The 57,671-nt window shown below is 64.5% G+C and carries 46 protein-coding genes and 2 pseudogenes (1 of these 48 running past the window's edge); 26 read left to right on the top strand and 22 right to left on the bottom strand.

Annotated elements, in window-relative coordinates; all coding sequences use genetic code 11:
* Together HAP48_RS18135 and HAP48_RS18130 are read right to left on the bottom strand one after the other, a co-directional pair.
* On the bottom strand, positions 1 to 356 hold the beginning of the coding sequence (locus HAP48_RS18135; protein WP_166211860.1) for an alpha/beta hydrolase. The gene continues 625 nt to the left of window position 1, outside the view; only the first 356 of its 981 coding nucleotides appear in the window; its start codon is at positions 354 to 356; its stop codon lies off the left edge, out of view.
* Positions 357 to 392: 36 nt separating this feature from the next.
* Positions 393 to 1,262: an MBL fold metallo-hydrolase gene (locus HAP48_RS18130; protein ID WP_166211863.1), complete on the bottom strand. Its 870-nt coding sequence runs from the start codon at positions 1,260 to 1,262 to the stop codon at positions 393 to 395.
* A 123-nt stretch (positions 1,263 to 1,385) separates the two neighbouring features.
* Here HAP48_RS18130 and HAP48_RS18125 point away from each other — a divergent pair, with 123 nt between their 5' ends.
* Positions 1,386 to 2,294 (top strand): LysR family transcriptional regulator, encoded by a 909-nt coding sequence (locus tag HAP48_RS18125; RefSeq protein ID WP_166211866.1) that lies wholly within the window; start codon positions 1,386 to 1,388, stop codon positions 2,292 to 2,294.
* A gap of 22 nt (positions 2,295 to 2,316) precedes the next feature.
* On the opposite strand, the pseudogene HAP48_RS18120 reads toward HAP48_RS18125, so the two are convergent.
* Positions 2,317 to 3,824, bottom strand: a pseudogene (locus tag HAP48_RS18120) (flavin-containing monooxygenase).
* Between the two features lie 84 nt (positions 3,825 to 3,908).
* Here HAP48_RS18120 and HAP48_RS18115 point away from each other — a divergent pair.
* From HAP48_RS18115 to HAP48_RS18100, 4 genes are all read left to right on the top strand, one after another.
* Entirely contained in the window at positions 3,909 to 4,556 is a 648-nt protein-coding gene (locus HAP48_RS18115) for a TetR/AcrR family transcriptional regulator (protein WP_166211869.1), read from the top strand.
* A 10-nt stretch (positions 4,557 to 4,566) separates the two neighbouring features.
* Positions 4,567 to 5,649, top strand: coding sequence for a zinc-binding dehydrogenase (locus HAP48_RS18110; protein ID WP_166211872.1), 1,083 nt, complete (start codon positions 4,567 to 4,569; stop codon positions 5,647 to 5,649).
* A gap of 227 nt (positions 5,650 to 5,876) precedes the next feature.
* Positions 5,877 to 6,974 (top strand): helix-turn-helix transcriptional regulator, encoded by a 1,098-nt coding sequence (locus HAP48_RS18105; RefSeq protein WP_166211875.1) that lies wholly within the window; start codon positions 5,877 to 5,879, stop codon positions 6,972 to 6,974.
* 268 nt (positions 6,975 to 7,242) lie between these two features.
* Positions 7,243 to 7,833 carry a hypothetical protein gene (locus HAP48_RS18100; protein WP_175612417.1) on the top strand — a complete coding sequence of 197 codons (591 nt, stop codon included), beginning with the start codon at positions 7,243 to 7,245 and terminating at the stop codon, positions 7,831 to 7,833.
* Positions 7,834 to 7,843: 10 nt separating this feature from the next.
* Here the strand turns inward: HAP48_RS18100 and HAP48_RS18095 are convergent, their stop codons facing one another.
* The 3 genes from HAP48_RS18095 to HAP48_RS18085 are packed head-to-tail and all read right to left on the bottom strand — an operon-like array spanning position 7,844 to position 9,548.
* Positions 7,844 to 8,266 carry a CAP domain-containing protein gene (locus HAP48_RS18095; RefSeq protein WP_166211881.1) on the bottom strand — a complete coding sequence of 141 codons (423 nt, stop codon included), beginning with the start codon at positions 8,264 to 8,266 and terminating at the stop codon, positions 7,844 to 7,846.
* 22 nt (positions 8,267 to 8,288) lie between these two features.
* Positions 8,289 to 8,495 carry a hypothetical protein gene (locus HAP48_RS18090; protein WP_166211884.1) on the bottom strand — a complete coding sequence of 69 codons (207 nt, stop codon included), beginning with the start codon at positions 8,493 to 8,495 and terminating at the stop codon, positions 8,289 to 8,291.
* A 42-nt stretch (positions 8,496 to 8,537) separates the two neighbouring features.
* Entirely contained in the window at positions 8,538 to 9,548 is a 1,011-nt protein-coding gene (locus HAP48_RS18085) for a 2-dehydropantoate 2-reductase (RefSeq protein WP_166211887.1), read from the bottom strand.
* Positions 9,549 to 9,699: 151 nt separating this feature from the next.
* Between HAP48_RS18085 and HAP48_RS18080 the strand changes: the two are divergent.
* Positions 9,700 to 10,297 (top strand): annotated as a pseudogene (locus HAP48_RS18080) (YidB family protein).
* Between the two features lie 36 nt (positions 10,298 to 10,333).
* Positions 10,334 to 10,612, top strand: a complete 279-nt coding sequence (locus HAP48_RS18075; RefSeq protein ID WP_175612318.1) for a GlsB/YeaQ/YmgE family stress response membrane protein — start codon at positions 10,334 to 10,336, stop codon at positions 10,610 to 10,612.
* A gap of 72 nt (positions 10,613 to 10,684) precedes the next feature.
* Here HAP48_RS18075 and HAP48_RS18070 read toward each other — a convergent pair whose 3' ends face one another.
* Together HAP48_RS18070 and HAP48_RS18065 are read right to left on the bottom strand one after the other, a co-directional pair.
* A complete protein-coding gene (locus HAP48_RS18070; RefSeq protein WP_166211890.1) occupies positions 10,685 to 11,467 on the bottom strand; it encodes an SDR family NAD(P)-dependent oxidoreductase in 783 nt (260 codons plus the stop codon).
* A 104-nt stretch (positions 11,468 to 11,571) separates the two neighbouring features.
* Entirely contained in the window at positions 11,572 to 12,333 is a 762-nt protein-coding gene (locus HAP48_RS18065) for an N-acyl homoserine lactonase family protein (protein WP_166211893.1), read from the bottom strand.
* 376 nt (positions 12,334 to 12,709) lie between these two features.
* Between HAP48_RS18065 and HAP48_RS18060 the strand changes: the two genes are divergently transcribed.
* From HAP48_RS18060 to HAP48_RS18050, 3 genes are read left to right on the top strand one after another with little or no spacing between them, the layout of a single operon-like run.
* Positions 12,710 to 13,777 (top strand): acyl-CoA dehydrogenase family protein, encoded by a 1,068-nt coding sequence (locus HAP48_RS18060; protein WP_166211896.1) that lies wholly within the window; start codon positions 12,710 to 12,712, stop codon positions 13,775 to 13,777.
* An 18-nt stretch (positions 13,778 to 13,795) separates the two neighbouring features.
* Positions 13,796 to 14,956 (top strand): acyl-CoA dehydrogenase family protein, encoded by a 1,161-nt coding sequence (locus HAP48_RS18055; protein WP_166211899.1) that lies wholly within the window; start codon positions 13,796 to 13,798, stop codon positions 14,954 to 14,956.
* Between the two features lie 19 nt (positions 14,957 to 14,975).
* Positions 14,976 to 15,776, top strand: a complete 801-nt coding sequence (locus HAP48_RS18050; protein WP_166211902.1) for an enoyl-CoA hydratase/isomerase family protein — start codon at positions 14,976 to 14,978, stop codon at positions 15,774 to 15,776.
* A gap of 163 nt (positions 15,777 to 15,939) precedes the next feature.
* Here the strand turns inward: HAP48_RS18050 and HAP48_RS18045 are convergent, their stop codons facing one another.
* The 5 genes from HAP48_RS18045 to HAP48_RS50035 form a co-directional block, all read right to left on the bottom strand.
* A complete protein-coding gene (locus HAP48_RS18045) occupies positions 15,940 to 18,054 on the bottom strand; it encodes an acetate--CoA ligase family protein (protein WP_166211905.1) in 2,115 nt (704 codons plus the stop codon).
* Between the two features lie 300 nt (positions 18,055 to 18,354).
* The gene (locus HAP48_RS18040; RefSeq protein ID WP_166216282.1) at positions 18,355 to 19,113 is read right to left on the bottom strand and encodes a VOC family protein; all 759 of its coding nucleotides are present in this window, start codon (positions 19,111 to 19,113) and stop codon (positions 18,355 to 18,357) included.
* Positions 19,114 to 19,128: 15 nt separating this feature from the next.
* Complete coding sequence (locus HAP48_RS18035) at positions 19,129 to 19,923, bottom strand: enoyl-CoA hydratase (protein ID WP_166211908.1); 795 nt, start codon at positions 19,921 to 19,923, stop codon at positions 19,129 to 19,131.
* Between the two features lie 121 nt (positions 19,924 to 20,044).
* Positions 20,045 to 21,250 (bottom strand): ABC transporter substrate-binding protein, encoded by a 1,206-nt coding sequence (locus HAP48_RS18030; protein ID WP_166211911.1) that lies wholly within the window; start codon positions 21,248 to 21,250, stop codon positions 20,045 to 20,047.
* Positions 21,251 to 21,431: 181 nt separating this feature from the next.
* Complete coding sequence (locus tag HAP48_RS50035; RefSeq protein WP_166211915.1) at positions 21,432 to 28,955, bottom strand: Ig-like domain-containing protein; 7,524 nt, start codon at positions 28,953 to 28,955, stop codon at positions 21,432 to 21,434.
* 440 nt (positions 28,956 to 29,395) lie between these two features.
* Here HAP48_RS50035 and HAP48_RS18000 point away from each other — a divergent pair, with 440 nt between their 5' ends.
* Both HAP48_RS18000 and HAP48_RS17995 read left to right on the top strand, forming a co-directional pair.
* Complete coding sequence (locus tag HAP48_RS18000) at positions 29,396 to 30,187, top strand: thermonuclease family protein (RefSeq protein WP_175612418.1); 792 nt, start codon at positions 29,396 to 29,398, stop codon at positions 30,185 to 30,187.
* A 53-nt stretch (positions 30,188 to 30,240) separates the two neighbouring features.
* Complete coding sequence (locus tag HAP48_RS17995) at positions 30,241 to 31,743, top strand: M48 family metalloprotease (RefSeq protein WP_420869878.1); 1,503 nt, start codon at positions 30,241 to 30,243, stop codon at positions 31,741 to 31,743.
* 62 nt (positions 31,744 to 31,805) lie between these two features.
* Here HAP48_RS17995 and HAP48_RS17990 read toward each other — a convergent pair whose 3' ends face one another.
* Positions 31,806 to 32,207 carry a c-type cytochrome gene (locus HAP48_RS17990; protein WP_166211919.1) on the bottom strand — a complete coding sequence of 134 codons (402 nt, stop codon included), beginning with the start codon at positions 32,205 to 32,207 and terminating at the stop codon, positions 31,806 to 31,808.
* A gap of 86 nt (positions 32,208 to 32,293) precedes the next feature.
* Positions 32,294 to 32,677, bottom strand: a complete 384-nt coding sequence (locus tag HAP48_RS17985; RefSeq protein WP_166211922.1) for a hypothetical protein — start codon at positions 32,675 to 32,677, stop codon at positions 32,294 to 32,296.
* Positions 32,678 to 32,862: 185 nt separating this feature from the next.
* Between HAP48_RS17985 and HAP48_RS17980 the strand changes: the two genes are divergently transcribed.
* A complete protein-coding gene (locus HAP48_RS17980; protein WP_166211925.1) occupies positions 32,863 to 33,672 on the top strand; it encodes a transporter in 810 nt (269 codons plus the stop codon).
* A gap of 184 nt (positions 33,673 to 33,856) precedes the next feature.
* Here the strand turns inward: HAP48_RS17980 and HAP48_RS17975 are convergent, their stop codons facing one another.
* Positions 33,857 to 35,149 (bottom strand): MFS transporter, encoded by a 1,293-nt coding sequence (locus HAP48_RS17975; protein ID WP_166211928.1) that lies wholly within the window; start codon positions 35,147 to 35,149, stop codon positions 33,857 to 33,859.
* Between the two features lie 245 nt (positions 35,150 to 35,394).
* On the opposite strand from HAP48_RS17975, the gene cyoA reads away from it, so the two are divergent.
* From cyoA to HAP48_RS17940, 7 genes are all read left to right on the top strand, one after another.
* Complete coding sequence (gene cyoA, locus HAP48_RS17970; protein WP_166211930.1) at positions 35,395 to 36,561, top strand: ubiquinol oxidase subunit II; 1,167 nt, start codon at positions 35,395 to 35,397, stop codon at positions 36,559 to 36,561.
* 10 nt (positions 36,562 to 36,571) lie between these two features.
* Positions 36,572 to 38,575 carry a cytochrome o ubiquinol oxidase subunit I gene (cyoB, locus tag HAP48_RS17965; RefSeq protein WP_166211933.1) on the top strand — a complete coding sequence of 668 codons (2,004 nt, stop codon included), beginning with the start codon at positions 36,572 to 36,574 and terminating at the stop codon, positions 38,573 to 38,575.
* A complete protein-coding gene (gene cyoC, locus HAP48_RS17960; RefSeq protein ID WP_166211936.1) occupies positions 38,572 to 39,201 on the top strand; it encodes a cytochrome o ubiquinol oxidase subunit III in 630 nt (209 codons plus the stop codon). The genes cyoB and cyoC overlap by 4 nt, the downstream gene beginning before the upstream one ends.
* Positions 39,198 to 39,590, top strand: a complete 393-nt coding sequence (gene cyoD, locus HAP48_RS17955; RefSeq protein ID WP_166211939.1) for a cytochrome o ubiquinol oxidase subunit IV — start codon at positions 39,198 to 39,200, stop codon at positions 39,588 to 39,590. The genes cyoC and cyoD overlap by 4 nt, the downstream gene beginning before the upstream one ends.
* A 272-nt stretch (positions 39,591 to 39,862) precedes the next feature.
* Positions 39,863 to 40,648 carry an SURF1 family protein gene (locus HAP48_RS17950; RefSeq protein WP_224496501.1) on the top strand — a complete coding sequence of 262 codons (786 nt, stop codon included), beginning with the start codon at positions 39,863 to 39,865 and terminating at the stop codon, positions 40,646 to 40,648.
* 28 nt (positions 40,649 to 40,676) lie between these two features.
* On the top strand, positions 40,677 to 42,005 hold the full coding sequence (locus tag HAP48_RS17945; RefSeq protein WP_420869901.1) for an ATP-binding protein: 1,329 nt from the start codon (positions 40,677 to 40,679) through the stop codon (positions 42,003 to 42,005).
* Positions 41,995 to 42,531 carry a response regulator transcription factor gene (locus tag HAP48_RS17940; protein ID WP_166211948.1) on the top strand — a complete coding sequence of 179 codons (537 nt, stop codon included), beginning with the start codon at positions 41,995 to 41,997 and terminating at the stop codon, positions 42,529 to 42,531. Before HAP48_RS17945 ends, HAP48_RS17940 begins: the two co-directional genes overlap by 11 nt.
* A gap of 71 nt (positions 42,532 to 42,602) precedes the next feature.
* Here HAP48_RS17940 and HAP48_RS17935 read toward each other — a convergent pair whose 3' ends face one another.
* The 6 genes from HAP48_RS17935 to HAP48_RS17910 all read right to left on the bottom strand — a co-directional run bounded on the left by HAP48_RS17935 (position 42,603) and on the right by HAP48_RS17910 (position 50,513).
* Positions 42,603 to 43,001, bottom strand: coding sequence for a nuclear transport factor 2 family protein (locus HAP48_RS17935; protein ID WP_166211951.1), 399 nt, complete (start codon positions 42,999 to 43,001; stop codon positions 42,603 to 42,605).
* 482 nt (positions 43,002 to 43,483) lie between these two features.
* Positions 43,484 to 44,275, bottom strand: coding sequence for a CarD family transcriptional regulator (locus HAP48_RS17930; protein WP_166211954.1), 792 nt, complete (start codon positions 44,273 to 44,275; stop codon positions 43,484 to 43,486).
* 422 nt (positions 44,276 to 44,697) lie between these two features.
* Positions 44,698 to 45,036, bottom strand: a complete 339-nt coding sequence (fdxA, locus tag HAP48_RS17925; RefSeq protein WP_029079620.1) for a ferredoxin FdxA — start codon at positions 45,034 to 45,036, stop codon at positions 44,698 to 44,700.
* An 84-nt stretch (positions 45,037 to 45,120) separates the two neighbouring features.
* Complete coding sequence (locus HAP48_RS17920) at positions 45,121 to 45,390, bottom strand: RNA-binding S4 domain-containing protein (RefSeq protein ID WP_029079619.1); 270 nt, start codon at positions 45,388 to 45,390, stop codon at positions 45,121 to 45,123.
* A 20-nt stretch (positions 45,391 to 45,410) separates the two neighbouring features.
* The gene (locus HAP48_RS17915) at positions 45,411 to 49,028 is read right to left on the bottom strand and encodes a helicase-related protein (RefSeq protein ID WP_166211957.1); all 3,618 of its coding nucleotides are present in this window, start codon (positions 49,026 to 49,028) and stop codon (positions 45,411 to 45,413) included.
* A gap of 654 nt (positions 49,029 to 49,682) precedes the next feature.
* Positions 49,683 to 50,513 (bottom strand): DUF3108 domain-containing protein, encoded by an 831-nt coding sequence (locus HAP48_RS17910; RefSeq protein ID WP_175612419.1) that lies wholly within the window; start codon positions 50,511 to 50,513, stop codon positions 49,683 to 49,685.
* Positions 50,514 to 50,880: 367 nt separating this feature from the next.
* On the opposite strand from HAP48_RS17910, the gene rpmB reads away from it, so the two are divergent.
* The 6 genes from rpmB to tnpC all read left to right on the top strand — a co-directional run bounded on the left by rpmB (position 50,881) and on the right by tnpC (position 56,978).
* Positions 50,881 to 51,189 carry a 50S ribosomal protein L28 gene (rpmB, locus tag HAP48_RS17905; RefSeq protein ID WP_092120029.1) on the top strand — a complete coding sequence of 103 codons (309 nt, stop codon included), beginning with the start codon at positions 50,881 to 50,883 and terminating at the stop codon, positions 51,187 to 51,189.
* Positions 51,190 to 51,353: 164 nt separating this feature from the next.
* Positions 51,354 to 52,310 carry an AAA family ATPase gene (locus HAP48_RS17900; protein WP_166211960.1) on the top strand — a complete coding sequence of 319 codons (957 nt, stop codon included), beginning with the start codon at positions 51,354 to 51,356 and terminating at the stop codon, positions 52,308 to 52,310.
* Between the two features lie 17 nt (positions 52,311 to 52,327).
* A complete protein-coding gene (locus tag HAP48_RS17895) occupies positions 52,328 to 54,478 on the top strand; it encodes a S8 family peptidase (protein ID WP_166211963.1) in 2,151 nt (716 codons plus the stop codon).
* 47 nt (positions 54,479 to 54,525) lie between these two features.
* Positions 54,526 to 54,924: an IS66-like element accessory protein TnpA gene (gene tnpA / locus HAP48_RS17890; RefSeq protein WP_028182054.1), complete on the top strand. Its 399-nt coding sequence runs from the start codon at positions 54,526 to 54,528 to the stop codon at positions 54,922 to 54,924.
* Positions 54,921 to 55,268 carry an IS66 family insertion sequence element accessory protein TnpB gene (gene tnpB / locus HAP48_RS17885; RefSeq protein ID WP_028182053.1) on the top strand — a complete coding sequence of 116 codons (348 nt, stop codon included), beginning with the start codon at positions 54,921 to 54,923 and terminating at the stop codon, positions 55,266 to 55,268. Before tnpA ends, tnpB begins: the two co-directional genes overlap by 4 nt.
* Positions 55,269 to 55,313: 45 nt before the next feature.
* Complete coding sequence (gene tnpC, locus HAP48_RS17880; protein ID WP_166204034.1) at positions 55,314 to 56,978, top strand: IS66 family transposase; 1,665 nt, start codon at positions 55,314 to 55,316, stop codon at positions 56,976 to 56,978.
* Positions 56,979 to 57,671 lie beyond the last annotated feature (693 nt).

Below are 57,671 nucleotides of genomic sequence, written 5' to 3'. Positions count from 1 at the left end.
ATGAATGCGACCACGCTGCCGACGTCGCGAACGGCCACCGGCGTCCGCACGATCGGCGCATTGACGCTCGCAGGCAGCGCCATCTCCGGCGGACGCGTCGAACTGCCGTAACCCCTGACATCGACGAGGTAGACGTCGTGCCCCTGCTCGGCGAGGTGATCCATCCAGGACACACCATCGAGCCTCAGGTCGAACGAGGTCGAGGCCGGATAGGTCGAGCCCGCCACGAACAGGATCGTGTTGCCGGGCGTGAACCGGGCCAGGTCGGCGCGGCGCTTGTTGCGCACGAACAGGCTGATGCCGGCGGTATCGCTCGGCACCATCATCTCTTCGGTCACGATGTCAGGCAAACTCATGTTGCGGTCGTCCTCGTTCTTCTGGTCTCGCGGGCGTCACGCGAAGCGCCAGTCGAACCGGTCGCCGCGGCGGATGACGCGGCCGGCCGACGAGGCGGCAAAATGCGCGGTGAACACCGTGGCGCCGCTTTCCGCCGCCTGCTCCAGCAGCCAGCGGCGGGATTGGCGCGCACGCACAGGGTCCTCGCAGAAGGCGCTGTTCCAGTCGGGACGAAACACCTGCAGCGGCTGATGCATGATATCGCCGCTAAAGAATCCGGATTGGCCGGCATTGGCAAGCCTGATCGCCACGTGACCTATGCTGTGGCCCGGCGTCGGGTGAAAGGTGAGGCCATCGCCGACCTCGCCTTCGCCATCGACGATCTCGGCCTGCCCGCTTGCGACCACCGGCAGCACGCTATCCTCATAGACGCCGGCATTGAACCCCTCGCGCCCGGCCGGACCGCGCCAATGATCGTATTCGGCTTTCGAGAACAAATATCGCGCATTCGGAAAGGTCGGCACCCATCGGCCATCCACCAGCCGCGTATTCCAGCCGCAATGATCGACATGAAGATGCGTGCACATGACGTAATCGACAGCGTCAGGCGAGACGCCGGCCTCCGCCAACCGCTCGAGGAACGGCAGGTTCAATTGGTGAAAACGCGGCAGGCCGGGCCGGTTCTTGTGATTGCCGGCGCAGCAGTCGATCAGGATGGTGTGGTGCCGGGTTCGCAGCACCCAGCTGTGCACGCTGGCAATGAATCGCCCTTCTGTCACGTCGAGACAGTCGGGAATCATCAGCGCTTTGTGCTCGTCGAGCACGCGCGGATCCCAGTCCGGAAACAGGAAGCCAGGGGCAAATCCGGCGCCGCATTGTTCGGTCACCCGCCGGACCGTCACGTCGCCGATCGAATGGCAGCTCATGGCCTGCATCCCTTCCTGCACCGCAGTTCGCGTCGGCGATCACGGGCGCCGAACCTTGTTGCCTCAATGCCTCGCGGCATGCGATAATTGAAATCGATAGACTACATAACAGGCATAAGCCTCATGGATATGAACGCCCACACGCTGCCATTGCTGGTTTCGCTCAGCGTGATGCTCGACGAGCGCAACGTGACCCGCGCGGCGGCGCGGCTTGGCCTCAGCCAGCCCGCGCTCTCCGCGCAACTGGCGCGGCTGCGCGACGTCTTCGGCGATCAGCTGCTGACGCCGGCGGCATCGGGCAAGGGCATGGTGCTGACGCCCTGCGCGATCAAGCTGCGGGAGCCGCTGCGCGACGCGCTGCGGCGGCTCGACGACGTGGTGCGCACCCCGCCGGTGTTCGAGCCGAAGAGTTCGCAGCGGACTTTTGCGATCGGCGCCAACGACAATGCCAGCGCCATGCTGGGCGGGCGGCTGGTGCAGCGGATGCGCCGCAGCGGCGCCGCGACCACCCGGCTGGCGTTTCGCGCCGTCGACCCGGCACGGCTTGCGGCACAGCTCGAAGCTGGCGAGATCGACATCGCACTGGTCTCGAAGAACGCGCTGCCGAACGGGATGCCGCACAGGCCGCTGCTGGAAGAGCGCTTCATGATGGCGCAACGCAAGGCGCATCCGCGCGGCTCACGTCGGCCGTCGCTGAAGGAATATGCATCGCTCGAACACGTCATCGTCTCCGGAGACGGCGGCAGCTTTCGCGGCTTCGTCGACGACATCCTCGCGGCACGAGGCCTGACCCGGCGCGTCGGGGTCTCCGTGCAACATTACAGCGTCGTGCCTGTCATCCTGCAGTCGACCGATTTCGTCTGCACGCTGCCGGCGCGGTTCCTCGCGCGTTATTCCAATGTGCTCACCGCCATCGGGCTGCCGTTCGACGCCGGGCATTTCTCGCTCTACGCGACCTGGCACGCACGCTTCGACAACGATCCCGGCCATGTCTGGCTGCGGGATCTGCTTGCAGACTGTGCGGAAGATTAGCGCGCCGCCGGTCGCCTCGTCGTTACGCCACCTGTCTCGCCGGGCTCGCGGCCTGATCCGCCGCGCCGGCCCGGCGCGCCGGCAGAAACTCTATCGCCTCATCCTTCAGCGAGCCGAAGCGCAGCGTCACGATGTCGAGCGCATAGTTCTGGTAGAGCCGCCACGGCCGGCGCGAGCCCTGCTTGGGGAATCTGGCGGCAGCGCGCTGGATATAGCCGGAGGAGAAATCCACCCAGGGAAGTTCGGTCACGGTCGGGTCGTTCCGCCGCGGCGTGGCTTGCGCGTAGCCATTGGTCTTCATGTGGTTGAGCATGCGGCAGACATATTCGCAGGTCAGGTCGCATTTCAGCGTCCATGACGCGTTGGTGTAACCGAAGGCGGCGGCGAGGTTCGGCACGCCCGAGTACATCAGCCCCTTGTAGTTCATGGTCTTCGACAGATCGACAGGCGCGCCGTCGACATTGATCTCGAGCCCGCCGAGCACCTGCAGATCGAGGCCGGTCGCGGTCACCACGACGTCGGCGTCGAGCAAATTGCCGCTCTTGAGCTTGATGCCGCCGGGCGTGAAGGTCTCGATCTGGTCGGTGACCACAGACGAGCCGCCGCTGCGCAGCGATTGAAAGAGATCGCCGTTCGGCACCAGGCAAAGCCGCTGGTCCCACGGATTGTAGCTCGGCGTGAAATGGGTGGCGACGTCGTAGTCGGGGCCGAGCGCGTGGCGCACGCCGCCGAGGATCAGCTTCTTCACGCGCTCCGGATCGCGCTTGCAGAGCCGGTAGAAATACATGCCGAACAGCACGTTCTTCCAGCGCGTGAGGCCGTAGGCGACCTTCGCAGGAAGTCGCGCGCGCAACCAGTTGGCGACCTTGTCCTCGTCCGGCCGCGCCACGACATAGGTCGGCGAACGCTGCAGCATCGTGACATGAGCGGCGGTCTTGGCCATTTCCGGCACCAGCGTCACCGCGGTCGCGCCGCTGCCGATCACCACCACCTTCTTGCCGGCGTAGTCGATGTCGTCGGTCCACTTCTGCGGATGGACGACGCGGCCGGCGAGAAATCGGCGATGCCGGGGAAGTCGGGCGTATAGCCATGTTCATATTTGTAGTAGCCGCTGCACATGAACAGGAAGTTGCAGGTGAGGCGCTCGATCGTCTTCTCCGCCCCGCGCTCGACCTCGACCGTCCATTGCGAGTCGGTAGACGACCAGTCGGCACTGATGACGCGGTGATTGAAGCGGATATTCTTGTCGATGCCGTAGATGCGCGCGGTCTCGCGCACATAGTTCAGGATCGACGGACCGTCGGCGATCGCCTTCGGCTCGGTCCACGGCCGGAACGAATAGCCGAGCGTGTACATGTCGGAGTCGGAGCGGATGCCGGGATAGCGGAACAGGTCCCAGGTGCCGCCGATGCAGTCGCGGCCTTCGAGAATGGCGTAGCTGCGGTCCGGGCAGTTGGCCTGCAGATGGTAGCCGGCGCCGATGCCCGAGAGCCCCGCGCCCACAATCAACACGTCGAAATGCGCGGACATGCCCTGACCCTCCCGTGGCAGTATTGACAATCCGTATTGTCAGATACCTTGACATCTGACAATGCCCCATGTCAATAGACTTTCATGGCAAGCAGCAGCCGGAAAGCCCGCCTCTACGGCGGTATGGACGCCGAGGAACGCCGCGCCGAGCGGCGGCTCAGGCTGATCGACGCGGCGATCGAGGTCTATGGCGAGGTCGGCTATCGCGTCGCAACCGTGAAGGCGATCTGCGAGGCAGCCGAGCTAACCGAGCGCTATTTCTACGAATCCTTCGCCAACAGCGAAGCGCTGCTGATCGCAGCCTACAATCATGTCGTCGGTCATTTGCACGAGGAGATGATTGCCGCCGCCGCAGCCGCCGGCGACGATCCCGAGGCAAGGCTGCGTGCCGCGCTGACGCTGTATTTCACCCGGCTGAAGCAGCATCCGAAGCCGGCGCGGGTCTTCCTGCTGGAGATTTCCGGCATCAGTCCGGCGGTCGATGCCGTCAAGCTCGACGCCTTGCGGGTCTTCAGCGACATTCTGGTGCCGCCCGCGTCCGATCCGAAACGCGGCGACAAGGCCGCAATGGCGACACTGCTCTCGAACGGCATGGTCGGCGCCGTCATCTCGATCGCGCTGCGCTGGGTGTCGAAGCAATATCCGCAGGCGGTCGAGGACGTCGTCGCGATCGCCGCGAGCTTCTGCCGGGTGGCGCTGACCGAGACCAACAGCCACACAATTTCAACGTAGGAGACGAGCCGTGCGCGCAGCCGTGTTCAGGAACGGAAATATCGTCACCGACAATATCCCCGATCCTGTGCCGGCCGCCGGCCAGGTGCTGGTCAAGACGCTGGCCTGCGGCATCTGCGGCTCCGATCTGCACGCGCGCAAGCATGCCGGACACACCGCGAAACTGATGAAGCACTTTCCCGGCCGCAAGCCGATGGACCTGTCGCGCGACGTCGTGTTCGGCCACGAATTCTGCTGCGAAGTGCTCGACTACGGTCCGGCGACCCAGAGGCGTTTCAAGCCGGGCACGCGGGTGTGCTCGGTGCCGGTTCTGCTCGGCGCGAGCGGGCCGCAGGGCATCGGCTATTCCAACGATATCGCCGGCGGGTATGCCGAGCGGATGCTGCTGACCGAGCCCTTGATGATCGAGGTGCCGAACGGCCTCGCCGCCGAGCACGCTGCGCTGACCGAGCCGCTTGCGGTCGGTATCCACGCTGTGGCGAAGGCAGGTATCCGCGGCGATGAGGTGCCGCTCGTGATCGGCTGCGGTCCGGTTGGCCTGGCGGTGACCGCCGCCCTGAAGCTGCGCGGCCTGCATCCGATCGTCGCTTCGGACTATTCGCAGGCGCGGCGCGCGCTCGCGGAGAAGATGGGCGCCGACGTCGTGGTCAACCCCGCCGAGACCCAGCCGTTCACGGCCTGGGCGCAGCACGCCGAGATGACGCCGGAGCAGAAGGCGGCGCGGCCGCCGTTCCAGGCCTTCCTGCCGCCGCTCAAGCCCGGCCTGATCTTCGAATGCGTCGGCATTCCGGGCTTGCTGCAGCAGGTGTTCGAGGGCGCGCCGCGCGATGGCCGCATCGTCGTGGTCGGCGTTTGCATGGAGAGTGACACCTCCGAGCCGCTGCTCGGGGTGCTCAAGGAACTGTCGCTGCAATATGTCTACGCCTACACGCCGGAGGAATACGCGCTGGCGCTGCACCTGATCGCCGAGGGCAAGGTCGACGCCGCAGCGATGGTGACCGCCACGATCGGCCTCGACGGGGTGGCGCAGGCGTTCAGCGACCTCGCCAATCCCGAACGCCACACCAAGATCATCATCCAGCCCAATCGCTGAGCCGGGGCTTCGCGAGTTATCGCGGGCCGAAACGCCAAGGCGGTCGGGATCCGCCGATTTTCGATCACGTTTTGGCCCGCTTTCCGGATCCAGCCTCCGACCTTGTCGCTGATTTAACTTGCATATCGGGCGTCCCGGTTTTCTTATGCATGGTACCGGGCGCAAGCAGGCGCGACCTGTTTCGCTCTACGAAACAACGGGACTCTGCATCAGGCGGAGCTGAGCCTTTGGTCGACCTGCACCGGCTGGACGATGTCACCGCGCGCCTTGGCGACGTGGTTCTCGATCCCGCGACCTGGCCGTCCTTCATGGACGAGGTCTGCGCCGCCGTTGGCGCGACCGGGGCGGCGATGCTTCAGAGCGATATCCGTACCGAAGACATTCCGCGCTCGGAATCGATCTCCGACTATTTCACCAAGACCTATTTCCCGCAGAATTTTCATCTCACCGACATTCGCGCGGCCCGCGGCGTGCCGCTGATGCACGCCGGCGTCGCCGCCATCACCGATGCGGACCTGTTTGAGTCCGAAACCGAGATGCTGCGCGACCCTCTCTACGCCACGCTCGGCGAGTTCGGATTGAAATGGTTCGCCGCGGTCGGCTTCCGCGCCGGCCCGGCGTTGTGGGCACTGAGCATCCAGCGTTCACCGAAGGAAGGCATGTTCGATGCCGACGAGGTCAAGGCGCTCTCGCGCTTGTCGGCGCGGCTTACCGAAGCCGCGACGCTGTCCACCGTCGTCGGCCGCTCGGCATTATCAGGCGTCACCAGCGCGCTCGACCTGATCCAGGTCGCCGCGATTGCCGTCGGCCGCTACGGCGCCATCATCGGCATGAATAGCCAGGCGGAAGCCTGCCTCGGCCACGACCTCGCAATCCGCAACAATCGCCTCACGTTGCTCGACCGGCAGGCCAATGCCGATCTGACCCGGCTGATCGATCAACTGGCGCACAGCTCGGACCTGCAGCCATTGCCGTCATCGCCGATCGTGGTGCGCAGGATCGACAAGCGGCCGCTCGTGATCCAGATGCAGCCGGTGCCTCCCGCCGCGCGCTCGCCGTTCCTGGGCGCGCGCGCGCTCTTGTTGATCCGCGATCTCGAAGGCAACGCCGCGTTCGACCAGGCGCTGCTGGCGGCGACTTTCGAGCTGACGCCGGCACAGGCGCGGCTCGCCGCGCGGCTTGCGCGCGGGGATTCGGTCGAAACTGCTGCGCAGGAGGCCGGTGTTGCTGTTGCCACCGCACGCAATCAGCTCAAGACGATCTTCCAGAAGACCGGCACGCATCGGCAGGCGGAACTCGTCGCATTGCTGCACCGGGTGAAGTGAACGATTCAGATCGAATTGTTCCAATCTCCCACGCGCCGGGAGATCAGAAATTGTTCAACTATTCCAATCGCGTGCGGCACATATTCCACTGGACCAAGCAGCTGGAGTGCAGCTTAAAAGAGCAGGGAAATCGTCGGGTTCCGGGGTGACAAGCATCGTTAAAATGACGACAATCCGCTCACCCTGTCTGGTTCGGGTTTTGCTTGCAATGTCCGTGATGCCGTCACGATCATCGACGTTGGCTGTCGCCATTCTGGTCGCCGCTTCCATGCTGGCGCCGATGAGCGCGCACGCGCAATGGTGGCGCGGCACACCGAAGGACTTCGAGGACTGCGCCGACCTCGCCGAGAAGGCGAAGACCAAAGAAGACCGGACCGCGCAACTCGCCGATTGCAACGCCAAGTTTGCCGGACGCCGCAAGGTAGGCGGCGGCTACACCTATTACGACTTCATGCAGGACCGCAGCTTCGATATCGCCGGTCCCAATCCGACGCCGGACGAGCAGAAGAAGATCGATCAGGAATATACTGGTTACCTCGAGAAGCAGCGCCGCTCCCGCATCGTCGCCGCGTTCAACGCCAAGCAGCTCGAGCGGCAGGAAAGGCCGCAGGAGCAGCCGCCGCAGATTGAGCAGGCATCGCTGCACAACGAGCCGGCGAAGGCGCCTGTCCCGGTCGCGCGGCCGGTCAAGCCGCGCGTTACTGTCGTCCCGCTTCCCAAGGTGCGGCCGCAGGCGGGGAGCTGCGTCAAGGGCACGTTCTCCTGCGAATGGCCAAAGCTTTCCGAGGGACTGGACGGCTTGAAGAAGCTGTTCGCGCCGTCACCGCCGCAGCCGACCAAGCTCGCGAAGCGGAACTGATTTCCTCTTATCAATCGGTAATCACCATCGCCCAGAACCGGCGGTACGGCGACTTCGGATTGTCAACGAAGGCGACGCCCACGCGCTTGGCGCCCGGCATCAGCAGGTTCTCGCGATGCCCCGCCGAATTTTCCCACTGCTTCAGCATCTCGGCGAAGGCAATGAAACCCGCGCCGATATTTTCGGCGGCGCGCTGCTTCTTCAACGGCGCGATGCGCGTGAAGAAGCTGCCGCCCGCGGAATGGCTGACCGATCCGCCCGCCGACATCGCCTGCGCCTGCTTCAGCGCCATCGCATTCAGCTTCGCGTCGAGCTTCACTGCGGACATGCGGTTGGCGCGCCGGTAGGCACTGATCGATCCGGCATAATCGGCGGCACTTGCGGCCGTGGTCAAGCCGAGCACGAGGGTGAGCGCGAGGAACAGCAGTTTCATCCGAGGCCTTCTCTGCAATGGATCAGCGTGTGCGGCTGCGCTTGTGGTGCCGGGGCGTGACCGGCTTGTGCGCAGGCCTCGCCGATTGGCCTGATGCCGCGGCCGCCGCGCGCTGCTCCTGCAAGCGCGCATCATAGCCTGGCGAAGGCACCACGGTCGGCGGCGCGGCGCCGGCCGGGCCGCCACCAAGCGCAACAAGCGTGAGCAGCATGATGCAAGATCGTTTCATGATGTCACCTCCTTGGTCGAAGTGGCCAATGATCGCCGGCCTTCACGACGATGCCGCGCGAATCTGCTCGGGCGTCAGCCCCGGCGATCCCTTGTCGGCGGCCTCTGCCTTGCGGATCAGCGCGATGACGCGGCGCGACAGCGGCGCATCGAGCCCGCGGCGATCCGCAATCGCGGTGATTACTCCTTGCAGATAATCGATCTCGGTGCGGTGGCCGCGCTGCAGATCCTCCCACATCGAGGAGCGCGCCTCGGGATCGATCTTCATGGTGCGGCCGAGCAGCATGTCGAACAGCGTGTCCGGCAGTCGCAGCAAGGGCGGCATCCAGCTCGAAGGAAGCGGCGTCGGTGATACCGGCGCAATGCCTTCGGCGCGCACCGCGGCCAAGCCCTCGGCCATCTGGTCGGCAAGCAGTCGTCGCCAGCCGCGCTGCGCGAGTTGCTGCCGCAGCGGAATGTTGGACAGCGCATTGAGCGCATTGCCGAGATTGACGATCAGCTTGCCCCATTGCACGCCGTCGATATTGCCGGTGCTGTTGATCGCAAGGCCCGGCACCGAGAGCCGTGCGGCCGTGCCGGCGTCATCCTGCGCGATCACGATGTCGCCCGCGGTCGAGCGATGGAAGCGGCCGTCGCCGAGCGCGACCACATTGAACGGCACCATGCCGCCGAGCACCTTGCGGCCCGGCAGGCGGTCGCGCAGCAGCGGCACATTGCCGACGCCGTTCTGCAGGCTGATCACCGCGGCATCTGTGGGTGCGTGGCGCGCGATCACATCGGCCATTTCGGCGGTATCGGCGCTCTTCACCGTGACCAGCACCGTCTGAACGTCGCGCAAGATCGACGGATCGTCTGACAGCATGAGCCGGTCCGCGGTTACCGTCTGCTGCGAGCCGTCGAAACTGCTGACCCGCAAGCCATCAGCTGAGATCTCCTGGATCAGCCGCGGCCGCGCCAGCAGCGCGACGCGGCGGCCCGCCGCCGCCAGCATGCCGCCGACGAAGCAACCGATGCTGCCAGCGCCCGCAATACCGATCGGCCGGTCCGTGTTCATCTGGCTAAACGTCCGTTCATCGGGGATCGATAGCAGACCTTGGGTTGCCTGCCTATTTCGACGCAGCGCCCGGGCCGGCGTCTCGCCTTGTAACCGTCATGGGCCGAAGCTATGTTTCCCGCACGGGGCACGGTTGCGGCAGGAGACGATCATGGGTCTACTCGACGTACTCAACGGCATGCAGAACGCGCGGTCCGAGCGCGCCAAGCACACAATCCGACAGCTCGAGCGGCGGCGGAATGTCGCCGATGACGATGGCCATCCTGGCGCTGCTCGCCTGGAAGGCCGTCAAGCATTTCACCGGCGACCAGCCGGGCACCGCCTCCCCTGAGCCGAAACCGGCGCAGGCGCCGCCGCTCCCTGGCAACGTCACCGCGGGCCTGCCCGGCGGTACCGGCGGCGGCGGGCTCTCCGATCTGCTCAAGGGCGGCCTCGGTGGCCTTCTCGCCGGCGGCGCAGCCGGCACCGTGCTCAGCGGCGGCCTCGGCGATCTGCTCAACCAGTTGCAGCAGAAGGGCCATGGCGACGCAGCCAATTCCTGGGTCAGCAACGGCCCCAACAAGCAGATCGCACCCGGCGATCTCGCCAACGCGCTCGGCGCCGACCAGATCGACTCGCTGGCCTCGCAGAGCGGCATGTCGCGCGACCAATTGCTGCAGGGCTTGAGCCAGTATCTGCCCGACGCGATCAATCATTTGACACCGGACGGACGGCTGCCGAGCGGCGACGAACTGCACGGCAGGCTTTAGCGGCAGCGTTGATTCCATCTGAGGAGGACGACAGTCATGGGCGGCATCATCTGGGTCATCATCGTCGGCTTGGTCGCGGGGATCATCGCGCGGCTCCTGTCGCCGGGACCCAACAATCCAAGCGGCTTCATTCTCACCACCGTGCTCGGAATCGCCGGCGCGTTTCTCGCGACCTTCATTGGCCAGGCCATCGGCCATTACGGTCCCGAACAGGGTGCCGGCTTCGTCACCGCCACGATTGGCGCGCTGGTGGTGCTATTCATCTGGAACAGGCTGGTCGCGGCGCGCGTGATCCCGGATTTGGGAAACAAATAGCCGCTGCCGCTGCTTCAAAATCAAAATGCCCGGGCTTGGCCCGGGCATTTTCATTTCTGCAACGGCGCTTCGTCACTGGATCAGATGCATGCCCGCGTCCATGCGGACGAACTCGCCGGTCATGTTGCTCGACGCCGGGCTCGCCAGGAAGCAGACCAGATTGGCGATATCTTCGGCCGTCGACGCGACCTTCAGCGGCACGCGCGCCACCACGGTGTCGCGCACCTGCTTGGCGCCCGCCTCGCCGCGGCCCTTGGTGAACCAGGGCGTGTCGATATAGCCCGGGCACACCGTGTTGACGCGGATCAGCGGCGCCAGCGCGCGCGCCAGCGACTGCGTCATGGTGTTGAGCGCGCCCTTGCTCGCGGCATAGGCCACCGACGAACCGCCGCCGGAAATGCCGGCGACCGAGGAGATGTTGACCACCGCCGAGGGACGGCCAGATGCCTTGGCACCGGCTTCGAGCAGCGCGCGCGCGGCACGGACCATCTGGAACGGGCCGATGGTGTTGACGGCATAGATGCGCTGGAAGTCCTCCGCCGTCAGCCCGTCGAGATCGTGATGCGGCACATGCTTGGTGGTGCCGGCGTTGTTGATGAGCACGTCGAGGCGGCCCCAGCCCTGGGCTGCGGCGGCAATCTTCTTGCAGTCCTCATCGCGCGAGACGTCGCCCTGCACCACCAGCACCTCGGCGCCCTGCTTGCGGCAGAGTTCGGCAGTCGCCTCGGCTTCCGCCTTGCTGTTGGAATAGTTGATGATGATGCGCGCGCCCGCCGTGGCGAGGATTTGCGCGGTCGCGGCGCCAAGTCCTGATGCGGACCCGGTCACGATCGCGCACAAGCCATCCTTCGACATCTGCATTTCCCCTGTTGTTGTGAGCCAGATGAACTCCAGCGCTGGCATACCATATCGCGCGGAAAGATACCTGCAAACCGCGCAAGGCTCCTATGTCAAGGCTCCTATGTGTAGGCGTTCGGACCCTTTTGCAGGCTGGCCCATTGCGCATCGTCATGGCCGCAGATGATCTTGACGCCTGACGCTTCGATCCTGGCGATCTCGTCGAGCGAATTCAGGAACTGGTCGACGTCGAGGCTGTTCCGAGGCGAGGTCCGCTGATCGAGATTGGCGCGCACGCTGAGCGCGTCGGAGGCGAGCAGGAATTCGCCGCTCTGGTCGAGCTTGACCAGCGCGCCGGTCGTGCCCTTGGAATGTCCGGGCAGCGGGATCAGCGTCATTTTGCCGTCGCCGAACACGTCCATCTGCCGGTCGAAGATTTCCATCTTCAGCGGATGATCCCAATCCGCCCTGATGTATCCGCGATCGAACGCGTTGGCCGCGTTCGCCGCCTCGATCTCGAGCGCGTGGACGAAGATCGTCGCCTTCTTGAAGAAGGCGTTGCAGCCGCAATGATCGGTGTGCAGGTGAGAGCAGATCACGACGTCGATATCATCAGGGCCAAGGCCTGTCGCCTTCAGGCTCGTCAGCACGTGATCATCCGCCGGCATGATCGGGGTCATGTATTTGGCGAGCGTGCCGAGCCGCCCTTCGGGATCGGTCGCAACATCGGGATGGCATCCGGTGTCGAACAGCACATTGCCTTGCGTGTGCCGCAACAGCACGCAGGCGACCGGCAGGTCGATCATCTCGCCGCGCGCCGCATCCGGCAGATAGGTCCGCTTGGACATCCGCAGACGTCCGCCCGACAGCATATGCATCTTCATCGCATCACCTCTGATCTTGGCCTCAAGCTAAACATGAGTTCATAAAAACTCATATGCTTCTCGCACGGTCACGCCGGGCGCGGGCGTTGTCGCCGTGAACCTGCCGCCGGTTGCGGAAGGCGATCCAGTTTCATCTGGCGGACTGAACCGATGGCGCCGGCCGATTTTCCTCCGCGCCTGGCATACAAACCGAGGCGGTCCAAAGTCCACTATGCGGAATTCGTGCACCTCGTCCGGCTTCATGCCATCCGCGCAAGTGGCCCTGCGGGCAACGCTTGTCACGGCTATGGCTTTTCCGCATCATTGAGCGCAAGACAACATCGCAAGCAGGGCCTGCCGAACGGCTGGCCCCAAGCCAATCAACACGAGGAACGCTGTGGCGGAGAGTGAGAACATCGTCGCCGAGACCGCGGAAAAGATTTTCGCCGATCTCGCGGATGCCCAGACCATCAATCACGACAAGCAGGGCGCATGGAAGGCGCCGCTGTGGCAGGCGCTGACCGAAGCCGGCCTGCCGCTGTCCTGGGTGCCCGATGATCTCGGCGGTTCCGGCGCCAGTCTCGCGGAAGGTTTCAGCGTCCTCAACGTCGCCGGGCGGCATGCGATCGCTGTTCCGCTGGCCGAAACAATGCTGGCCGGCTGGCTGCTGACGCAAGCCAGAATCGCCTCCCCCGATGGCGAGATGACCGTGCTGCCGGCAAGCCCGAAGGACCGCATCACGCTCAACGCCGACGGCTCGCTCTCCGGCCGCGCCCGCGGCGTGCCGTTCGCAAAAGACGCAAAGCACTTCGCGGTGCTGGCTGATGGCAATGGCAGCATCTCGATCGCGCTGGTCGATGCGGCAAAGTGCCGGATCGAATCCGGCGTCGGACTTGGCGGCGATCACAACGACACCGTTACGCTCGACAAGGTGCAGCCGGCCGCGATCAAGCCCGCGCCGAAGGGCTTTGACCAGACCACGCTGATGCTGATGGGCGGCGTGGTGCGTAGCCTGCAGATCGCGGGCGCACTGGAGGCGATGCTCGACATCTCGGTGCGCTATTCCAATGAGCGCGTCGCCTTCGAAAAGAAGATCTCGAAATTCCAGGCGGTGCAGCACAACCTCGCCCGCCTCGCCGGCGAGTCGGCCGCGGCGCTGGCCGCCGCGACCTCGGCGGCCGACACCATTGCAAGCGCGAACTCGCTGAACAATGACGCAGTGTTCCTCGAAGCCGCCTCCGCAAAAATCCGCTGCTCGGAAGCGGCCGAGAAGGGCGGCGGCATTGCGCATCAGGTGCACGGCGCGATCGGCTTCACCAACGAGCACATCCTGCACCGCTATTCATTGCGTGCGCTGGCCTGGCGCGACGATTTCGGCTCGGAGAGCTACTGGGCAGTCGAGCTCGGCAAGCTCGTCGCCATCAGGGGCGCCGATGAATTGTGGCCGCTGGTGGCTTCGCGCTGAGATCAGGACAGAGACATCATGACCGCAGCCCTTCGTTTCGATCCGATCCGCCTGCCGGAAAAATGCGAGCAGCTCCGCAAGGAGGTGCGTGCCTTCCTCGCCGAGGAGATCGCCGCCGGCACCTTCGATCCCCACGCGCCGAACCGCGAGGACAATGACGCGCCGGAATTCTCCCGCCGGGTCGGCGCCAAGGGTTGGCTCGGCATGACCTGGCCGAAGAAATATGGCGGCCAGGAGCGCTCGTTCCTCGAACGTTACGTGGTGACCGAGGAGATGCGGGTGGCGAATGCGCCGACCCGGCGCTTCTTCGTCGCCGACCGCCAGAGCGGGCCGGTGCTTTTGAAATACGCGCCCGAGCACATCAAGATGGATATCCTGCCGCGGATCTGCCGCGGCGAGGTCTGCTTTGCGATCGGCATGAGCGAGCCGAATTCCGGCTCCGATCTGTTCGCGGCGAAGACCCGCGCCACCAAGACCGACGACGGCTATCTGATCAACGGCACCAAGATCTGGACCTCGTCGGCGCACATCGCCGACTACATGATCGCGATTTTCCGGACCTCACCGCCCACGAAAGAGAACCGCCGTCACGGCCTGACCCAGTTCCTGGTCAAGATGAAGCAGCCGGGCATCCAGGTGAACCCGATCGGCCAGATCACCGGCCAGTTCGAGTTCAACGAGGTGGTGTTCACCGACTACTTCGTGCCCGACGATCACGTGCTGGGTGAGGTCGACGGCGCCTGGAAGCAGGCGACGTCCGAGCTCGCCTATGAACGCTCCGGCCCCGAGCGCTTCCTCGAAACCTATTACGTGCTCACCGAACTGGTGCGCGCGGTCGGCAAGAACCCGGACACCCGCAGCGCCGAGGGCATCGGCCGCCTGGTGGCGCAGGTCCACACCATGCGCCGCATGTCGGTGTCGGTTGCGGGCATGCTGCAGGCCGGCAAGGAGCCAGTGGTGGAAGCCTCCATCGTCAAGGATATCGGTACGGTGTGGGAGCAGCAGCTGCCGCATCGCGTCCGCGATCTCGCGGCCTTCGTCGAGGAGACTGCGACCAACCGCGAGACGCTGGAAAAGCAGCTCGATTTTGCCATCAAGACCGCGCCCAAGCTGACAATCCAGGGCGGCACCACCGAGGTGCTGCGCGGCATCATCGCCCGCGGTTTGGGCCTGCGCTAAATTCAACGAGGACAGATCAATGACCAAATACACGGATATCGGCGTCGAGACCCACGGCCATGTCGGCCTGATCGAAATCCGCAAACCCCCGCTGAACTTCTTCGACGTCGCGCTGATCAACCAGATCGCCGACGCGCTGGAGGAGTTCGACAACAATATCGAGATCCGCGCCTCGGTGCTGGCCGCGCAGGGCAAGGCGTTCTGCGCCGGTGCCAATTTCGGCGATCCCGCCCGTCAGGAGCAGGAGGAGCGCGCCAAGAGCGATCCAGCCTCGAACCTGCCGATCAACCACCTCTATGTGCAGGCGGTGCGCATCTTCCGCAATAAGAAGCCGATCGTCGCGGCGATCCACGGCGCCGCGATCGGCGGCGGCCTCGGCCTTGCCGTCTCGGCCGACTTCCGCGTCGCCTGCCCCGAAGCGCGCTTCTCGGCGAACTTCACCAAACTCGGCTTTCACCCCGGCTTCGGCCTCACCGCGACGCTGCCGGAACTGATCGGCAAGAACAATGCCGAGCTGATGTTCTACACCAGCCGCCGCGTCACCGGCGAAGAGGCCTATCGCTGGGGCCTCGCCAACGTGCTGGTGCCGCAGGACCAGGTGCGCGCTGAGGCGATGAAGCTCGCGCAGGAGATCGCCGAATGCTCGCCGCTCGGCCTGGTCTCGACCCGCGCCACCATGCGCGCCGGCCTCGCCGACCGCGTGCTCGCCGCGACCAACCATGAGTTGGAAGAGCAGACCAAGCTGCGCGCGACCGAAGACTTCAAGGAAGGCGTCAAGGCCACCGCCGAACGCCGCGTCGCGAACTTCAGGGGGCGGTGAGACCCTCGCGCCCCTCTCTCTCAACGCGTCGTCCCGGCGAAGGCCGGGACCCATAACCACCTATGCGAGTGGCAAGACAAGCCGTCTCCCCTTGTGCCCTTTCCGCGGGCCGCGGCGTATGGGTCCCGGGTCAAGCCCGGGACGACGGTGGGGAGATGGCTCGCTAAACCTTCGGCACCACCAGCGCGTCCACAATCGTCACGCCCTGCCCCTCCGGGTGCACCAGCACCGGATTGACCTCGATCTCGGCGATCTCGCTTGCATGCTGCGCGGCCAGCACCGAAATCTGCGAGATCAACCGCGCGAGCGCTGCGACATCCGCTTTCGGCGCGCCGCGGAAGCCGTGCAGCAGCGGCGCGGCCTTCAGCGTCTCCAGCATCGTGGTCGCCTCCAGCGCACTGACCGGCGCCGGGCGGTAGATCACGTCCTTGAACAATTCGGTGGTGATGCCGCCGAGGCCCACCATCACCATCGGCCCGAAGGTCGCATCCGTCATGGTGCCGACGATGATCTCGACGCCCTTCTTCGCCATCGGCCCGACCAGCACGCCCTGGATCGCGGCATCCGGCCGTTGTTTCTGCACACTCTCCAGCATGTCCCGATAGGCCGTGAACGCCGCGCCCTTGGCGGCGATGTTGACGCGGACGCCGCCGACTTCGCTCTTGTGCGCGATCGCGGGCGACTGGATCTTCATCACCAATGGAAATCCGGCGCGCTCGATCGCAGCGTCGAGCCCGTCGCGATCGGCCACCAGCACCTCGTCCGGCAACGCGATCCCGGCGGCGCGCAGCAGTGACTTGCTGTCATGTTCGGAGAGTGTCTTCGACCTGAGATGCGCGGAGAGATCGTGCGTCGCCGACGCAGATGCCGCCATCTCCGGCGCGGGCTCGAAGGCGGCATAGTCCGCCAGCCGCCGCATCGCGACGCCGACATGGGTCAGCCCGGAGAGCACCACCACGCCTGATTTCGCCAGCTCCTGCCGCGCGAAATGCGACGGCAGCGTGTAGGAATAGAACACCACCGGCTTGTTCTGCGCCGCGATCAGCGGCTTCAGCTCGGCCTCCTTGAACGCCATCCGCGTCTCGCTCGACAGCGACAGCACGACCAGGGTCGCGTCGACCTCGTCGGAGGCGTCGAACAATTCGATGCTCTTCTGCAGGCCACCGGAGGAGACGCCCTGCGCGGTGACGTCGACCGGATTGCCCGCCGCGCCATAGGACGGCATCCATTGCTTGATCTGGTTCTGGATCGCGATCGAAAGCTCCGGCACGCGCAGGCCCTGCATCGACACGGTGTCGGCGCCCCAGATGCCGGCGCCGCCTGATACCGTCAGCACCGCGACGCAGTCGCCCTTCGGCAACGGATTGGTGGTGAGAACCGCGGCGATGGTGACGGCCTCGTCGAGGTCGTTGGAGACGATAAAGCCGTATTTCGCGAACACCGCGTCATAGGCCGCCGACCAGCCCGCCATGCTAGCAGTATGCGACGCGGCCGCGCGCTCGCCGGCGCCGGAGCGGCCGACCTTGGTGACGATCACGGGCTTCCTGAGCTCTGCCGCGCGCTTCGCCGCAACCAGGAACTTGTCGACGTCGCGGATGCCTTCGATGAACAGCAGGATCACGTCGGTCGACGGATCCTGCACCATGTAGTCGAGGAACTCGCCGGCGCCGAGATCGCTCTCATTGCCGGCGCTGACGACATAGCTGAGGGCTACGCCGAGCGCCTTGGCGCGATGATAGATCGCAAAGCCGATGCCGCCGCTCTGCGCGACGATGCCGATCCGCCGCTTGCTCGCGACCAGATCGGGCGCATCCGGCTTGACGTCGACGGTCGGGCTGAAGGTCGCGGCGACCTTCTGCGCCTGGCTGTAAAAACCTTCCGCGTTCGGACCGGAAATCCGCATCCCGGTCCGCTTCGCCAGCGCCACGATCGCGTCTTGCATGTCGGCGCTGTCGCCGCCCTCCTCGGCAAAGCCGGACGAGATGATGACCGCGTTCTTGACGCCGACGGAGGCGCACTGCTCCAGCGCCGGCAACACCGCGCGGGCCGGAATGACGATGACGGCGAGATCGACCGGCGCGCCGATCTCGGCGATCGACTTGAAGCATTTCAAGCCGTCGATCTCGTCATAATTCGGATTGATCGGATAGAGCGCGCCCGGATAGAGGTTCTTGCGCAGCATCGCGAGCAGCCGCCCGGGAATCTTCTCGTGATCGCGCGAGGCGCCGATCAGCGCGATGCTCTTTGGGGCGAAAAAGGAATCGAGCGGATGCGGCATGCGGCGTTCCAATTGTTGTTATTGCGCCCAACGATATTGGATCGTAGCCGCCGGCTCAATCTCTCCGAACAACCGCCAATCGTTCCGTCATCCTGAGGAGGCCGCAACGCGGCCGTCTCGAAGGATCGACGGCCACCAGCCGGGCCGTGCATCCTTCGAGACGCGCTACGCGCTCCTCAGGATGACGGAAAAATGATTTTGTAGCCCGTCATTTGCGAGCGAAGCGAAGTAATCCATCATCCCTCCACTTGCGGAAACAATGGATTGCGTCGTCGCTTCGCTCCTCGCAATGACGGCGGACTACGCCGTCAGCTTGAACGTCACGCCACAGAGCAGGAACTCATCCCCCGCCACCGCGCAGCCCCTGGCTTTCGCGGCGTCCAGCACCTTGGCCTTGTCGGCGACCTTGAACGTCAAGCCGCGCATGATCTCGGCGTCGCCCGTGACGAAGCGGAAGGTCGCATTCGGCAGCTTCACGGCGGCCTCCCCGCTCGCGGGAACGCCAACGATCCTGCCCCAATGCTCCGCGAGCGCCTGCGGCTCGGGGCTCTGCATCTCGACCTCGATCAGCGCCAAAGTCGTGTCCTTGCGGATCGACTTCTGCCAGTCCGGGCCGGCCGGTGGATATGGCCCGAGGATGTCGTCGCTGCCGTCGGTGTGGTTGAACTCGATGAAGGCGGCGCGGCAGTCGCGCGGGTGCAGCTGCACACCGTGGTAGGGCGCGTGCGTGATCACGTTCGCGGTGCGCACGCCGATCGCATTGGCCTTTGCGCCGCGCGCATCGGGATCCTCGCAGCAGAAGATCGCCATGTAGCCGCCGCGGCCGCCGGTCTTCTCGATAAAACGGCCGGCTGCGGTGCCGGGCCCCGGCTGGAACGGCGCGACCACTTCCAGCAGGATGGCGTCGACCGGCAGCAGCGCGTTCTCGAGGCCGTATTTGGCGACGTTGCCGTCGCGGTAGCAGACATCGAGGCCCATGATCGCGGAGATGTCCGCGATCACGGGGGCGAGCTGCGGCGCCACCAGGCAGATCTGCCGCAGCCGCATGTACTCGGCCATGTGATTGGTCACGGCTTATTGACCCTGGAAGGTGGGCTTGCGCTTCTCGACGAAAGCCTTGGCCGCTTCCTTGTGGTCGGCGGTGTCGCCGGTGCGGGTGTGGTGGATCGCCTCGCCGTCGAAGCAGGCTTCGAGCGTCATGGTCTCGGCATTGTTGATGTTGCGCTTGATGTAGCCGAGCGTCACCGACGGTCCCTGCGCCAGCGATCGCGCGAGTTCCAGCGCTTCCGCCTCGACATCGGCATCGGGCACCACCTTGGAAACCATGCCGAGATTGTAGGCCTCCTGCGCCGACAGCACCGGCGACATCAGATAGAGCTCGCGTGCCTTGGCGCTGCCGAGCATCTTGGTCAGGAAATAGGTGCCGCCGTAATCGCCGGAGAAGCCGACCTTGGCAAAGGCGGTGGTGATCTTGCAGGAGGCACTGGCGACGCGGAGGTCGCAGGACAGCGCAATCGAGAGCCCGGCGCCGGCCGCCGCACCGTCGAGCTGTGCCACCACGGGCTTCGGCATCTGGTGCAGGATGCGCGAGACCTCCATGCCGCGGCGAAGGTTCGCCATCTTGGCCTCGAACGGCAGCGGCGCGCGGCCTTCCGCCATCGACTTGACGTCGCCGCCGACGCAGAAGGTGCCGCCGGCGCCCCGGATCAGCACCGCGCGAACGTCGGTATCGTCCTGCGCGCGCCGTGCCGCCTCAAGAAGGCCGCGCGTCATGTCCGGATTGAGCGCATTGCGCCGCTCCGGCCGGTTCATGGTGATGGTGAGCAGGCCATGCTCGAGGGATTGGAGAACCATCTGATTGTCGCTCATGGCGTTTTGCCTTTCGTTGTTGTTTTGAATCCGTCGTTCCGGGATGGTGCGTAAGCACCAGACCCGGAACCTCGAGATCCCGGGTTCGATGCTGCGCATCGCCCCGGGATGACGCTTCGCGTCACTTCTTCACCAGCGGGCAGCGCGAGTCGGCGAGCGGCTGGAACGCCTGCTCGCCCGGCACAGTCGCGAGCAGCTTGTAATCGTCCCAGCGGCCCTTCGACTCCGCGGGCTTCTTGACCTCGAACAGGTACATGTCGTGCACCATGCGGCCATCCTCGCGAATCCGGCCGTTCTTGGCGAACATGTCGTTGATCGGGGTCTCCTTCATCACCTTCATGACGGCGGCCGCATCCGTGGTGCCGGCGGCCTTCACCGCCTTCAGGTAATGCGTCACCGAGGAATAGACGCCGGCCTGCGCCGAAGTCGGCACCCGCTTGACGCGCTCCATGAAGCGTTTTGAGAACGCGCGGGTGTCGTCATTGAGGTCCCAATAAAACGCTTCCGCCAGCAGCAGCCCCTGCGCGGTATCGAGCCCGACGCTGTCGATGTCGGTCACGAAGGCGAGCAGCGGCGACAGCTTCTGGCCGGTCTTGGTGAGGCCGAATTCCGCCGCCTGCTTGATCGCGTTGATGGTGTCGCCGCCGGCATTGGCGAGCCCGATCACCTTGGCCTTGGAAGCCTGCGCCTGCAGCAGGAAGGAGGAGAAGTCCGAGGTGTTGATCGGATGCCGCACATTGCCGAGCACCTTGCCGCCCGACTTGACCACGACATTGCTGGTGTCCTTTTCCAGGTCCTGGCCGAACGCATAGTCCGCGGTCAGGAAGAACCATGTGTCGAGCCCGGATTTCACCGCGGCAAGGCCGGTCACATTGGCCTGTGCGAAAGTGTCGAACACATAGTGCACGGTGTAGGGGCCACAGGCCTCGTTGGAGAGGCGGATCGAGCCGGGGCCGTTGAACATGATGATCTTGCCGCGCGCCTTGGCGATCTCACCGGCGGCGAGCGCGGTCGCTGACGCTGCGACGTCGAAGATCATCTCGACGCCCTGGTTGTCGATCATGTCGCGGGCGATGTTGGCGGCAAGGTCGGCCTTGTTGAGGTGGTCGCCGACCACGATCTCGACCTTGCGGCCGAGCACCGTGCCGCCGAAATCCTCCACTGCCATCTTGGCCGCGGTTTCGCTGCCCGAGCCGGTGATGTCGGCATAGAGGCTCGACATATCGAGAATGCCGCCGAGCTTCAGCGGAGGCTTGTCCTGCGCCAGCGACGCATTCGCCGAGATCGCAAACATACAGGCCAACACGCCGGCCAAAACTCGTCTCATTCAAACCCTCCCTTGAAGCACGGACGTCATTCCGTCAGGTCCGTTTCGAGGGCCGGATCATGCCGCATGGCCCGCACTGCAGCAAGCCGCAGCGGCAGCAATCTGTTTTCCGCTAAGCGGAATGACACACCGCGCCGGAGCTGCCGGCGCGGCGTCGATATCTTCCAACCGCGATGCGAGATCAGAGATGAAAGTCGGGAACGGTGGAAAAGGGCGTTCCCGCAGGCAGTCCAAGGAATAGGTACTGCATACCGTATTGTCCGGCGAACGTCGTTGCCGCGGCGTCCATGATGACATGGCCGCCCAGATCGAGATGCAGCTCGGGCCGGGTGATCGCCCCGAGCGTGTAGGCCGGCGCGATGGTCTCGTTGATATGCAGCGCATCGAAGGCGGCTGATACCGCCGACAGCGAAGCCGCGTTGCCGGCGAGGTCGACGACGCTGGCGCCGTTGGCCGCGAAGCCGGTCACGGCCAGCGCCCCCGTGCGGTCCGTCGACGACACGATATGATCGAACACGAGCTTGGAGGGATCGCCGAGCAGCGCCGTCGCCGCGGCATCGTAGATCGCGCTGCCGCCGTCGTTCAGCGTCAGGGTCGGCGTGCCGCTGATGACGTGAACCGCTTCGTTGAAGCCGAAGGTCAGTTGCACCAACGAGCCTGTCGCCGCAACGCCGCCGGACGGGGTCGCGGTGATCCCGGTGAGATGCGGCGCTGACGTGTCGAGGGTGAAGGTCAGGCTCGACGATGCGCTGACATTGCCGGCGGCATCGACCTCCTGCACCGTCACCGAATGCACGCCGTCGGTCGTGAACACCGGCGCTGATGTCGAGAAGCTCGAGGCGCCGTCGGCCTTGAAGCGGAGCGTGTCGGCCGCATCGGCCTTGTAATAGTCGATCAGCGGATTGCTGGTGATGTGATCGGCGCCCGAGAATCCGGTGTCCTGATGCAGCATCAGCATCGGCGTCATTGGCGCCTTGGTGTCGCCGCTGAAATTGATGGAGTTGCTTGCCGCACCGGCATTGCCGGCGATGTCGGTGTAACTTGACGCGGTGACGGACAGATTGGCCGACAGATGGTCGGTCACGTCGGCCGTGAAGACCGCGGTGTAGATATCGTGGCCAGCGCCGTTGACGCCGACATGGACCAGGCTGCCGAGTAGACCGCCATGGACGGCGATATCGCCGAGGGTGAAACCCGCGACCGCCTCCGAGAAGGTGAAGGTCATCAGCGCCGCGTCGCCTGCATGCAGCACGGTGTGATCGGCCGCCACCGACACCGTCGGCGAATGCGTGTCGCCGCCGATGTTGGCGGTGTTGCTCGCCGCACCCGAATTGCCGGCGTCGTCGGTATAGCTCGCGGCCGTGACCCGGATCGAGCCCGCCACGACGTCGTTGATATCGGGCGCGAAGATCGCGGTGTAGACGTCCTGGCCTGAACCATTGAGCCCGACATGGACCAGATTGCTCAGCGCACCACCGGCGACGACGGTATCGGTGAGCGCAAAGCCCGCGACCTCTTCAGAGAAGGTGAAGGTGACGACCGAAGTCTGGCCCGCCAGCACCATGCTCGGGCTTGCGGCAACCGACACCGTCGGAGCCTTGGTGTCGCCGGTGAAATTGATGGTGCCGCTGGCCGCACCGCTATTGCCGGCAACGTCGGTATAAGCAGATGCGGTGACCTGCACCGAGCCTGCCTCGGCATTGCTCACATCAGGCGTGAAGATTGCGGTGTAGATGTCCTGACCCGACCCGTTGACGCCCACATGGACCAGATTGCCCAGCGCGCCGCCGTGCACGGCGACGTCACCGAGCGCGAAGTCCGCAACCTGCTCGGAGAAAGTGAACGTCACCAGCGCGGTCTGGCCCGCCAGCAGCGCGTTGCGATCCGCCGCGATCGATACGGTCGGTACCAGCGTGTCGCCGCCGATAGTCGCGGTGTTGCTCGCCGCACCGGCGTTGCCGGCCGTGTCGCTATAACCGGACGCGTTGACCTGCACCGAGCCGGTCTCGGTGTCGCTGACATCGGGCGTGAAGGTCGCGGTGTAGACGTCCTGGCCTGACACGTTGAGCCCGACATGCACGAGATTGCTCAGCGCCCCGCCATGGACCGCCGTGTCGGCAAGCGTGAAGCCGGACACGGCCTCGGAGAAGGTGAAGGTCGCAACCGAGAGGTCGCCGGCCAGCACCGTGTCCGGATTGAGCGTGACCGAGACCGTCGGCGCCATTGTGTCGCCAGTGAAGTTGACGGTGTTGCTGGCCGCGCCGGTATTGCCGGCCGTATCGGTATAACTGGATGCGTTGACCTGGACCGAGCCCGACTCGGCGTTGGTGACGTCGGGCGTGAAGGTTGCGGTGTAGACGTCCTGGCCGGCGCCGTTGACGCCGACATGGATGAGGCTGCTCAGCGCGCCCCCGCTGACGCCGACATCGCCGAGCCCGAAGCCCGCGACCGCCTCGGAGAAAGTGAAAGTCACGACCGCGGTCTGACCGGCCAGCAGCGCGGTGTGATCGGCTGATACCGACACGGTCGGCGCCTTGGTGTCGCCGGTGAAGTTGATCGTGTTGCTCGCCGCGCCGGAATTGCCGGCGACGTCGGTATAGCTTGACGCGTCGACCTGCACCGAGCCCGCCTCGGTATTGGTCACATCGGGCGTGAAGGTCGCGGTGTAGACGTCATGGCCGGAACCATCGACGCCGGCGTGGGCAAGATTCCCCAGCGTGCCGCCATGGACCGTGACATCGCCGAGCTCAAAGCCGGTGACGGCCTCGGAGAAGGTGAAGGTGACAACGGCGGTATCGCCCGCGGTCAGCGCGGTGTGATCGGCGGCGACATGCACCGTCGGCACCTTGGTGTCGCCGCTGAAGGTGATGGCGCTGCTTGCGGCGCCGGCATTGCCGGCAATGTCAGTATAGCCGGATGCGTTGACCTGCACCGAGCCCGCCTCGGAATCGGCCACACCGGGCGTGAAGGTCGCCGTGTAGATGTCCTGATGCGCGCCGTTGACGCCGACATGGACGAGATTGCTCAGCGTGCCGCCGCTGACCGTCGTATCCGGTAGCGCGAAGCCCGTGACCGCCTCGGAGAAGGTGAAGGTGACGGTCGAGGTCTGCCCGGCCAGCAGCGAGGTCGGGGTCGCGGCAACCGACACGGTCGGCGCGATCGCATCGATCACGAGATGCAAGTCGGTCGCCGCATGGCTCACGTCGGCATCCTGCCCGCCGGGATCCTTGATCGTGCCGCCGTTGAGCGAGAGGCTCTGCACCTGAAGGTCGGAGGTGCTGTCGCCGTCCTGTACGGTGTAGCTGAACACCAGCGCCTGTGAACCGCTGCCGCTGACATAGCTCGCGGCCTTGCCGTCGTTGAGCAGCAGTTCCGGCGTGCCGGTCACGCTCACCGTGTTGCTGAAATTGACGGTGATGGTCACGACCTTGCCGGTGTTCAGCGTCGTGAGGTGACCGGTGGTATCTGATGTGACCGAGGTGATGCTCGCCTGCGACCTGATCTCGAGATGCGGCGTCGCCGAGCCATCCGAGGCAAGGCTCAGCGAGCCGGCCGTGGCGCCGGCGCCAAAGCTCAGATTAAGCGAGGCGAGCGTCGTGCCGGCGCCGTTCTTCACCACCAGCACGCCGTTCGCGTAGGACAGCGTGGCCGTTGCGTCATAGGCGAGGTTGCCGAAATCGATGGTGTCGCCGCCGGCAAAGCCGGTGACCGAGCTGCCGAACGCCGTGCCCGAGAACGCCGCGGCATCGAGCACGAGCTTGTCAGTGGTTCCGTCCGTGAAGGCGATAGCGCCGGTTCCCGCCGCGCCGTTCGCCGCCAGTTCGAGCGTGGCGCCCATGATGACGGTGCCGCCCGAATAGGTGTTGTGCGCCGACAGCACGAGGCGTCCGCCACCGGTCACCTCGACATCACCCGGCGTCGCGCCATCGGAGATCACGCCACTCTGGGTGACGGTCTCGCTGGCCGCGACATTGAAGATCGGATCGCCCGCGACGGTAATGTTGTGGGTCTGCGTAAAACCGTCGGTGAAGCTGATGCCGGTGCCGTCGCCGAGCTTCAGGATGCTGATGACCGCGCCGAGATTGACGTTGGACGAGATCGAGACAACGGTGCCGCTGCCGCTGACCGCGGTGTTGCCGGTGTAGGTATTGTTGCCGCCGAGAATGACGGTGCCGCCGCCGCTGATGGCAAGGCCGCCTGTACCCGCATTGGCGCCGGTGCCGCCACTGCCGCTCTGGTCGGCGATGTCGTTCGCAATCGTCAGCGTCTCGCCGTTGTTCGGCGCGAAGCTGAGATTGCTGTTGCCCTGGATGAAGATGCCAGAGCCGTACGCCGAGCCGCTGGCCTGGCCGATGCCATTGGTGCCGCCGGCGACGGCGTTAAAGCCTGAATCATTCGTGAGCGAGCCGCCCTTGATGGTCAGCGAGCCGCCTTGCTGAACGAAGACCGTGCCGCCGGCGCCGAGGCCGCCACCGCCGCCCGGCGCGCCATTGCCGTTGGTGCCGCCATTGCCGCCGCCAAAGCCTCCGACACCGCCAATGCCGCCTCCGCCACCGAAGCCACCATCGCCGTTGTAGCCGCCGCCACCGCCGAAGCCGCCGTTGCCGCCATCGCCGCCGCCACCACCGAAGCCGCCGTTGCCGCCATCAGCCCCGTTGCCGCCGCCGATACCGCCCCCCGGCCCGTACGGTGCGCGAACGCCGCTGCCGATCCACCCCGCCGCGCCGCCGCCACCGCCATTGGCGCCGCCTGATCCGCCATACCAGTAAAGCATAGTCCCGCCACCGAACGGGATCAGGTAACCGTCGCTCCCTTTGCCGCCCCCGGCGGTGTTGGGGACAATGCCGGGCGAACCGTTGGCAAAGAGATCCGAGTCCGAGCCTTGAGCGCCGAGGCCAATCCCGCCGCCGCCGCTGCTCCCGCCGCGTCCGCCCATCCCGCCGCCACCGCCGAAGCCGTAGCCGGACGTGATACTGCCCGTGCCGCCGCCACCGCCGTTGCCGCCGATCGCGGCGCTGTTGTGGAAGGTGACGTTGTCGATCGTGGCGCTGCCATTCGACGAGACGAACAGCGCGCCGCCGAGCCCGGCGCCGCCGCCGCCGCCGCCGCCGCCGCGGACGACGCCGCCGCCTGCGGCCACCGTGTTCTGGATGGTCAGGTTCTCGAGATTGACGCTGCCGGCATAAACGAAGAAGCCACGCTGGGCGTTGATGCCGTCGATCGTATGCGTGCCGCCGTGGCCGTCGCTGCCGTTGATCGTAACGCTCGACCCGCTCAGCAGATTGAGCGCATACAGCTCCGACGTGAGGCTGAAGTTGGCGGTGATGTTGATCGTGTAGTTGGCATTCTGCGCGGCGTTCACCCCGCCGGAATCCATCTGCAGGATGGCGGCGTTGAGCTCGGCAACGTTGGAGACATTGAAGACGCGGGTCGAGACGATCTGCACGATCGTTCCACCGTTCGCATCCTGCGAGAGCTGGAAACTGGTACCGGCGCCGACCCCGGCAAGGGTCAGCGTATCGGTCGTGGTGCCGTTCGAGACCGAGAGCGTGTTGCCGGACAGGCTGACCGTGTTGAGCGACGGATTCTGGGTGTTGTAGTGCAGCCCGGTCAGGTCGACGAACTGGCCGGGATTGAAGTTCGCGATCGTGTTGGTGAACGCATTGCCGCTCAGCGCAGCGTTGTCGATCTTCAGCGTGCCGGCAATGCCTGTCGTGAACGAGATGTTACCGGCTCCAGCGGCGCCGGCCGCGGCGAGCCACACCGTGCCCGAATAGATCGTCGTGCTGCCGTAGGTGTTGGCGGCGTGGCCAAGCACGAGCGTACCGCCGCCGTCGATGCCGAGATTGCCGCTGCCGGTCACGAGGGCGGTGTCGGTGACGGTCGTACCGTTCGCGATCGACAGGATCGAATTGCCGCTGACCGAGAGCGCGTCGTCGAAAGTGCCGCTCGATGTCAGCGACAAATGCGCGCTGCTCAGTCCGAACGTCCCGGTCAGCCCGGCGAGCTGACCCATCCCGAGCTGCAACGTCCCGGCGCCGGACAGCATGAACGTACCGGAGCCGCTGATCGAGCCGGTATCCGCGATCGTGCCGGACGATATGTCGAAGGTGCCGCCGTTGCTGGTGAGCTGAATGTCGTGCGTGAAGGTATAGCCACCGGTCGTGGTCAGCGTGCCGCCATTGAGGATCAGCGCGCCGGCCGAGCCGCCGATGTTGTTGTCGGCCGTGATCGACAGGGTGTTGCCGGCGTCGATCTGGGTACCACCGACATAAGTACTTGCACCTGTCAGCGTGAGCGTCCCGCCGCCGGAGACGACCAGCTTTCCACTCGTGCCGCTGCCGCTGATGCCTTTTTCGTCGGCGATGGTGTCGCCGATCGTCAGCGTCGTGACGGTTTGCAGGCCCTGGGAAAACGTGGGCACGGTGTGCGTCGGCGTGACGACCATCGTGCCCTGGATGAAGATGTCGCCATAGGCGGAGCCATTGCCCGCGCCGTTGGCGCCGGTGCCGCCAGTCTCGGTGGCATCCATCAAGGTGCCGCCGATGACGGTGAGCTTGCCGCCCTGCTGGACGAAGATATCACCGCCGGCGCCTAATCCGCCGCCACCGCCGCCGGCGAGCGAGCCGCTGCCTGCACCAAACCCGCCGGTACCGGGCGTACCGTTCGAACCGCCGCCGCCGCCGCCAAAGCCGCCATCGCCGCCGGTGTGCGTGTATCCGCTGCCGTTGCCGGAGCCACCGCCTCCGCCGGCGAAACCACCATCGCCGCCGCCATAAATGCCACCGCCACCGCCGCCGCCCATGCCGCCGGCGCCGCCGAAACCGATGAGGGTGCCCGAGGGGCCACCGCCGACCGAGTTGGCGCCACCGATGCCGCCGCCGCCACCACCGACACCGCCGCCGCCGCCACCACCACTCGCACCACCGCTGGCATGCGCGCCGTAGCCAATGCCGCCGTAATTGTCGGCGCCCTGCCCGCCGCCCGCCGCACCTTCGATTGTCGCCGGTGTGCCGCTCGCACTGTTCGCGCCGGTCGAGGGATGCTGGCTGTCGGAGCCCGCCTCGCTGTAACCGTTGGCGCCGTTGCCGTGATAGCCGTAATAGTCTTGGCCGCCGAAGCCGCCGCCACCACCGCCGCCGCCATTGCCGCTGCCGCCGTCGGCACCGATGCCGCCGCCTCCACCGCCACCGCCGGCCGGATCGACCGCGCCGCCATTGCCACCTTTGGCGGTGTTGCTGCCGAAATTGACGTTGTTCAGCGTGACGTCGGCATTCTGCCCGACGAACAGGCCGCCGCCAAGGCCTGCGCCGCCACCACCGCCACCGGTGCCGCCACCGCCGCCGCTTGCGACGGCGTTGACGATGGTGAGATTCTTGAACGTCACCTTGCCGGCGACGACGACGAAGCCTTGATAGCCGCGGGCGTCGATGACGTCGCTGTTGTCCTGGCCGCCGAGCTGATTGTTGTAGTCGGAGTTGCCGTCGAAGGTCAGCGTCGAGCCGCTCATCAGATTGATGGCCGGCAGATCGTCCAGCAGCTGCAGCGTGCGCGCGGCGCCAGAGGTCGAGAAGTTGATGATGTAGTCGGTGTTGGCCGCAGCCAGGCCGCCGCCGACGCTGATCGCCGAAATCGCGTTGTAGAGCTGGGTGTAATCGTGGACCGGATCGCTGGTCGTCAGCGTGAGAACAACAGGATTCGACACCAAGGACCTCGGCAATATCAGTGGCGACTGCGATCCGTCGCTGTTTCAAAAAATTGCCGATTAGTTACATTGCGCCGCAAGCCATTGGCAACAATAACGAATTCTCATTCCGCGCACGGACTTGAGATGGTGAAGCGGTAAGGTTGATGCGCGCCAGGACCGCGCTGCGCAGGTGCGGACGGCAATCTGCGTCACGATCAGGAACACAGAAGACGAGTCCACCCCTCGGAGGGTCCGGGCCATTGTGAAACTCGCAACACGACTTTGCGCGCAATGAGAAGTGCCGCAAAGAATTGATCCGCAATGCGTTGCCGAATCAAGGATGGCTCCATCGATGCCGTCTCGCTTCGCTTGTGGCTCCGATGCGATCTTTCCGTCAGACTGAGCTTATTTGCGACTGCGCTCCGAACGGAGCGCACCGGAACGACGAGTGCAGCATGATGCTTCCACGCGATACAGCATGGCGTCGCCGTCTGCGGGCGGTGACGATGACATTTTGCGCCCTCGCGATCGGCGCCTGCATCGGACGCGCCGAGGCGGCCGGATGCAGTTTCGAGAGCCAGGGCGAGGGCCGTGTTACCGCAGTAATCGACGCGCGCGGCTTTCGGCTCGACGACGGGCGTGAGGTCAAGCTTGCCGGCATCGAGGCGGCGGACAGGACGAAGGCCGCCGCCACGCTGTCGGCGCTGTTGCTCGGCCGCGACGTGACGCTGCGCGGACAGGACGACACGCCGGACCGCTATGGCCGGCAGCCGGCCTATGCTTTCCTCGAAGGCCAAGAGATGCCCGTGCAGGGTGAATTGCTGCGCCGTGGCCTCGCTCTGGTGTCTTCAGAGATCGCCGACAAGGACTGCGCCGCGGCCCTGATGGCGGCGGAGGCCGAGGCGAGGACCGCCCGATCGGGAACCTGGGCCGAGTCCGGCGTCATAAAAAACGCCGAAAGTTCCGACGATATTTTGACCGGGATCGGGCGTTTTACAGTGGTCGAGGGCAGGGTTTTGTCCGTGCGTCAGGCTGGCGCGACGACCTATCTGAATTTCGGCCGAAACTGGACTCGGGACTTTGCTGCGACTATTTCAAGGCGCATAGTCCCTGCGTTCGAGGCGGCGGGGCTTGCGCCCAAGTCTCTGGAAAATCGTAGGATTCGTGTGCGAGGCTGGGTGGAAGCACGACGTGGGCCGCGAATCGAATTGCTCCGGGTGGGGCAGCTTGAAGTGCTCGGCGGGAACTAGGGGCCGGGAGGCCATGCCCCGGCGGTTCACGGGACAATTTGTGGGTATTTGACGTGATTGAGCACGCAGGACGGCGTGAAGAGGGGACTGGCCGCCGCCTTTGGGCTGCGCCGGCGCTTGTCTGCGCGGCCCTGACGCTCTCGGCCTGCGGCAATATCGGCAATGTCGGCCGTTTCGAGCAGGCCCCCCCGACCGCAGCGGCGGCTCCGGCGAAGCCGAATCGCGTGGTGCAGCAGACGCCCAATAGCGAGCGCGAGCATGAGCGCATCCTGTCGGCCTATGGCGGCGCCTATGACGATCCGAAGCTCGAGGCCCTGATCAGCAAGACCGTCGATCAGTTGGTCGCCGCGTCCGAACGGCCCGACCAGGCCTACAAGGTCACGATCCTCAATTCCGGCGCGGTCAACGCCTTCGCGCTGCCGACCGGCCAGCTCTACGTCACGCGCGGCCTGATCGCGCTCGCCAGCGACACCTCCGAACTCTCCTCGGTGCTGAGCCACGAGATGGCGCATGTGCTGGCCAAGCACGCCGCGATGCGCGAGGACCAGGCGCGCCAGGCGGCGGTGGTGACGCGCGTCGTCACCGACATGAGCAGCGACCCCGATCTCACGGCGCTGGCGCTCGCCAAGACCAAGCTGACGATGGCGAGCTTCTCGCGGCAGCAGGAGTTCGAGGCCGACGGCATCGGCGTCGGGATCGCGGCGCGCGCGCATTTCGATCCCTACGGCGCGGCGCGCTTCCTGACCGCGATGGAGCGCAATGCCGCGCTCAAGGTCGGCAAGACCGCGCTCGATCCGCGCGCGCAGGACTTCACCTCGTCGCATCCGGCAACGCCAGAGCGCATCTCCAACGCGCAGACCACCGCGCGGCAATATTCGTCGCCCGAAAACAACGAGCGCGACCGCGAGACCTATCTCGCCGCGATCGACAACATCGTCTATGGCGAGGACCCCAGCGAGGGGTTTGTGCGGGGCCGCCGCTTCCTGCATCCCAAGCTCGGCTTCACCTTCACCGCGCCCGACAATTTCACGCTCGACAACACCGCGCAGGCGGTGATCGGCGTCCGCGAGGGCGGCAGCCAGGCGATGCGCTTCGATGTGGTGCGGGTGCCGGCCGAGCAGTCGCTCGGCGACTATCTGAACTCCGGCTGGATGGAAGGCGTCGAGAAGTCCTCGACCGAGGACCTCAACATCAACGGCTTTCCGGCGGCATCGGCCACCGCGCATGGCGACCAGTGGCAGTTCAAGGTCTACGCGCTGCGCTTCGGCAGCGACGTCTATCGCTTCATCTTCGCCGCCAAGCAGAAATCCACCGAAAGCGAGCGCAACGCGCGCGAGACCGTCAACTCGTTCCGCCGCCTGACGCTCGACGAGATCCAGGCCGCGCGCCCGCTGCGCATCAAGGTCATCAATGTGCAGCCCGGCGATACCGTGGAATCGCTGTCGCACCGCATGGCCGGCGTCGATCATCCGGCCGAGCGCTTCCGCGTGCTCAACGGACTCGATTCCCACGCCCAGGTGAAGCCGCGCGACCGCGTCAAGATCGTGGTGGATTGAGGCCGTACACGCACACCACCGTCGTCCCGGCGAACGCAGGGACGACGTGGAGAGAGAATGCGCTATTTCGCCTTCTCCTTGAGGAACGCGATGATGTCGGCGCGATCCTTCGGATCCTGAACCTCGTAGAACATCTTGGTGCCCGGAACCATGGCGTCCGGACCGGTCAGCCATTTGTCGAGATTCGCCTCGGTCCATACGATCTTCGAGTCCTTCAGCGCCGGCGAGTAATTGTAGCCCGCGACGGTGCCGGCGAGGCGGCCGACGACACCCTTGTGCATCGGGCCGACGTCGTTCTTCTCGATCGAATGGCAATCGCCGCAGCCCTGATACAGCGTGGCGCCGCGCGCCGGATCTCCTGCCGCCCGGGCGCTGTTGAGGGCGAGCAGAAGCGCAATCGCCGCCATCGCGGCGAGTTTGGCGTGCCGCGGCGCGATGGCGCCTGCGATCGAACGAATGGTCATTCCATGGGGCTCCTGTTTGCCACCACAACAGGAGCAGCCACGCTGCCATTCTATTCCCTGAAATTCCGCCTGCGGGCGCGGTTCCTTCAATCCTCGCAGCGGCCGACGTAATTGCGGATCAGATGATAATGCGCGCCCGTCCGGGCGTAGTCCTGATGCAGGCAGCCATCGGCGCGGTGGTGCAACTGCTGCGCGCCCTCGCAATTGAAATGCTCGAAATGCAGCCTGACCACGCGGGCGTTGTCGAGATAGGTCGCGAAATAGTGCCCGGCATTGGGCCGCGACCCGCACATATGCAGGACCGCATTGCGGATATCGGGCGGCAGATTGTCGATGCGCTCCGCGTTCCAGGGGTCATCGCGCGGAAAACTGCCCCCGCGGGCAAGGGCTCCCGATGGGTCCAGCAGACCCAGCAGCAGAGCGCCAATGGCAATCGGTGCGCGATATTCACGTGGCGTTCGAGCGGTCATGCCGTGCCGCCTCGATCGGCAGCTCAAGCTTGCCGCACAATGGCGCCGGACGCCAGCCGCATTGATCGCTGACATCAGCACGTCTTGTTGAAGTTTTTTCCCGCCTGCCAGGAATATCCGCGTCATCGGCCGATCTATTCCAAGCTGCCACCTCCGCAGCGCGCCGCGCGACAGGAGCATCCCCAGTGTTTCCCAACCGGTGCGGCGCCGTCGCTCGACTTGCCCAACTCGGGTGCGCGCTTGCTGCGCTCACACTCGCAGCAGCCACCGCTGCGCGCGCGGACGGTTGTCCCAAGGCGAGCGACGAAATTGCGACCGACCGGCCCGACGTAACCAATTCGAGTATCGTCGTGCCGGTCGGGAGCTTGCAGAACGAGAACGGCGTCAACCTGACCGGCCGCAACGCTGGCCGCAGCATCGACGGCAGCAACAGCCGCTGGCGGCTCGGCATTGCACCCTGCCTCGAAGCGCTGATCGACCTGCCGAGCTATACCGGCACGCTGAAGTCGCCGGGAGCCTCGGGCTTTTCCGACGTCGCGCCCGGCATCAAATGGCAGATCAGCCCGGTGCCGGGGAAGATCGACCTCTCGCTCACCGCCGGCGTCGCGCTGCCGACCGGTGCGGCCGAAATCGCCGGGCGCGGCGCGCAGCCCTACATCCAGCTGCCATGGTCCTGGGAGCTGCATGACGGCTGGGGCGTCAGCGGCATGTTCACGGAATTCTTCCGCCCCGCCGAACTGACCGGACGGCATATGTCGGAAGCGACCTTCGTGATCGAGAAGAAGCTGACCGAGCGGATGAGTGTGTTCACTGAGTATGTCGGCGACTATCCCGACGGCGCGCGGCCGACCCAGCTGATCAATTCCGGCGGTCTCTACCGGATCACGCCGACCCAGCAGGTCGACCTCCATATCGCGTTCGGGCTCAACCGCAACTCGCCGAACTATATCGTCGGTGCGGGGTATTCGTTCCGCGTCGACGGACTGTTCCGATGACGATGGGTGATGGGCCCATCTCCATCCACGCGGCGCTTCCACCTCCCCTTGAAAAGGGGAGGTCGCTTTGCTCGCCAGAGCAAAGCGGGTGGGGATCTTCTCTCTCCGCTTGCAGCGTCGCCTGCGGCTGACCCCCATCCCGACCTTCCCCTTTCAGGGGGAAGGAGAAGACCGGGCTGCGTGACTAATTGACTTCCGCTTCGCGCAGGCCGCTGAGCCACAGCGCCAGCAGCGTCCACACCGCGCCCGACAGGAGATAGGCGCCGGCCGAGATCAGGCCGAAATGGGTCGCCAGCAGCAGCGCTGCGAGCGGCGCAAAGCCGGCGCCGAACAGCCAGGCGAAATCCGAGGTCAGCGCCGAGGCCGTGTAGCGATAGGTCCGCGCGAAGCTCGAGGCGATCGCGCCCGACGACTGGCCGAACGACAGCCCGAGCAGCACGAAGCCGAGCACCATGTAGACGGTCTCGCCGACCGCACCGGCATCGAGCAGCTGCGGGGCGAAGCCGCTATACACCGCGATCGCGACCGCGGACCCCAGCAGCAGCGGCTTGCGCCCGACGCGGTCGGCGATCATGCCGGAGGCGATGATCGCGACGACGCCGACCGCGGCGCCGATCATCTCGATGATCAGGAAGCGCACCGGGCTTTCCCTGGTGAACAGGAACACCCAGGACAGCGGAAACACCGTGACCATGTGGAACAGGGCAAAGCTCGCCAGCGGCGCGAAGGCGCCGAGCAGGATGTGGCGGCCCTCCTGCTTGATGGTCTCGCCGACGCGCGCCGGCTCCAGATCGCGGCTTTCGAACAGCTCGGAATATTCATCGGTCGCCACCATGCGCAGCCGCGCGAACAGCGCCACCACGTTGATGGCGAAGGCGACGAAGAACGGATAGCGCCAGCCCCAATCGAAGAAATCATCCGCCGAGAGGTTGCCGGCGAAGAACGCGAACAGCGCGCTCGCCACGATCAGCCCGAGCGGCGCGCCGAGCTGCGGCACCATCGCATACCAGCCGCGGCGGTTCGGCGGCGAATTCATCGCAAGCAGCGAGGCGAGACCGTCCCACGCGCCGCCCCAGGCGATGCCCTGCGCGAGCCGCGCGGCGGCCAACAGCCAGATCGCCGCCACGCCGATCGTGTCGTAGCCGGGCAGGAAGGCGATCGCGACCGTGGAGGTGCCGAGCAGGACCAGCGCGATGACGAGCTTGGCGCCCTTGCCGTGGCGGCGGTCGACCGCCATGAAGATCACGGTGCCGAGCGGCCGCGCGGCGAAAGCCAGCGCGAAGATCCCGAACGAATAGAGCGTGCCGGTCAGTTCATTGACGAACGGGAAGACCAGCTTCGGGAACACGATCACCGAGGCGATCGCATAGACGAAGAAGTCGAAGAATTCCGAGGTGCGTCCGATGATGACGCCGATGGCGATTTCGCCGGGTTTCGCCTGCCCGTGACCTGATGCCGTCGGGGAGCCGTGAGCCATTGCTGGGGCCTGTGCCATCGCCGGAGACCGTCCTTTCGAGCATGATCCGGAAAAGTGGAAACCGGTTTTCCGAACAGACCATGCTCAAATTAGAGATGAGGCCACGGGCAGAATTTGCCGCGCGGTCCACCTCACCTTCTGACCTCCCATCCCGCAGTGCAACATTGGACAAATTGTCCAATGTCAACTTTGCTGCATCGCAGCTACCCGTTGGCGGAACTCATGAAATTCTAGCGGGGTGAGCCGTGCGCGCCTTGAAACTATTGGCCTTATTGCCGTTCGCGGCGTTCCTTGGCGGGTGCGATTTCGTCGTCCTGGCGCCCGCCGGCGACATCGCCGCCCAGCAGCGCGACCTCGTCGTGATCTCCACCATCCTGATGCTGGTGATCGTGCTTCCGGTGATGGCGCTGACCATCTTCTTCGCCTGGCGCTACCGCCAATCCAATACCGAAGCACCCTACGAGCCGGAGTGGGATCACTCGACCCAGCTCGAGCTGGTGATCTGGTCGGCGCCGCTGCTGATCATCATTTGCCTGGGTGCGCTGACCTGGATGGGCACGCATCTGCTCGATCCCTACCGCTCGCTCGGCCGCATCGCCGCCGACAAGCCGATCGAGAGCAAGGATGCCCCGCTCAATGTCGAGGTGGTCGCGCTCGACTGGAAGTGGCTGTTCATCTACCCGGATTACGGCGTCGCCGCCGTCAACGAGCTCGCCGCTCCGATCGACCGCCCGATCCGCTTCCGCATCACGGCCTCCTCCGTGATGAACTCGTTCTACATCCCCGCCCTCGCCGGCCAGATCTACGCGATGCCCGGCATGGAGACCAAGCTGCACGCCGTCGCCAACCAGGAGGGCACCTTCCGCGGCTTCTCCGCCAATTACAGCGGTGCCGGCTTCTCCGGCATGCATTTCGACTTCAAGAGCCTGTCGTCCCAAGGCTTCGACAAGTGGGTCGCCAACGCCAAGGCCAGCACCAACATGCTCGGCCGCACCGACTATCTGCAGCTCGAGCGTCCGAGCCAGAACGATCCGGTGCGGCTCTACGGCACCGTCGATCGCGATCTCTACAAGGCGATCCTCAACATGTGCGTCGAGCCCGGCAAGATGTGCATGAGCGAGATGATGGCGATCGACGCCAAGGGCGGCCTCGGCCGCGAAGGCCTCAACAACACCCTGCCGCTCACTTACGACAAATACGCCCGCCGCGGCGCGCCGCTCGGCACCGAGCCGACCTTTGTCGCCGGCATCTGCTCGATGGACGAGATCAAGGATGCGCCGTCGCGCGACGTTCTCGCCCCGCTCGATCTGACGCCGCTGCGCGGCGTCGGGCTGAAGCCGCCGCCGTTCTCGCCCGCCCATCCGTCATCGACGTCTTTGCTGCTCGGCCAGCGCCCGAAATCAGACTCCTGAGGAGCGCCGCATGAATCCCGATCTCATCAAGATGATCTTCGGCCGCCTCAATCTGGAAGCGCTGCCGTTCCATGAGCCGATCCTGGTCGGCACTTTCGCGGTGGTCGCGACCGGCGGCCTCGCGCTGTTTGCGCTGGTCACCTACTTCCGGCTCTGGGGCTATCTGTGGCGCGAGTGGTTCACCACCGTCGACCACAAGCGCATCGGCATCATGTACATGATCCTCGGCATCGTGATGCTGCTGCGCGGCTTCGCGGACGCACTGATGATGCGCCTGCAGCAGGCGATCGCCTTCAACGGCTCCGACGGCTATCTCCCGGCCCATCACTACGACCAGGTCTTCACCGCGCATGGCGTGATCATGATCTTCTTCGTGGCGATGCCGCTGGTGACCGGCCTGATGAACTATGTGGTGCCGCTGCAGATCGGCGCCCGCGACGTTTCCTTCCCTTTTCTGAACAACTTCAGCTTCTGGATGACGGTCGGCGGCGCCGTGCTGGTGATGATGTCGCTGTTCGTCGGCGAATTCGCCCGCACCGGCTGGCTCGCCTACCCGCCGCTGTCGAACATCGGCTACAGTCCTGACGTCGGCGTCGACTATTACATATGGGGGCTACAGGTCGCCGGCGTCGGCACGACGCTCTCGGGCATCAACCTGGTCTGCACCATCGTCAAGCTGCGCGCGCCGGGCATGACGATGATGAAGATGCCGGTGTTCACCTGGACCTCGCTCTGCACCAACGTCCTGATCGTCGCCTCCTTCCCGGTGCTGACCGCGGTGCTGGCGCTGCTGTCGCTCGACCGCTACGTCGGCACCAATTTCTTCACGAACGACTTCGGCGGCAACCCGATGATGTACGTGAACCTGATCTGGATCTGGGGCCACCCCGAGGTCTACATCCTGGTGCTGCCGGCGTTCGGCATCTTCTCCGAGGTGACCGCGACGTTCTCCGGCAAGCGGCTGTTCGGCTACACCTCGATGGTCTACGCCACGGTCGTCATCACCATCCTGTCCTACCTGGTCTGGCTGCACCACTTCTTCACGATGGGCTCCGGCGCCAGCGTGAACTCGTTCTTCGGCATCACCACCATGATCATCTCGATCCCGACGGGCGCGAAGATGTTCAACTGGCTGTTCACGATGTATCGCGGCCGGATCCGCTTCGAGCTGCCGATGATGTGGACGGTGGCGTTCATGCTGACCTTCGTGATCGGCGGCATGACCGGCGTGCTGCTCGCGGTGCCGCCGGCCGATTTCGTGCTGCATAACAGCCTGTTCCTGATCGCGCATTTCCACAACGTGATCATCGGCGGCGTGCTGTTCGGCCTGTTTGCCGGCATCAACTACTGGTTCCCGAAGGCGTTCGGCTTCAGGCTCGATCCGTTCTGGGGCAAGCTGTCGTTCTGGTTCTGGGTCTCGGGCTTCTACTTCGCCTTCATGCCGCTCTACGTGCTCGGCCTGATGGGCGTGACCAGACGGCTCCGCGTGTTCGACGATCCGTCCTTGCAGATCTGGTTCGTCATCGCGGCTTTCGGCGCGTTCCTGATCCTGCTCGGCATCGGCGCGATGCTGGTGCAGTTCGCGGTCAGCATTCTCAGACGCGAACAGCTCAAGGACACCACCGGCGATCCCTGGGACGCGCGCACGCTGGAATGGGCGACATCGTCGCCGCCGCCGGACTACAATTTCGCCTTCACGCCCGTGGTCTACGACAACGACGCCTGGTGGGACATGAAGCGCCGCGGCTACCGGCGCCCGCTCACCGGCTTCAAGCCGATCCATATGCCGTCCAACACCGGCACCGGCGTCATCCTCGCCGGACTGGCGACGGTGATGGGGTTCGGCCTGATCTGGTACATCTGGTGGCTCGCCGCCGTCAGCTTCATAGCGCTGCTCGCGGTCGCGATCGGCCACACCTTCAACTATCACCGCGACTTCCACATCCCGGCGGATGAGGTGGTGCGGGCCGAAGACGCGCGGACGCGCGTTCTCGCCGCGGGAGCCCAGCCATGACCGTTGCTACCGTCTCCACCCAAGGCTCCGAACCGGTCTTTCACGTCATCGACGAGCATGCGCATCCGGAAGGCGCCAGCACCATGCTGGGCTTCTGGATCTACCTGATGAGCGACTGCCTCATCTTCGCGATGCTGTTTGCGACCTATGGCGTGCTCGGCGGCAATTATGCCGCCGGCCCGGCGCCAAAGGACCTGTTCGACCTCAAGCTGGTCGCGCTCAACACCACGATGCTGCTGCTCTCCTCGATCACCTACGGCTTTGCCATGCTGACGATGGAGAAGTCGCGGATCGGCGCGACTCAGATCTGGCTTGCGATCACCGGACTGTTCGGCCTCGCCTTCCTCGGCATCGAGCTCACCGAGTTCGCGCACATGATCCATGAGGGCGCAACGCCGCAGCGCAGCGCCTTCCTGTCGTCGTTCTTCACCCTGGTCGGCACCCACGGCCTGCACGTCACCTTCGGCCTGGTCTGGCTGGTGACGCTGATGGTGCAGACCGCGCGTTTCGGCCTGACCGAAGCCAACCGGCGCCGGCTGATGTGCCTCTCGATGTTCTGGCACTTCCTCGACGTGGTGTGGATCGGCGTCTTCACCTTCGTCTACCTCCTGGGAATGCTGCGATGACAACAGACTCTCACGCCCTGCACTCCGCCGCCGGCGATCACGGCCACCACGCCCACGATGGCGCCGCCCATGGCTCACTGAAGACCTATCTGATCGGCTTCGGCCTCTCGGTGATCCTCACCGCGGTGCCGTTCTGGCTGGTGATGATCGGCGCGATCGCCGACAAGGCGGTCACCGCGCTGATCGTGCTGGTGCTCGCCGCGGCGCAGATCGTCGTGCACATGGTGTACTTCCTGCACATGAACACGCGGTCCGAGAACGGCTGGACCATGATGGCGCTGATCTTCACCGTGATCATGGTGGTGATCGCGCTGACCGGCTCGCTGTGGGTCATGCATCATCTCAACGTCAATATGATGCCCCTGCACGACATGAGCCAGATGCCGTGACGATGCGGGGCGCTGCAGGCCCTTCTTCACCTCTCCCGCTTGCGGGGGAGCGTAGGCCGCCGTCGGCGGCCGTCTCTGAAGAACGCCGAAGCAAAGCTTCGGCTACGTCGCATCGTAAGATGCGATCCGGGTGGGGGCTTTCTCCACTCAATGAACCTTCCGACTCGCGGCGACACCCCCACCCCAACCCTCCCCCGCAGGCGGGAGAGGGGGCGCAGTCCCGACGCGGCCGCAATTCTGCGCTCCGCCGTTACACGCTGCTCACGCTCGGCATGCTGGGCGTGGTGCTGCTGACCGCGCTCGGAGTCTGGCAGGTCGAACGCAGGACCTGGAAGCTGGCGCTGATCGAGCGGGTCGAGCAGCGTATGCATGCGGCGCCGATAGCGCCACCGCCGCCTTCGTCATGGCTGGCGGTCACCGCCGCGAGCGACGAGTACCGCCGCGTCACCGTGCGCGGCACTTTCCTCAATGCCGACGAGACGCTGGTGCAGGCCGTGACAACGGACGGCCCGGGCTTCTGGGTGCTGACCCCGCTGCAAACGGCCGACGGAACCACGGTGCTGGTCAATCGCGGCTTTGTGCCGCCTGAGCGGCGCGATCCCGCGACACGGCGCGACGGCGAGCCGCAGGGCACCGTCAGCGTCACCGGCCTCTTGCGAATCTCGGAGCCGAAGGGCGGCTTCCTGCGCAACAACGACCCCGCATCGGGCCGCTGGTATTCGCGCGACGTCACTGCGATCGCAGCCAGCCACGGATTGTCGAAAGTAGCCCCCTTCTTCATCGACGCCGATGCGACGCCCAATCCGGGCGGCACCCCGGTCGGCGGGCTCACGATGGTGCGGTTTCCGAACAACCACCTGATTTACGCGCTGACATGGTTCGCGCTGGCCTTTATGCTGGCGGGCGCGCTCCTGCGCATCATCAGCGGCGGGGGTCGCGCCGGCGCCGATCCAAGGTGGGACTCACGACGCGCCGCCGTGCGCCGCCTGATCGGCGCAGCCCGCAATCTGTCTCGCGACACAGGCCCAGATGCTCGAGCGCACATCGGATCCGCATGACGAAAAGGCCGCGACCGGCTCGGCCGTGATGCCGCACGCCGTGAGCGGAGCCGCCGGCATGCCGTTCGATCTCGCAGCCCCGGCCGACGTCGCCACCAACCGCAAGAACATGGCCCTGCTGGTCCAGCTGCGCTGGATCGCGGTGATCGGCCAGATCGCGACCATCGGCTTCGTGCAGTTCTGGATGGGCGTCGCGCTGCCGCTGATGCCGATGGCGGCCGTGATCTCGGGGCTGGTGGCGCTCAATCTCGTCAGCCTGCTGTGGCTGCGCTACCGCGCCGACATCAACAACCGCGAGCTCCTGATCGCGCTGACGCTCGACGTTGCTGCGCTCACCGTCCTGCTCTATCTCAGCGGCGGCGCCACCAATCCTTTCACATCGCTCTATCTGCTGCAGGTCACGCTTGGCGCGGTGCTGCTCGACGCCCCCTCGACCTGGTCGCTGGTGGCGCTGGTGTGCATGAACTTCGCCTGGCTGACCAGCTACTACCGGCCGCTGGAGCTGCCGCAGCAAGGCTTTGCCGATGCGTTCAACCTCCATATCGTCGGCACCTTCATCGGCCTCGTGCTCGACGCCGTGCTGCTCGTGGTGTTCATGACGCGGATCAACCGCAACCTGCGCGACCGCGACCTCCGCCTCGCGGCGCTGCGCCAGGACGCGGCCGAACAGGACCACATCGTCCGGATGGGGCTGCTGGCCTCCGGTGCCGCGCACGAGCTCGGCACGCCGCTTTCCTCGCTCTCGGTCATCCTGGGCGACTGGCGCCGGATGCCGGCGCTCGCCTCCGATCCCGAGCTGGCGCAAGACCTCGGCGAGATGGAGATCTCGGTGCAGCGCTGCAAGACGATCGTCACCGGCATCCTGCTGTCGGCCGGCGAGGCCCGCGGCGAAGGGTCCTCGCCGACCACGGTCGCCGCGTTCCTGTCGGCGCTGGTCGAGGAATGGCGGACGTCGCGGCCGTCGGCCACGCTGTATTTCCGCAACGCCTTCGGGGCCGACCTGCCGATCGTCTCCGACATCGCGCTCAAGCAGGCGATCTTCAACGTGCTCGACAATGCCGCCGAGGTCTCGCGCGACTGGATCGAGCTGACGGCGGAGCGCGATCGCGACAGGCTGGTGCTGTCGGTGATCGATCGCGGCCCGGGCTTCTCGCGCGAGATGCTGGCGCATGTCGGCAAGCCGTATCAATCGACCAAGGGCAGCCCCGGCAGCGGCCTCGGCCTGTTCCTGGTCGGCAACGTGGTGCGCAAGCTGGGCGGCGTGGTGACGGCGCGCAACCGGCCGGACATCGGCGCCGCGGTCAGGCTCGAGCTGCCGCTCTCGACGCTCGCGATCGGAGACCATCTTGACGGATGAACGCCAGCTCCTGATCGTCGAGGACGATTCAGGCTTTGCCCGCACGCTGAAGCGCTCGTTCGAGCGCCGCGGCTATGGTGTCGCGGTGTCGGCCTCGCTCGACGAGGTCCGCGATCTCCTGGAAGTACAATCGCCCGGCTATGCCGTGGTCGACCTGAAGCTCGCCGGTGGCGCCTCCGGTCTCGCCTGCGTCGAAGCGCTGCACGCGCATGATCCTGACATGCTGATCGTCGTGCTGACCGGGTTCGCCAGCATCGCGACTGCGGTCGAGGCGATCAAGCTCGGCGCCTGCCACTATCTGGCCAAGCCCTCCAACACCGACGACATCGAGGCCGCATTCCTTAAAGCGCAAGGCAATGCCGCCATCGAGGTCGGCGCGCGGCCGACCTCGATCAAGACGCTGGAATGGGAACGCATCCACCAGACCCTGATCGAGACCGATTTCAACATCTCCGAAGCCGCCCGCCGCCTCGGCATGCACCGCCGGACGCTGGCGCGCAAGCTCGAGAAGCAGCGGGTGAAGTAGGCGACAGAGGCCGACGACGCCAACGAGACACGCGAATGCGCGCCTGATTCAGCCGGCCGCCCCTCGCTCCGTCACGACATCGCGGCAACATCCGCCGCAGTGTCGATGTACTCCTGAAAACGGACCGCCTTTCCGTCGCGGTACTTGAAAACGTGGGCCCATTCGTTCGTTACGGTCTTGCCTGTTTTCTTTGCCCGCGCCGTGAGTGTACCCAAGACCACGACAGTGTCGCCCTGCTCGATCATCTCACGCGGAGCAAACTCGCTGAATTCCAGATTCTCGCCGACCTGGACGAAGAAGTTTGCAATCTGCTGCTTTCCCCTAAAGGTCCCAGCCCAAGGCAATTTGTCCTGGGGACCCGGGGTTATCCACGTGCAGTCATCATCGATCAGATCCCTGATGAGCGCTGGAATGTCACCTCGTTGAAAGGCTTCATAGCCCTTCCTGGTTGCCTCAACATTGGATGCCATCGGATTTCTCCTCGCTGCAAAATTGATCGGTCATCGTAACGTCGATCCAATAACGGCAGGGCGGCCAGCATAGCATGCCGGGCACCGATTGCCGTCGTCATCCGTGAAACAACTCAAGACGATTCTGGTCAGGATCGTTTACGTGGCTTTCGAGCCGTTCGGCATCCGGAGGTTTCGCGCGCCTCACCTCGATCGGGGGCTGAAATGGAACGCATCCACCGGATCCTGATCGAGACCGATTGCAGCACTCCGACATCGCCGCTTCGGCATGCACCGCCGTACGCTCGCGCGCAAGCTCGAGAAGCAGCGGTGAAGTATCTGCGGATCGACCGGCCCCGGATTTCGCTTCGCTTCATCCGGACTACGAATAGAGAGCCGCGTGGACGCAGCGTTGCCATTTCGGTGGCGTTGCAACGCGCGCCGCGCAAACAAAAAGCCCGGTCTTCCGACCGGGCTTTTCATCTGAAACCTTGCAGCGCCGCTTAGGCGGCTTCGTCGGCGACGCTGGTATCGTCGCCATCGCTGTCGAGATCCTCACCGTCGGCATCGCCCTCGCCTTCACCCTCGGCTTCCGCCTTGGCGCCGCGGCGCGGGCTCTTGGCGAGCTGGCCTTCGATCTCCTTGATCGCCTCGGTCTCGGTCGAGTGCTGCACGACCGCGATCTCGCGCGACAGACGGTCGAGCGCCGCTTCGTAGAGCTGGCGTTCGCTGTACGACTGCTCAGGCTGCGATTCCGAACGATAGAGATCGCGGACCACCTCGGCGATCGCAACGATGTCGCCCGAGTTGATCTTCGCTTCGTATTCCTGGGCGCGGCGCGACCACATGGTGCGCTTGACGCGGGCGCGGCCCTTCAGCGTCTCCAGTGCCTTCTTGACCAGCGCCGGCTCCGACAGCTTGCGCATGCCGACATTGGCGACCTTCGCGGTCGGAACGCGCAGCGTCATCTTGTCCTTCATGAAATTGATCACGAACAGCTCAAGCTTGGCGCCCGCGATCTCCTGCTCCTCGATCGCCAGGATCTGGCCGACGCCGTGAGCGGGATAGACCACGAATTCATTGGCCTTGAAGCCCTGACGCTGGGTCACGACCTTCTTCTCTGCCGGGGGCGGCGCAGCGGCCGGCTTGGCGGCAACCTTCGGAGCAGCGGCGGGGACGGCAGCCTTCGGGGCAGCCGGCTTCGGCGCGGCAGCAGCAGTCTTGGGGGCGACCTTCGCAGCAGCGGGCTTCGCAGCTGCCGCTTTCGCGGCAGTCTTGGCAGTCTTTTCTGGCATCACGCTTCTTTTGTTCTTTGAGGACTTTGCAGCCGCCGCCTTCTTGGCCCCCTTCACGGGCGCCTTGGCACGGCCCTTGGTTGCGCTGCGGGCAACGACAGCGGCTTTTTTCGTCGTCTTTGAAGCACTCTTTTTACGCGTTTTCTGTGACACAGCCTGCGCGCGGAAACTGCCACGCCCCTGTTCGATGTTTGCGGGAACCTCGAAGCCACAAGGTACGCATGGCAGGGGGTTCTTGGCCTGTAATGTGCCCAATATAGCACATTTTCCGCAAAAATCAATGGTTTACGCCCGATTCCGGGCATAACAGGGGACCCTCGGGTCATATGTCCGTCATTAGGGTTAAATCGGCGGCCCGGACGGAGGGCCGCGGCGGCCCAAGCCCGCCCTTATCGGGGTAGTCCCGAGGGTGACAGGCGAACTCAGTCGCCGCTGCCCGGATTCGCAGAAAAATATTTCTCGAACTTGCCTTCCTTGCCTTCCCACTCCTTGGCGTCCTCGGGCGAGTCCTTCTTCTGGGTGATGTTCGGCCAGCTCTTGGCGTAGTCGCGGTTGACCTCGAGCCACTTTTCCAGGCCCGGCTCGGTGTCCGGTTTGATGGCGTCAGCCGGGCATTCCGGCTCGCACACGCCGCAATCGATGCATTCGTCCGGGTGGATGACCAGCATGTTCTCGCCCTCGTAGAAGCAATCGACGGGGCAGACCTCGACGCAGTCGGTATATTTGCACTTGATGCAGGCTTCAGTGACGACGTAGGTCATCCAAAACTCCGAAACGATCCACTTTTTCCGGGGTTGCGTAGCGCAGGAATACCGGAGCCGCAAGGAATTGCTGGCCCTAAATAGCTATTCCTTGCCTCCTTGCAAATCCTCGCAAAGCAGGCGCGCGGACGCGGCGTCGCCGCGCCGCTCGGCAAAGCCGATCACTTTCAGCACACGGACGCTGTTGTCGAGCGCGACGGTGACGACGTCACCTAGCTTCACGGCATGGCCCGGCGATTTCTCGCGCGTGCCGTTGATGCGGACATGCCCTGAGGCGACGAGTTCAGCCGCGCTGGTGCGGGCCTTCACCACCCGCGCGTGCCACAGCCATTTGTCGAGGCGCTGTCGATCCAAGAATTAGACCAAAGGTTGGACTATTCCTTCCGGCCGGCGAGCTGCTCCTTCAGTGCAGCCAGCTTGGCGAAGGGCGAGTTCGGATCGATCGGCCGGTCGCGCTCGCGCGGCGTGCTCGCGCTCGAGGCATAGGGCCGATGCGACGGGCCGCCCTCGCGCTTGTCGCGCCCGCCCTTGTCGCGGCCGAAATCGCGGCCGCCGCGATCACGATCGCCGCCCTTGCGGCCGCCGCCGAATTTCTCGCCGCGCCGCTCATTGTCGCGATCGCGGCCCTTCCCCTCGAAGCCCTTGCCCTCGAACCGCTCGCGGCGCTGGCCCTTGTCGTCACGATTGCCCTGGCGATTATCTTGGCGGTTGTCGCGGGCCTGCGCGCCATCGGCCGGCGCGGCGGAGGCTGCCGCAGCGCCGTCAGCGGGTGCTGCGCCCGGACGCGGCGCGCGGAAATCGTGATGACGGCGCGGACGGCGATGCTGCTCGCGCTTCTCGCCTCCCCCCTCGCCGCCTTCGGCGGCCTGGGCGCCTTCGGCGGGCTTGTTCTGATGACGGCCGCGGTTGCGATCGTGACCGCGATGATGCGGCCGGCGTTCTCCATCGGAGCGGCCGCCGGGACGCCAGACCTCGACCAGTTGCGGTTCGGCCGGCGTCTCTGCGGCTGCGGGAGCAGCCTCGGCGGGTGCAGCCTCAGCGCTCGCAGTCTCCGCGGGCGCCTCAGTGGCAGCCTCAGGCGTCCCCGCAGCGGCTTCCACGGCGGGCGCGGGCTCGGCTGCGGCTTCAGCGGCGGGCGCTTCAGGAGCGGGTTCTTCGGCGGCGGCGGGCGCGTCGACGGGAGCGACGCGCTCCGCTGCGGCATCCTGGTGGGTCTCGATGACCACAGGCGTCGCCTCGCTGGCAACCACCTCGGCAAAGCCGACATCGGGCAGCAGCGCAGCCGACGGTGCGGGATCGCCGGACACCGGCTGATCGACAGCAGCTTCGGCCTCAGGCGCTTCGGCCTCGGGCGCAGCGGTAGCCTCCACTGCATCGGCCGTGACCTCTGCGGCGGCGTCGGCCGGCGCATCAGCGGCGGCATCGACCGGCACATCCGCGGCAGCGTCAGCACCAGCCTCGACCGGCGGCGTCTCGGCAGCGGCCGTCTCGGTGGTCTCGACCGGTGCCACCTCAACCGCCTTCGGCGGCAGCGGCGGACGACGGTCCATGCGATAGCCGAGCGCGCGCAGGATCGAGGCAAAGTCCTCGCCAGCCGAGCCGGTCAGCGAGGTCATCGCCTGCGTCACGACAAAGCCGCGGCCGTCGAAGGCGCCTGTGGGCTTTTCGCCCGGCGAGGTCTCGCGCCAGGCCAGCGCCGGACGGATCAGATCGGCAAGCCGCTCGAGGATGTCGACGCGCACCGCGCGTTCGCCGCACTGGCGATAGCCGAGCACGCGATAGGCATCGCGAGCGAGCTGCTTGTCGACCGGGAACGAGGTGCGGCCGCTCGACGCCAGATGCTGCACGTTCGACAGCGCGCTCATGTCGACATTGTTCTGCTTCTCGGCCCACAGCAGCGAAGCCAGCGAGCGCGCCGCGGGCTTCAAGAGCTGCGGGAAATAGATGTGGTAGGCGCCGAACCGCACGCCGTATTTGCGCAGCGCGGCACGCGAGGGCTGATCGAGATCCTTCATCTCGGCCGCGATCTTGCTGCGCTCGAGCACGCCGAGCGCCTCGACCAGTTGGAACGCGATGCCGCGGGCGATGCCCTGGATATCCTCGGCCTTGGAGAGTTCGAACAGCGGCCCGAGCAGTTTTTCGATATGCGTTTTGAGCCAGAGGTCGAGCCTGGTCTGCACCGCTTCGCGCGAGGCGCCGGTCAGCCGCTCGTCGGAAATGATGCGTAGCCGCGGATGCAGCGCGTCCTCGGCGGCCACGAGCTTCGCCACCGCATCGCCGGTCCAGCGAATGGTGCCGTCGGAGGTCAGCACGAACTGCTCGTCGGGCGCGGCGCCCAGTTTCTCGGCGCGCGCGTCGATCTCGCGCGCCAGCACCTGCTGGGCGGCGGCTTGCAGCGCCTTGGCGTCGCTGCCGGCCTCGGCCGCATCAGGTGCAAAGGTGAAACCATCGAGCCGGCCGATCACATGGCCTTCCACGATCACTTCACCGGTCTTGCCAATTTCCGTATTCAAAACTGAGTTCTCCCGCAGGCGGCGCATCAATACACTGGTCCGCCTGTCAACGAAACGCTCCGTGAGCCGTTCATGCAGCGCATCGGATAATTTATTTTCGAGATCGCGCGTGATCCCCTGCCAGTGCTCCGGGTCATACAGCCAGTCAGGCCGGTTGGCCACAAAGGTCCAGGTCCGGATCTGCGCGATCCGGCCCGATAGCGTGTCGATATCGCCGTCGGTCCGGTTGGCCTGGTCGACCTGGGCGCCAAACCATGCGTCAGGGATACGACCCTTTTGCATCAGGAAGCCATACAGGGTGGTCACGAGTTCGGCATGGGCGGCCGGCGATAGCTTCCGATAGTCCGGAACCTGGCAGGCCTCCCATAGCCGCTCCACCGCCTTAGCCCCATGCGCGAATTCGCGCACCTCGGCGTCGCGCGCGACATGGTCGAGCACGCGCTGGTCCTCGGCGATCGGGGCCCGCGTCAGTGCCTCATGATTGGGCGCCATCGCCAGCGACACCTGCAACGCGCCGAGCGAGGCGAAATCGAGCTTCGCGTTGCGCCATTGCAACATCTTGACGCTGTCGAAGGTGTGGTTCTGCAGCGCGTTGACGAGCTCCGGCTCGAACGGCGCGCAGCGTCCCGTCGTACCAAAGGTGCCGTTGCGCGTGGCGCGCCCGGCGCGGCCTGCGATCTGGGCGAATTCGGCCGGCGTCAGCCGGCGGAACTGATAGCCGTCATATTTGCGGTCGGAGGCGAAGGCGACGTGATCGACGTCGAGATTGAGCCCCATGCCGACCGCGTCGGTGGCGACGAGATAATCGACGTCGCCGTTCTGGAACATCTCGACCTGCGCATTGCGCGTGCGTGGGCTGAGCGAGCCCAGCACCACAGCCGCGCCGCCATGCTGGCGGCGGATCAGTTCGGCGATTGCGTAGACTTCGTCGGCGGAGAACGCGACGATCGCGGTCCGCCGCGGCTGCCGCGTGATCTTGCGGTCGCCGGCGAATTCGAGCTGCGACAGCCTTGGTCTTGTGATGATCGAAGCACCCGGCAACAGCCGCTCGATGATCGGGCGCATCGTCGCGGCGCCAAGCAGCAGCGTCTCGTCGCGGCCGCGGCGGTTGAGCATGCGATCAGTGAAGACGTGGCCGCGCTCCAGATCGGCCGCGATCTGGATCTCGTCGACCGCAAGGAACGACACATCGAGATCGCGCGGCATCGCTTCCACGGTCGAGACCCAGAACCGCGGCGCCTTCGGCTTGATCTTCTCCTCGCCGGTGATCAGCGCGACGTTGTCGACGCCGGCGCGATCCGCGATCTTGTTGTAGACCTCGCGCGCGAGCAGCCGCAGCGGCAGCCCGATCAAGCCAGAGGAATGCGCAAGCATGCGCTCGATCGCCAGATGCGTCTTGCCGGTGTTGGTCGGGCCAAGCACCGCGGTGACGCCTGCACCGGGCACGCGATCATTTCCGAACGAAGTTGAGAAAGCCATATTTTGCAGGTGTTTCTTGAATTGTTGGCACGATCTCCGTTCCGTCATCCTGAGGAGCGCGTCAGCGCGTCTCGAAGGATGCACGGCCGAGATTGATCCGTTTGCGGCGGTCTTGATGAGACAGCGGGGCCGTCGCCCTTCGAGACGGCCGCTCCGCGGCCTCCTCAGGGTGACGGTGAGGGATTGACGCTTTCGTCTTCACTCCTTCACGCGTCCTTTCGCAAAATCTGTCTCACAATGCGACGCTTTCTGCGCCCGGCTTAAGCTTCGGAACGAGTCTAGAACGAATCGCGCCCGAATCGGTGACTCCATTCCAGGCCTGAAACGTTCACCGCAACATCTCGGGTGGACCTGATGGCGGCGGCACTAGATCAAGTTTGAGAGGGCTCCACAAGCACAGGATATGCGGACTGAATTCCTTAAATTCCAGAGGGCCTGAGTCGAATCAGAAGCAGGCAAGAGTCAACTGGATTCCGGTGACGTCTGTTGCATTCCCTGGACCGCGGTCACCTCTCCCTGACCCGTCATCCTGAGGAGCGCGAAGCGCGTCTCGAAGGATGCACGGCCCGGCCGGTGGCCGTCGATCCTTCGAGACGCGCGCAAAAGCGCGCTCCTCAGGATGACGGTCGGGCAGCGTGGCCGCGATCAGATCCCCTACTGCGTCTTCGCCACGCGCGGCGGCGCGGCTGTGGTGACGAACGTGGTGGCTTCCAGCATGGCCTGGCCGAGCGGGGTCGGGATCGTCATGCGGAACGGCACCAGCAGGCGGGTGCCCGCGATCGGCACGAAGGCGATCTCGATGTTGCGCTGGGCGGCGAGGTATTTGATGACGGGGCGATCCGGGATGTAGCCCGAGACCGGCACGAAATAGAGCGCGCAGACCAGCGCCGGGCCGTGATAGCCGCGCTCGGCCTTGACGATCTCGACCCGTTTGAAATCGAGCTTGAGGTCGTAGCGCATGCGGCCGTCGAACACGCCGGCGCCGGTGCGGCAGACATCCGGGCTCATCAGTTCGGCATTGCCGGGCGCGCGCAGGAACGAGCCGGTCATCGGATCGAACACGCCCTTCTTCTGCGCATCCGACACAGGCAGGCGGTCGGCATCGACAGGCGGCTCCGGCTCGATGGTGGATTCCTTGATGGCGCCGTTGGCGAGCACCATCCGGATCGTCTCCGATTTCTTCGAGGTCTTGGTGGTCGCGGTGTAGGAGGCACCGACCAGCGATCCATTGACGACGCGGCCCTGCGAGGCGCCCGAGCCGCTGCCGCCGGAAAATGCCTTCAAGAGCCCCGCGGTGCCGCCCTGGGCGGTGGCTGAGAAAGAGTCGTCGCCGATTTCGATGGTCCAGCTGCCCTTGCCGACCGGGATACCGGCCAGGGTCGCCTCATACTGGGCGTCGACACGCCCCTGCGCGCTGGCGCGCTCGGCGCAAAACAGCAGGAGGGCACCAGCGCACAGGCCGATGAGCCGGCCGAGCGGGGGCAAAAGGGCAATCGTGGTGGTCACTTACGTACCTGACGGTCCTGCTATCGGCGCTCGGTTCGTTGTCCAATTTCGCCAAGTCACATCGGGATGTCACATCGGCCGGACAACACGCGCATCTCTTATGGAACCAAGACTTGCAGCCGAATACGCCCTTTATATGGTTGCTATATCCGGCGTTAAGTGGCTGGAACGGCTTATGAACCGCCGTTTCCCGGTACCGCCATGCGGCGATATAATCTTGACGCTTGGGCGATCTGCCCCTATACACCCGCGGTTCCTGGAAAATGGACGCGAATTCAAAACCCCTGCGCGGGCCGCGTGATCGCACGTGCCGCCAGTGGCGGGGATGCAATAAGGATTTTGTAAGATGTCCCGGCGCTGCGAACTGACGGCCAAGGGCCCCCAGACGGGCCACAAGGTGAGCCACTCCAACATCAAGACCAAGCGGCGCTTCCTGCCGAACCTGGCCAACGTGACCTTCATCTCGGATGCGCTCGGCCGCAACGTGCGCCTGCGCGTCTCGACCAATGCGCTCAAGAGCGTCGACCACAATGGCGGCCTCGATGCCTATCTGATCAAGGCCAAGGCCGAGGTGCTGTCGCCCCGCGCGCTCGACCTCAAGCGTGCGATCGAGAAGAAGGTCGGCAAGCCGGTGTTCGTGAAGAAGGCGAGCTGAGCTAGCGTAGACTCTCTTTTTCGCCTCGAATTAACGGCCGGATCTCGTGATCTGGCCGTTTTGTTTTGGGGGTGACGTTGGGCGTCTCCTTGCCAAGGGCGAGGCTCAAGCGCACTCTACATGATGAGGCAACGGCGGGCCTCGTGCACTAGCGGCTGGTACGCATGAACACTAAGCTTCGCGGATTCTCATTTGCGACCCGCTCATCGGATGACGAAAGTCCCGCAATTCAAGCGCTCGGTAGCGAGCCCGCAGGGCCGGCCCTGAAAGGAAAGGGTCTTCGAAGACCCCATACGGCGCAGCCTCGGTTGCCCGCCTTAGCTAGAAGTCAACTGACAGCATCGGGTTTGCTTGAGCTTATTGAGCCGCAGCGCGGGCCAAGCGACCTCATCGTTAGCACCGACAATTACCAAGCGCTGGCTGAGATCGTTACCGAAGTTCGCCGCGGCGAGGAACTGCGGCGGCACGGCCTTTCGCCACGATCCAAGCTGCTATTTTGCGGCCCGCCAGGTTGCGGAAAAACACTCTGCGCCGAAGTGCTAGCACGTGAGCTTAAGCTACCTCTGTTGGTAGCGCGGCTCGACGAGGTAATCACGACCTATCTCGGAGCGACTGCGAGCAATTTAAGAAAGGCGTTCGACGCAGCTGTTCAACTGCCTACAGTATTGTTTCTGGACGAATTCGATGCTCTCGCTCGCGCGCGAACCGATACAGCGGAGCATAACGAAATACGACGTGTCGTTAACAGCTTGCTCATGCTGATCGATCGCTTCGCTGGAAAAGGCCTGCTTATCGCCGCCACGAACCTTGAGGGCTCAATAGATCGAGCCGCGTGGCGGCGGTTTGACGAAGTAATGTTCTTCGATCAGCCAACGCTCAGCCAAGTTAAAGCGACGCTGAAGCTAAAGACGCGCAATTTTCCAGTCCAATTCGATGTTTCCAGCTACGCTGAGCGGTTTGAAGGCATGTCCTTTGCCGAGATTGAGCGCGTCTGCCTCAGCGCAATACGAGCTTCCGTCCTTGCAAGGAGTTCGGCAGTCACAGCCAAGGTATTTGAGGGCGCGATCCGATCTGAAAGGCGGCGCATCTCGATCAAGGAAAAAATTAGACAAAATACCTAAGGTTGGTTGGGGCAGCGATGGCGACATATGACCACTTGCCGCTTCGGCGGCTTGAGGGGACTCTCGAACGACGAACACACGGTTTCGGCAGCCCACCTCCTCGTGAAGCTAAAGCGCACGGCGCCCGCATCCAAACTGAGATTGAAGAAGTCGTTGCTTCTTACAACGAACTGCCAGCCGTCGAGGGAGTCGATCCATCATTAATCCTCAAGATATCGGTGGCCGGAAATGTTGACGAGGACGAATGGCGTAAACTCGGTCTAACTGTTCTATCGGTTGATGGTGACAGGTCGGTAGTCCTCTTTGCCGACGATAAGTCACTGCAGGATTTCCGAAACAAGGTGGAAGCTTATCAAGGCGAGATTCCCGACGGACGAAAGTCTCCCCAATACGCGGGTCTCGTCTCCGCAATAGAATCCGTCAGTTTGCTATCGGCATCAGATCGCATTGGCCGCGGCCTCAATCTTGAAGGCATCACCGCACCTGAAGATTTCGTTGAGACCGATGCCTACCTGCTCGATTTTGAGCTCTATTACCCACCTGACAAGGATGACATTGAGTTATTTCTCTATCGGCTGCGGCAAGCCATAGCGCCTGCTGGAACGGTACTGAGCACCTACTCTGGATTTCAGATGTTGATTGCTCGTGTCGAGTGCACCGGTGCGGCAGTCCGTGTCGCCCTGAACCTTCCCGAGGTAGCGGTTGCCGATATTCCTCCTCAACCCGACATACAACCAGAGGACTTCACCGAAATAGACGTAGGGGATTTGCCTGCAGGCATGCCACCGCTCGACGATGCTGTGGTCCTTGGCATAATCGATAGTGGCGTAAATTTTGGTCACCCCCTGCTTGCAACCACTGAGGCTGGTGCAATTGCAATGGACCCTACGTGGAGTGCTTCGGACACCGCGGGACATGGAACGTCAGTAGCATCGATCGCGGCGTTCGGTGACATCAGCGCTCGTGTTTCTGCTAAGAATTTTGATGCGCAGTTTCGAATTGCTAGCGCAAGGGTTGTCGACGACAGGGGTTACTTTCCGAAAAACCAGCCGGTCCCCGACTTGATGGAAACGGCGATTAGGCAATTATCCCGCGACTATGCCTGTCGGATATTCAACGTATCGCTTGGAAATCCAAAGAAGCCCTACCGAGGAGCAAAGCCAGAGGCTTGGGCAGCAACTCTCGACGCACTAGCGCGAGAACTCGACATCTTGATCATCGTTTCTGCGGGCAATCGAGACGATCTCACGAATTCCTATCGAGACGGCATAGTATCAGCTTATCCCCAATACTTACTGTCCGATGCGTCGAGGATCATTGATCCCGCGACCGCTGCTATCGCTCTTACCGTCGGATCAGTCGCTCACGGCAACGGACTTGAAGACGCGGACGAAGAGCTTGCTGGCATACGTCCAATATGCGGATTCGAGGAGCCATCGCCGTTCACAAGGTCCGGACCAGGAGTCCGGGGAATGATCAAGCCAGATTTGGTTGACTTCGGAGGAAACGCCGTTTGGGACGGCCCCACGGGTGGGCTTGTTAATGGTAATCAAAAGGAAGCCGCCGGCATTTGGGCAATGCATCACAAGCCCATCGAGAAACTCTTCAGATCGAGGTCTGGTACCTCGTTTGCAGCACCCAACGTTGCGTACAAAGCGGCTCTTCTGCTTTCCCAGATTCCAGACGCATCAGCCAACCTGCTACGCTCGCTTCTTGCACTGTCAGCAAATATCCCGAAGGCAGTTACTCTGCGCGCACGTGGCCTGAATGAGAAAACGGCCCCGATGGTTTGCGGATACGGAATCCCGAACGCGGAGTACGCCGTAAGCTCTGACGATGGTCGAGTTATCTTGCTCGCCGAAGATGAACTGTTGCTCGACCATTTCGCAGTCTTCGAGGTACCTATTCCAACTGAGTTTCAGAACACCAAGGGAACTCGTGAGATCAGGGTATCGCTCGCTTTTGATCCGCCTGCGCGCCATACACGAGCTGATTACCTTGGAGTTACGATGGGGTGGCGTCTCGTAAGAGGAACAGATGAAGCTGCTGTCTTTGATCGGTACCGGAAATGGACGAAGGAGGAGGGAAAGCCTCCAGAATTCCCGCAACGCCTAGTCTGCCCGACGGACGTTGGATCGTATCCCTCCGCTAAGGGCCGCCTTGTTTGATGGGCGCGAGCGCTGCAGGTCCTAGGGGTAATCCTAGGAGAAGCGCTATGACGATTTCGAGGGCGGAGGTGATCACAACGGTCGAGCGGCGGCGCCGGTGGTCGCAGGATGAGAAGGAACGGCTCGTCGCAGCGTCGCTCGAGCCCGGCGCCAATGTTTCCGAGGTGGCTCGCGTGGCCGGGCTTCATGTGAGCCAGCTGTTCAGGTGGCGTAAGGAGCTTTGCAGGCACGGCGAAGCGAGCATAGCGCCGTTTGTTCCGGTCGAGATTGGGCCGTCTGCGCTACCGCGGGAGGTGGCCGAAGCGCCGTTGACGCCAACGGCGCGTCGACGCAAGAGCCAGGGCATCATCGAGATTGATCTTGGTAGCGGGCACCGCATCCGGGTCGATGGCGACGTTGATGGAGATGCGCTACGTCGCGTTCTCGATGCTTTGGTCCGCCGATGATCCCGGTTCCGACGGGCGCGCGAGTGTGGCTCGCGACAGGCTACACGGACATGCGCCGAGGCTTTCCGTCGTTGGCGCTCCAAGTGCAGGAGGTGCTGCACAAAGACCCGCTCAGCGGTCATTTGTTTGTCTTCCGCGGTCGCCGCAGCGATCTTGTGAAGCTGATCTGGCACGACGGCCAAGGAGCATGCCTTTTTACCAAAAGACTCGAGCGAGGAAGGTTCATCTGGCCATCGGTTGGCGGTGAAACGGTAACGATCTCGCCGGCGCAGTTGAGTTATCTGTTGTCCGGAATCGATTGGCGCACCCCGCAAGAAACCCAGCGTCCGACGCGGGTCGGATAACCGTTTTGGGTTTGAATCTGCTGCTCGATCTGATTCAATGGCTTCATGAGCTCGAAGCCAGACGATCTTCCTGCGGATCTTGCGAGCGCCTACATGGCGCTGCTGGCCGAGCGCAAGGCGTTGCAAGTTGAGCGCGATATCGCAGTCGCGGATGCCGCCAGCGCGCGGGCGGAGCTGTCGGACAACGAAGCGTTGATCGCACATCTCGAACTGCGGATCGAGAAGCTCAAACGCGAACTGTACGGGCCGCGGTCCGAGCGCACGGCGCGGCTGATCGAGCAATTGGAATTGGAGCTCGAAGAACTCATCACCATGGCGAGTGAGGATGAGCTCGCCGCGCGTGCCGCGGCTGCAAAGGTACAGAACGTTCGGGCCTTCACGCGCAAGCGGCCGGTGCGCAAGCCTTGGCCGGACGACATCGAACGCGAGCGGGTCGTCATTGAGGCGCCAACGAGCTGCGCCTGCTGCGGCGGATCGCGCCTGGCGAAGCTGGGCGAGGATGTGACCGAGACGTTGGAGGAGATCCCGCGCCGGTTCAAGCTGATCGAGACGGTGCGGGAAAAGTTCACCTGCCGCGATTGTGAGAAGATCAGCCAGCCGCCCGCGCCGTTCCATGCCACACCGCGTGGCTTCATCGGTCCGCAACTGCTGGCGACAATCCTGTTCGACAAGTTCGGCATGCATATCCCGCTCAACCGTCAGAGCGTGCGCTTTAAGGCCGAGAGGATCGATCTGCCGCTGTCGACGCTGGCCGACCAGGTCGGCCACGGAACCTTCGCCGTTATGCCGCTGTTCCAGCTGATCGAGCACCATGTGCTCGCGGCCGAGCGCCTACATGGCGACGACACCACCATCCGCATCCTGGCGAAGGGCAAGTGCACGACTGGGCGGATCTGGACGTATGTGCGGGATGACCAGCCGTTCGCCGGGCCTGCGCCGCCGGCGGCGGTCTATTACGCCTCGAGCGACCGACGGGGCGAACATCCCCAGAAGCATCTGGCCGCCTTCGCCGGTATCTTGCAGGCGGATTGCTATAGCGGCTTCGAGCCGTTGTTCGATCCGAAAAGAAAAGCGATGCCGATCACGCCCGCATTTTGCCTGGCCCATGCGCGGCGGGGATTCTTCGAGCTGGCCGACATCGAGAAAACGGCCAGGGAAGGCCGCAAGGGCAAACCGGTCTCCCCGATCGCGCTGGAGGCGGTCAGGCGTCTTGACGCTCTGTTCGAGATCGAGCGCGCCATCAACGACCGCAATGCCGACGAGCGGCGTGCCGTACGCCAGGAGAGAAGCAAGCCGCTTCTCGATGGCTTGCACGACTGGCTGCTCCGCGAGCGAGAAACCCTGTCGCGCTCCTCCGAGGTCCTGAAGCCCATGAACTACATGCTCAGGCGCTGGGACGACTTCTCCCGCTTCCTCGATGATGGCAGGATCTGCCTCAGCAATAATGCCGCTGAAAGAGCGTTGCGCGGCATCGCGTTGGGCAGGCGCAACTGGACCTTCGCCGGCAGCCTGCGCGGCGCCGACCGCGCTGCCATCATGCTGACGATGATCACGACCTGCCGCCTGAACAACGTCGATCCCAAAGCCTGGCTCGCCGACGTCCTCGCCCGGATCGCCGATCTTCCCACTTCGCGTCTGCGCGAACTGCTGCCCTGGGAATGGAAGCTCCTGCGGCAAGCCAACAACCCCACCGATCAGCAGGCCGCCTGACCTTCACCCAACGCTATCTTACAGATCGCCACGCCCACGCGCATGCGTCAATCAGGCGGCCTTCGTCGTATGCGTACGTTGGATCTGACCAGCGAGAGAGTGGAACGCTTCAGGTTGGGACTTATCGCGGGAAACAAGACATCACCAAATACGGCGATACGTACTATGTCGCGGTATGGTGCTCACGGCGATGGGCCCCCGCGACAATCGAGAAGCAACGCTATGCTCTGACTGTTCAACTCCGGCACGAAAATCTGACGACCCTCTACCAAACACTTTCTCAGCCGATCAAGCTACGAGCATAGTTGCGTTGGCGCACAGTGCGTCCTACTCGAAACGACAGCCCGGCGGTGCAGGAAACTTGATGTTGCCCGTCGGCCGAATGCAACAAGACGCGGTCTCGACGCGCAGCTAAAATCGGACCTCATCTGAGACTTGAACCCTTGCGCCAAAACTCGAATTTCTCTAGCATTTTCAACGCGACACACCCTGTCCAGTCCTCGCAAAGAAAATATTCCTCTTCCCCGACACCCCAACTCAGCATTACAAATCCCGCGTCCCGCCTCCTCTGAGAGGGGCGTATCGCGATCGTCACGGACGTTGGGTGCGGGATGCGGTGGACGCGGTGGGTGCGCTTGACGAGCGCGCCTATCTGCGGACGGTGAAAGCGTGTGGTCCTGACGCCCTAGCGGC

The organism is Bradyrhizobium septentrionale (assembly GCF_011516645.4).
GTDB lineage: Bacteria > Pseudomonadota > Alphaproteobacteria > Rhizobiales > Xanthobacteraceae > Bradyrhizobium > Bradyrhizobium septentrionale.
This window is presented reverse-complemented; position numbering and strand designations above follow the sequence as displayed.

Bases quoted from the DNA above. Each gene is read 5' to 3' on its own strand.
- HAP48_RS18130 (WP_166211863.1), bottom strand. From the start codon at position 1,262: ATGAGCTGCCATTCGATCGGCGACGTGACGGTCCGGCGGGTGACCGAA.
- HAP48_RS18070 (WP_166211890.1), bottom strand. From the start codon at position 11,467: ATGTCGAAGGATGGCTTGTGCGCGATCGTGACCGGGTCCGCATCAGGA.
- tnpC (WP_166204034.1), top strand. From the start codon at position 55,314: ATGAGCTCGAAGCCAGACGATCTTCCTGCGGATCTTGCGAGCGCCTAC.
- HAP48_RS18050 (WP_166211902.1), top strand. From the start codon at position 14,976: ATGACCAAATACACGGATATCGGCGTCGAGACCCACGGCCATGTCGGC.
- HAP48_RS17895 (WP_166211963.1), top strand. From the start codon at position 52,328: ATGGCGACATATGACCACTTGCCGCTTCGGCGGCTTGAGGGGACTCTC.
- tnpB (WP_028182053.1), top strand. From the start codon at position 54,921: ATGATCCCGGTTCCGACGGGCGCGCGAGTGTGGCTCGCGACAGGCTAC.
- HAP48_RS17930 (WP_166211954.1), bottom strand. From the start codon at position 44,275: ATGCCAGAAAAGACTGCCAAGACTGCCGCGAAAGCGGCAGCTGCGAAG.
- HAP48_RS17950 (WP_224496501.1), top strand. From the start codon at position 39,863: ATGCTGGGCGTGGTGCTGCTGACCGCGCTCGGAGTCTGGCAGGTCGAA.
- HAP48_RS18100 (WP_175612417.1), top strand. From the start codon at position 7,243: ATGCTGGCGCCGATGAGCGCGCACGCGCAATGGTGGCGCGGCACACCG.
- HAP48_RS18065 (WP_166211893.1), bottom strand. From the start codon at position 12,333: ATGAAGATGCATATGCTGTCGGGCGGACGTCTGCGGATGTCCAAGCGG.
- HAP48_RS18045 (WP_166211905.1), bottom strand. From the start codon at position 18,054: ATGCCGCATCCGCTCGATTCCTTTTTCGCCCCAAAGAGCATCGCGCTG.
- HAP48_RS18095 (WP_166211881.1), bottom strand. From the start codon at position 8,266: ATGAAACTGCTGTTCCTCGCGCTCACCCTCGTGCTCGGCTTGACCACG.
- HAP48_RS18000 (WP_175612418.1), top strand. From the start codon at position 29,396: ATGCTTCCACGCGATACAGCATGGCGTCGCCGTCTGCGGGCGGTGACG.
- HAP48_RS17945 (WP_420869901.1), top strand. From the start codon at position 40,677: ATGCCGCACGCCGTGAGCGGAGCCGCCGGCATGCCGTTCGATCTCGCA.
- fdxA (WP_029079620.1), bottom strand. From the start codon at position 45,036: ATGACCTACGTCGTCACTGAAGCCTGCATCAAGTGCAAATATACCGAC.
- cyoD (WP_166211939.1), top strand. From the start codon at position 39,198: ATGACAACAGACTCTCACGCCCTGCACTCCGCCGCCGGCGATCACGGC.
- HAP48_RS18075 (WP_175612318.1), top strand. From the start codon at position 10,334: ATGGGCGGCATCATCTGGGTCATCATCGTCGGCTTGGTCGCGGGGATC.
- HAP48_RS17990 (WP_166211919.1), bottom strand. From the start codon at position 32,207: ATGACCATTCGTTCGATCGCAGGCGCCATCGCGCCGCGGCACGCCAAA.
- HAP48_RS18090 (WP_166211884.1), bottom strand. From the start codon at position 8,495: ATGAAACGATCTTGCATCATGCTGCTCACGCTTGTTGCGCTTGGTGGC.
- HAP48_RS18030 (WP_166211911.1), bottom strand. From the start codon at position 21,250: ATGAGACGAGTTTTGGCCGGCGTGTTGGCCTGTATGTTTGCGATCTCG.
- HAP48_RS18040 (WP_166216282.1), bottom strand. From the start codon at position 19,113: ATGGCCGAGTACATGCGGCTGCGGCAGATCTGCCTGGTGGCGCCGCAG.
- HAP48_RS17985 (WP_166211922.1), bottom strand. From the start codon at position 32,677: ATGACCGCTCGAACGCCACGTGAATATCGCGCACCGATTGCCATTGGC.
- HAP48_RS17915 (WP_166211957.1), bottom strand. From the start codon at position 49,028: ATGGCTTTCTCAACTTCGTTCGGAAATGATCGCGTGCCCGGTGCAGGC.
- HAP48_RS18115 (WP_166211869.1), top strand. From the start codon at position 3,909: ATGGCAAGCAGCAGCCGGAAAGCCCGCCTCTACGGCGGTATGGACGCC.
- HAP48_RS18085 (WP_166211887.1), bottom strand. From the start codon at position 9,548: ATGAACACGGACCGGCCGATCGGTATTGCGGGCGCTGGCAGCATCGGT.
- tnpA (WP_028182054.1), top strand. From the start codon at position 54,526: ATGACGATTTCGAGGGCGGAGGTGATCACAACGGTCGAGCGGCGGCGC.
- HAP48_RS18125 (WP_166211866.1), top strand. From the start codon at position 1,386: ATGGATATGAACGCCCACACGCTGCCATTGCTGGTTTCGCTCAGCGTG.
- HAP48_RS18055 (WP_166211899.1), top strand. From the start codon at position 13,796: ATGACCGCAGCCCTTCGTTTCGATCCGATCCGCCTGCCGGAAAAATGC.
- HAP48_RS17935 (WP_166211951.1), bottom strand. From the start codon at position 43,001: ATGGCATCCAATGTTGAGGCAACCAGGAAGGGCTATGAAGCCTTTCAA.
- rpmB (WP_092120029.1), top strand. From the start codon at position 50,881: ATGTCCCGGCGCTGCGAACTGACGGCCAAGGGCCCCCAGACGGGCCAC.
- HAP48_RS17975 (WP_166211928.1), bottom strand. From the start codon at position 35,149: ATGGCTCACGGCTCCCCGACGGCATCAGGTCACGGGCAGGCGAAACCC.
- HAP48_RS17900 (WP_166211960.1), top strand. From the start codon at position 51,354: ATGAACACTAAGCTTCGCGGATTCTCATTTGCGACCCGCTCATCGGAT.
- cyoC (WP_166211936.1), top strand. From the start codon at position 38,572: ATGACCGTTGCTACCGTCTCCACCCAAGGCTCCGAACCGGTCTTTCAC.
- cyoB (WP_166211933.1), top strand. From the start codon at position 36,572: ATGAATCCCGATCTCATCAAGATGATCTTCGGCCGCCTCAATCTGGAA.
- HAP48_RS18035 (WP_166211908.1), bottom strand. From the start codon at position 19,923: ATGAGCGACAATCAGATGGTTCTCCAATCCCTCGAGCATGGCCTGCTC.